The sequence below is a fragment of the Halobacillus alkaliphilus genome, assembly GCF_900113125.1.
Lineage (GTDB): Bacteria > Bacillota > Bacilli > Bacillales > Halobacillaceae > Halobacillus > Halobacillus alkaliphilus.
In genome coordinates, this window is record NZ_FOOG01000015.1 from 1 (window position 1) to 57,671 (window position 57,671).

The window sequence follows — 57,671 nt, forward strand, 5'->3', positions numbered from 1 at the left end:
GAAAAGTTCTCCTTCTTAATCTGTATTAAAGGCTTTAATACAGGCTATGGCGATAGTTACATCCTGAAAATAGCTGCACAATCACATGGTCTCATCACTCATGTGATGTCTTAAGTGGTTTCGAGCATCTGATTAGGCTAGGTCCGGAGGGGGACGATGAAGACTCCTGTGGGATAAACATGATCGGTGAGACCCCGCAGAGCATTGCTCGAGGAGGCTCAGCACATGCCCACGGAAAGCGAATCGTCCCCCGCAGGACCTACAGACTCCCACAATATCTCGAAACTGAGTCTTACAGTAACCGGCCCTTTTGTTGAATAAAGAACACATAAAATCAGCAATAAAGTTATACATAGCCAACAAAAAAGCCCGTTGCACCTTGTGAGGTGCAACGGGCTTTACTTTCATTTTAACGGCGACGATTCCGGTTTCTTAGGAATGTCGGGATATCCAGGGTGTCTTCTTCCTGGTTTGGCTTTTGATTTTGTGGCTGAGGGCTTTCACGGCGAGGCTGTTCCTCACGTACGCTGCGCTCAGGATGACTAGGTTTTTGCTGGCTCGGACTTGGCTGGCTTGTAGATGGACGTTTCTTTTGCCCTTGAGCAATTTGCGTCTCATCAAAACCAGTTGCAATAACCGTAACTACAATTTCATCTTTGAGGTTTTCATTGATAACTGAACCAAAGATAACGTTTACTTCCTGATCCGCTGCTGATGTAACGATATCAGCTGCTTCTTGAACTTCATACAGGCTCAAGTTGGTTCCGCCGCTGATATTCATCAGTACGCCATGTGCCCCATCAATGGATGTTTCAAGCAATGGTGAAGATATAGCTTTCTTAGCAGCCTCTGCGGCTCTGCTTTCACCCGTAGCTATTCCAATGCCCATCAATGCTGATCCTTTGTCTACCATGATGGTCTTAACGTCTGCGAAGTCAACGTTGATCAGTCCTGGAACAGCAATTAAGTCTGATATGCCTTGTACACCTTGACGAAGAACATTGTCTGCTTCGCGGAATGCTTCCAGCATCGGTGTATTTTTATCAACAATTTCAAGAAGACGGTCATTTGGAATGACAATCAGCGTATCTACGCTTCCTTTCAATCCTTCGATTCCGCCTGCAGCTTGTGTGGAGCGTTTACGTCCTTCAAACGTGAACGGACGTGTTACAACACCTACGGTTAGCGCACCAAGTTCTTTAGCAACTTGTGCAATGACCGGTGCAGCACCTGTTCCTGTTCCGCCGCCCATTCCGGCTGTAACGAAAACCATATCTGCTCCTTGAAGAGCTTCTTCTAACTGTTCCTTACTTTCTTCGGCAGCTTTGCGGCCCACTTCCGGGTTTGCACCCGCACCAAGACCTCTAGTCAGTTTACCGCCAATTTGCATTTTAACTTCTGCTTTAGATAAATTCAGTGCCTGAGCATCTGTATTTACGGCGATGAATTCTACGCCTTGTACTCCATGCTCAATCATACGGTTGACGGCATTACTGCCACCGCCGCCTACTCCGATAACTTTAATGGTTGCCAGTTGGTCCATGCTTGTATCAAAATCTAACATCTTCCGTTCCTCCTAGTACACGAGATTACAAGATTTATTGTTTGTGTCCGTCCGCTGACCGACCTTGACCTGTCATTAATCAAAGAAATACTTTAATAAGTTGGACAAGCCTGATTCTTTCTTCTTCTCGGGCTTTTCATTTTCTTCATTTTGCTGTTTCGCAGCACGTTTCTGTTTTTTAGGCGCTGGTTGTGCAAATTCTTCAGTTACAGATGGGAAAATCTCTTTTCCTTGTATTTTCGCATTACGATAGGCGAATTGCAAGATACCTACACCACTTGTAAACTGCGGTTCTCTTACACCGATATAATCCGGGATTGCCAATCGAACATTCGAATGGAATACGTCCTGGGCAAGTTCCAGTATGCCAGGCATGTTCATCGTTCCGCCAGTCAGTACAAAACCTCCCGGCAATTCTCTTACTCCCATTCGTTGAAGCTCTTCAGCTGCTAAGACAAATATTTCTTCTAGTCTAGCTTCAATCATATCAGATAATTGCAATTGATTGAATGCCTGTTCGCGATTACTTCCAATGATTGTGACAGAAAATGTTTCCTGCTCATTAGCATCGTCAAAAAAAGCATGCCCATGCTCGACTTTCACTTTTTCTGCTTCTTCTGTCGATGTTCTTAATCCGATCGACAAGTCTTTTGTAATGTTATCTCCACCGAATGGAATTAAGCTGGTCCCTTTAAGGTGACCGTCTTCAAAAACAGAAATTGTGGTAGATCCACCGCCCACATCCAGTAGCGCAACACCAAGATTGGTTTCGTCGCTGGACAAGGAGACTGTCCCTGAAGCAAGAGGCTGAAGACAAACATCCAGTACCTCAAGCCCCGCACGCTCAACACACTTCAAAGTGTTATGTAAAACGGTTTTAGCACACGTAATAATCATACCTTCCATTTCCAATCGAACACCAATCATTCCGCGAGGATCAGTAATTTCATCCTGTCCATCCACGATAAACTGGCGGGGTATGACATCAATAATCTCTCTTTCTGGAGGTATAGATAGCACCTGGGCTGCATCAATCACCCGTGTAATGTCTTCATTACCAATCTCTCTGCTTTCACTTGAGACAGCAACCACTCCATGACAGGACTGCAGCTGAATATGATTGCCGTTAATACCTACCACTACACGGTCAATTTTCATATCTACCATGCGTTCTGCCTGTTCTACGGCTGAACGTATAGAATGGACCGTCTGATCTATATCAACAATTGCCCCTTTTTTCATACCGTTTGATTTAGCTGAGCCTACGCCAATAATATTGAGGGTATCATTTGAGATCTCTCCAATAATTACCTTTATACGACTCGTTCCTATATCTAAGCTAACTAATATTTCTTCTTGTTTCACCAGTGGCGCACCTCCTATTACAAGCCATTTGAGTAGTTCAAAGCATATCGAATTTACGATAAAAACACAATCTTTGCAACCATTTCGTAAATCAATTGATATTTTTTGAGACTCCAGCTTTTTTTAGATCACTTTTAAAGCTATTCTTTTAGTTGATTTCCACAAAGTCTAAAGAATATCCTTTTCATTCATCGCATTTTTTCAATTTTAAGTCAAGGAGCATTTGCAGAATTCACATGAATCCACCCTACCCTGCTGCCGTCAAAACCTTTATAACTTTTGCTATATCCATGCCATTTGTCAAGGCTTACTGCTCGGATTCTTCCGAGCTGGAGGCATCCGTAGAAGCAGATCCATCGTTATCTTCTTCATTTCCGCTTTGCTCACTGTCCTGTTCAGAGACTGGAGTGTCTTCCATATCAGGCTCGGAATCCTCTCTTGTTTCAGGTTGAGGGGTTAGTTCCGTATTTTCCTGAGGTGTGATCGTTGTTTCAGATTCTGGTGCTGACTCCGTATTATCTTCCGGACTATTATTTGCTTCAAATTCAGAGATTGATTCCTCGACCTGATCCGGGCTGTCAGCCTGAGCTTCACCTTCCGTATCTCCCTCTTCCCCCGCATCGGCATATTCTTCAAAATAAGCACCTACATCGATATGAATAATCCCTTCAGCGCCTTCTTCTAATTGAGCCACAATGGATGGATAAATGGTCATTTTATTTGAGAAATTCCGGATAGAAGCAAATACCTGAAAGCCATCGTTCATATACAGCCTAATTTGATAAGGGTTGTCTTCTTTAGGCTCCCAATGAATTTCGGAAATTAAATTCGTTACACTGTGCGGTAATTCCTTTAACTCTTTGGACATTTCTTCAAGATAAGTCTGTTTTGAAAAGCCGGCCAGGATCGGCGCATCTCCTCCAGGAAGTGAAGAAGTGGCCTCTAGTTTAGTTCCATTTTCAAGAATTGCAGAGAATTCACCGTTCGTTTGCACGTATCCGATCCGTTCTGCTTCTTCCACTTGAATCTGAACAGTATTCGGAAAATCTCGATTCACATTCACACTCTTAATTTCTTTATGAGATTCAACATTATTTTTTATAGAATCAGTATCTACTTTCCAATAATTAGTCTCTGTGGTTATATTAGCCAGTTCCTTAATTTCATCAGCAGTTACATGCCTTTCGCCCTGGACTTCTATATTACCTACATTACTCAGCGGTGACTGTAAATAAATCACAACCGCAATAAGTAAAAAGAGAATCATCAAATAAAGAATCAGTCTTCTGTTTGCTTTTTTCCTTCTTGTCTGCTTCAACTTAGGTATGCGATCTTCTATGGAAACGACTTTTCTCTCTTCCATAACGGGCATTTCTCCTTACTGCTAGACACCCTTTCGATGCTGCATTAAGCTGTATGAAAGAATGATTTACCATTACTTAATTCAATGAAGGGGTTTCTTCATCTAATGACTCCCATTATATCACAAATTTTCGCTAACGGATTACGTGAGTTAAACTAGTTTCATAATATTTTCTCCTATTTTCTCATTTATCCGCTTTCATTCACTAGTATGTCAGAATTACAGCTTCTCGTCATCCGTTTTCCACGAGTTTCATAATAAAATTATAGAAATGGGCCTGTTAGAATTGAGTGTGGATTTTACAGATAAGCTCTCGTTTCTGTAAGACTCAGTTTCGAGATAAAATAGGTCCATAAAAGAATGTTCGACTAAGACCGCCACGTCCTGTGGCAACGTCGAACGACCCTGCGTCGTGCAGGGCCCAATAGTTCAATAAGCCTCTTATAAAAATCAACGACTGTGTAAAATAAAGTCCGAGAAATAACGAAAAGACGATGCAGATAAATCTGTATCGTCTTTTAATGACTTGAAAATCTGCTGACGCTGAGCAATAATCCCAGCGAAGCAAGAGTAAGAGTGAGAGATGATCCGCCATAACTGACTAGAGGAAGTGTAATCCCAGTTACCGGAATCAACCCCGTTACTACACTAACATTAATCATTACTTGAATGGACACCATGCCCACGATGCCCAGGGCAAGAAGTGAACCAAAAAGGTCAGGAGCATAGAGACTCGTCCTGATTCCTCTCCATAGGAGAATGAAAAATAAAATCAGGATAAAGGCTCCTCCTAAGAACCCAAGTTCTTCTGCAAGTACCGCAAAAATAAAGTCTGTCTGAGGCTCAGGTAAGTAGAAGAATTTCTGCATGCTGTTTCCTAATCCAAGACCAAGCAATCCTCCTGGACCAATGGCATACAGGGACTGGATGATTTGAAATCCGCTTCCAAGAGGGTCTTCCCATGGATGAAGAAAGGCAGTAATACGCTTGATCCGGTAGGGAGCTGAAGCAATTAAAGCGATCATTCCAGCCATACCCGCCCCTGCCATCCACATAAAATGGCTGATTCTGGCTCCAGCAGTAAACATCATCACCATACATGTCCCAACCATAACCACGCCTGTCCCTAAATCAGGCTGAAGCATAATTAAAGCAAATGGAACGAGGATTAAAGCTAGTCCAGGAAGGAATCCCTGCTGAAATGAGTTCATTATCTTTTGACGCTCAGACAAAAAGCGTGCCAGAAATAAAATTAAACCAAGCTTCATAAACTCTGAAGGCTGAATACTGAACATCCCTACGCCAATCCAACTCCTTGCTCCTCCACGTACCATGCCCACGCCTGGAATTAATACAGCAATTAGAAATACTAGACACATGATTAAAATCCACTTGGAGTGTCTGTGCCAAACGTAGTAGGGAATTCTTGATAACGCCACCATGGCCACCAGTCCTACGGAAGCAAAAAGCATTTGACGCTTCGCAAAGAACCAAGGGTCATCAAACTTATACTCGGACCAGATGCTTGATGAACTGTAAACCATGACAATCCCCATAATCAATATCCCTAATATAGCGGCAACTAACCATAAATCCGGCTTTCTTTGTTTTTCCTCCATAAAAAAAGCCCTACCTCCCATCAGAATGGAAAACAGGGCTCAAGCTTGTCGCATAAAGCCCTTACTTCAGCTTATGCACAGCTTCTGTAAACATGTTGCCTCTTTCTTCGAATGTGCGATATTGATCCCAGCTCGCACAGGCAGGAGATAATAAAACGACATCATTTTGATTGGATAGATGATAAGCTTCTGTTACAGCCTTATCCATCGTTTCTACTTTAATGATATCTTTGATACCAGCAGACGTACCGGTCTCTTTTAAAAGGTCAGCCGTTTCACCAAATACGATCATTGCTTTTACGTTAGAGAGATACGGGGCAAGCCCTTCAAAACTGTTCCCCCGGTCCAGACCCCCTGCCAGCAGAATAATCGGCTGCTGGAACGAACGCAATGCATAGGAAGTGGCTAATATATTGGTCGCTTTAGAGTCATTGTAAAAGAACCTACCGTTTTTCTCCTGTACGTATTCCAGTCGATGCTTTACACCAGCAAAGGTCGTCAGCACCTGGTGAATGGCTTCATTGGAAATCCCGATGGTTTTCACAACAGCTAGAGCTGCCAGTATATTTTGCAGATTCTGCTCACCTACCAGCACAATTTCCGATTTCTTCATAATAGCTTCCTCATTATAGTAGATCCATTCATTATCTGCCCATGCCCCGCTGCCTTGCTGATGAAGAGTAAAAGGAACCTGTTTCGACTTTGCACCCGGAAGGTAGCTCATAATCTTCTTATCATCGGCATTGTACACAAATGTATCTTCTGAGGTCTGATTTTCTATAATTTTTGCTTTTGCATTATGATAAGCCTCAAGCGTGCCATGATAATCTAAATGAGCTTCGTAAAGGTTTAATAACACAGCAACGTCCGGTTTGAACGTTTCTGTTCCCAATAACTGAAAGGAGGACATTTCAACGACCATGGCCTCTTTATCACTGGTCGAACGAGCTACTTCACAAGCGACTTTTCCGATGTTACCTGCTACGGAAACAGGATGATCATCAGCCTTAATGATCTCATGGATTAATGTTGTGGTCGTGGTTTTTCCATTGGAACCCGTGATCGCAATCAGAGGTCCATCATGAAGTCTTCCCGCAAGCTCTACCTCCGTAACTACCGGGATTTCCCGTTTTACGGCTTCATCAATTAAGGGGTTTTCATAAGGAATGCCTGGGTTTTTAACAATCAGTTCTATTCCTTCAAGCGCTTCAAGCGGATGGCCACCCGTAATAACTTCTGCCCCTTTTTCGATTAAACTCTTAACATCTTCACTCTCTTTATCGGCCTTCAGGTCGTTGATTCTAACTTTGATTTCTGAATCAAGTAAGAGATGGGAGGCTGCCGTGCCACTTTTAGCTAAGCCAACAACTAAAACATGGTTATAAGGAAAATTCGTTAACGTCTTCATCCAAACATCACCTCAATATAAATCCCAAGCACGGCGAACACAAGACCTACTGTCCAAAACGTTGTGACGACACGCCACTCGGACCAGCCTTTCAGTTCATAATGGTGGTGCAGTGGGCTCATCTTAAAGACTCTTTTGCCTGTCGTTTTAAATGAAATAACCTGAATAATGACTGAGAGTGTTTCGAGTACAAACACCCCGCCTATGATCACAAGGATGAGTTCCAGTTTTGTTAAAATAGCTGCGATTGCAATGGCTCCACCAAGAGCGAGCGAGCCGGTGTCCCCCATAAATACCTTAGCAGGGTGAGCATTAAATACGAGAAACCCTAGTAATGCTCCTACAACAGCAAGGGTGAAAATAGTTACTTCCACATTAGACTGATCCGTCCACGCCAGAATAGCAAAAGCTCCGAAAGCAATAGCTGCTGTTCCTGCAAGCAGTCCATCCAAACCGTCTGTTAAGTTAACCGCATTAGATCCCCCTACAAGCATGAATAAAATGAGGAGTCCATATCCCCAGCCCAGTTCCAATTCAAAAGATGTACCAGGTAGAGTAATAAAAGTCGGAAAACCTGTTCGTTCTAAGATAATGTAAACAACGAGTGCAATAACAATTTGGCCAGCCATTTTCTGTTTTGAAGTTAAACCAAGATTTCGCTTTAAGGCTACTTTTATATAATCATCTAAAAACCCGAGCAGCCCATACCCGAGCAGTACAAATAAAACGAGAAATAGGTGGACGCTTGAAGAACCCGGTGTAAACCAGTATGAAGCGCAGAGGGTAGTGACCAGTACCGCAATGATAATCATCACACCGCCCATCGTAGGGGTTCCTGATTTTTTCTGGTGAGATTCCGGACCTTCTTCTCTAATAGCCTGACCGAACTTCAAACGTCTCAAATAAGGAATGATGATCGGCGATATCACAACTGTGAGAGCGAATGATAATGCCATGGTGATTAGTAATATGTAGTCGTTCATTTTCTAGTACCTCCTGTTACTTCGTTGTCAATCATCTCCTATGAATCATTTTACGAGATCGTTGAGTAATTCCTCCAGCTTCATCCCTCTCGAAGCCTTAATAAGAACTACGGTGTCGGCCGTTAATGCTGCACGTACATGATGACTTAAAGTTTCTTTATCTGTAAAATGTTTGGTTGCTATCTGCGGCTGCCGTTCTGCGACTGCCCTGGATATTTCTTCGGAATGCTCGCCAATAGTATAGACGGCATCAATTTTATCGGTAACGGCTTCAGCTACACTGCGGTGTAAGTCCCGGGACTGGGCCCCAAGTTCAAACATATCCCCGAGAATCAGGATCTTTCGAGATTTTGTAGTTAGTTGAGCCATCACTTCTATCAGAGCTTTCATTGATGTCGGTGAGGCGTTATAGGCGTCATTAATAATCAGAGAATCATTTATTCCTATGTGTTTCTCATAACGCATGCTCGACATCTGAAGATGATCAAAGCCTTCTTGAATTTGATCGGCCGAGAGTCCTGCCTTCTTAGCAAGGGTAATAACATAAGCTGCATTTTTCACATTATGCTTTCCAGCCAGCGGGAGCTTATAAGTTTCTTTTTCATTAATCGCGAACTCACTGGCATCATCTGAAGTGTTGATTACCTTCACTTGAGTATTGCTGCTGCTATTGAACCCGCATGATATTGATCTTTCATCTTGTTTAACGGCATCTAACAGCGGTTCGTCACCATCAATGATTAACGTACCATCCTTAGACATCCCGTCCCTGATTTCCAGCTTAGCAGAAGCGATGCCCTGCCGGGAGCCAAGGTTTTCAATATGGGATTCACCAATGTTTGTAATGACGGCATATTTGGGATGAGCAAGTTTTGATAAGACGGCAATTTCGCCTGCCCGGTCCATCCCCATTTCCAGGACAAGAACTTCTGTGTCCTCATTCATGGAGAGAATCGTCAAGGGAAGTCCGATATGATTATTATAATTTCCAGCTGTTTTATGCGTCTTATACTTCCGGCTTAACACAGAAGCTGTCATATCCTTTGTAGTTGTCTTTCCATTAGAGCCGGTTATTCCAATGACTAATGGATGAATCTTCTGCAAATAATACGCAGCCACTTCCTGAAGTCCTTTCGTCGTATCCTCAACAAAAAAGACAGGGAAATCGGTCGGTACGGCGGAAGAAAGCTCCCTATCCTTCTGCCAGAGCGCTGCGACCGCTCCTTGTTTAATTGCGTCCTTTATAAAATCATGGGCATCAAAATTCTCACCCACTATGGGTATAAACAAACTCTGCTTAGCCTCCACTCTTGTGTCGGTTAGAATTTCTTTTAATGTAATTCTGTCTTGCGCCGCTCCTTTAAATTCAGGGAAGAGGGTAGTCAGTTCTTGCACTTCTAAAATCATGATGGACGCTCCTTCATTCTCTTTAATATCATTTTTGCTACTTCACTATCATCGAAAGGATGTCTCACACCATTTACTTCCTGGTATGTTTCGTGTCCTTTTCCGGCAATTAGGACCATATCTCCTGCTTTTGCCATTCTAAGAGCATATTCAATCGCCTGCTCCCGGTCTTCAATTAATTCAAATGGATTGCTCAAGTGTCCGGTCATATCCTGAAAAATCTGTTTAGGATCTTCGCTTCGCGGATTATCCGTTGTAAAAATAACGTGATCGGCTCCTTGTATCGCGGCGTCAGCCATATAAGACCGCTTGCTCCGGTCTCTGTCCCCTCCGCATCCCACCACTACATAAGTGACACCTTTACAGAATTCTGAGATCGTCTTTAAAGCATTTTGCAGGGAGTCCGGTGTATGGGCATAATCAATTACTACTCCATACTCCTGTCCTTCCCGAACCGGCTCAAAACGTCCCCTCACACCACGGGTCGTTTCGAAAGCATGCTTGATAACAGGAAGAGGAATACCCGACAAAATTGCTGCCCCAGCTGCTGCAAGCATATTATAAACACTGAAAAGCCCCATAAGGGGACTGTTAATAGCAATTTCCCCTTTGGGAGTTTCCAGACTATAAGCAGCGCCTGTTTCTCCTAGTATGATGTCCTTCGCCATTATATCTGCATTGGAGTGAATCCCATATGTAAGCAGGGATTGTGAAGTCGAGTGAATAAATCGTTTCGCCTGCTTGGAATCTTTATTTATGATAGCAAATTTTCGCCGCCCTTTATTATACCCGTTACCTAATTGAGCAAACAATAGGGACTTAGCCCGAAGATAATCATCAAAGTTATCATGGTAATCTAAATGATCGCGGGTGAGATTGGTGAAGATGGCAATGTCAAAATCGCAGCCATAGACTCTGCCTTGATCAAGCGCATGCGAAGAGACCTCCATAATCGCCGTAGTTACCTTCGCCTTGCGCATTTCCGCAAAATAACGCTGAAGTGAGAGACTGTCTGGAGTGGTATTCTTAACAGGATAGGTTTTTCCAGCGATAGACACTTGAATCGTGCCGATCATTCCTGTCCGTTGATTATAATTCCGAAAGATTTCGTCCAATAAATACGAAACAGTTGTTTTCCCATTCGTTCCTGTCACTCCAATCACCCTTAAGTGCTCCGATGGAAAACCATAAAAAATAGAAGCTGCCATCGCAAGAGCCCTCACGGTATCATTTACAATCACAACAGGCAGGCTCGTTGTGACTTCTCTTTCCGCCATGATGACCGCAGCCCCTTTAGCTTCTGCTTCTTGCGCATACTCATGTCCATCGGCTTCAACACCGTGAATGCAAATAAAAAGGTCACCGGGACCCGTGGATCTTGAATCCATCGAAATCCCTTTAACCGTAATGTCTAACAGGGGTTGAGTTACTTTATAAAAAGGCATAAGCTTCAGTAACTTTTTCATTTTCATAACTGTCACCCTTACCCACATACAAGATTCATTATAGCAAATTGACGAACCTTCTGTATGCCCATTATTGTTTTTTTGAACGGTTTATCGTTACAGTTTGTTCACGAATTTGAAACATAATGCAACTAACTATTTCTAATTCCCCATATAAACTCGGACTTTGGATCCGCTCGGCACCTTCACTCCAGCTTCAGGCGCCTGGGTAATCACTTTATCACCTTTTCCACTTGCCTCGATTTTTAAGTTGGTGAGCAACTGATTGAGCTCTTTTTTCTCAAGCCCTGTAACATTCGGAACTTCAACCAATGGCTCATCAGGCCATGTATATTCTTTTTCCAGTCCATCTTTACGCGGTTTCACCTCTAAAGCTCTCAGGCTGTCTTCCATGATATTCCCTACGATAGGAGCCGCCACAACGCCTCCAAACTGGACGGTATCCTTCGGGTTATCGATGGCTAAATAAACCACTAATTCAGGATCATCTGCAGGCGCAAAGCCAATGAATGAAACGATATGGTTGTTTTCCATATACCTTCCATCCGGTCCAACCTTTTGGGCGGTACCCGTCTTACCACCTACGCGATATCCTTCGACATAAGCTCCGCGGCCTGTTCCTTTAGCCACAACGCTCTCCAGCGCCTTACGGATTTGTGCGGATGTTTCTTCTGAAATTACGCGATCCTTTACTTTCGGCTCATTCTTTTCTTCTGCTTCTCCAGTGACTGGATCAAGCCAGGCTTCCTGGATGTAAGGTTCGTAATAATATCCTCCATTCACAGCTGCCGCTACGGCCATCACCTGTTGAATAGGGGTAACAGAGACGCCTTGTCCAAACGCTGTCGTTGCCTGTTCCACAGGACCAACATTTTTAGGCTTAAACAAAATCCCTTTGCCTTCCCCTTCCAAGTCAATACCAGTCTTTTCCCCGAAACCGAATCGGTCAATATATTCAAATAGTTTATCTTTACCTAAGCGCTGGCCCAATTGGACAAATCCTGGGTTACAAGAGTTTTGAACTACTTCCAAAAACGTCTGATCCCCGTGTCCTCCACGCTTCCAGCAGTGTAAAGTGGCTCCATCTACCTTCACAGCACCTGAATCGTGAAAATGCTCATCGTGTAGGTCGACCAGATTTTCTTCCAGCGCCGCTGCGAGCGTAATAATTTTAAAAGTAGAACCCGGCTCATACGTACTCCAAACCGGCAAATTTCGATTATAAACCATTGGTTCAACTTCCTGATAATTAGCTGGATTAAAATTCGGACGCGAAGCCATAGCTACTACCTTCCCAGTATCAGGATCCACTGCTAAAGCGACCGCTCCGTCTGGGTTGTATTTGCTTTGGGCAATATCCAGCTCTCTTTCAACAATGGCCTGGACTTTATAATCAATCGTAAGCTGAAGATCTTTTCCGTCTACCGGGGGTTTGTAAATATCGGCCATGTCAGGCATTCGCTTCCCTTTTGCATCGGAGAAGAAAGAAAGAGCTCCCTTTTCGCCCTTAAGCTCATCATCATAATAGGCTTCAAGACCAAGAAGCCCCTGATTATCAATGCCGCTGAAACCGAGTACGTGGGAAAGAAACGAACCATGAGGATAGTAGCGCTCCGAATCTTCTGCGATGTAGACCCCAGGCATCCCTAGAGATTGGATAGCTTCTGCTTTATCTTCTGAGATTTTCCGGCCTTCTGGGTGGATTTTTTCAATAGATATTTGTTTCGTGACGTGGGTGTAGGCTTTCTCCACACTCATCTCAAGAATTTGAGCTAAATTCTTAGCTGTGGTTTCAGGGTCTTTTACCTGCCTTGGTACAACCATGACGGTTGGAGCGGACTGATTGCCGACAAGCACTTCCCCATTTGTGTCCACAATGCTGCCTCTTTCTGGTTCAAATGTGATGTCACGGCTCCATGACTCTTCTGCTTTAGCGATTAGAAAATCACTGAGTACAAATTGAACGTACCCGAGCCTTCCAATAATGACACAAAAAATAACCATTCCCACAAGAAAAACAGTGATCAATCGTTTCTTAACAATGACTTGCGATACTCTTCTCATCCACATAACTCCTTTTGAAAGTCGGTAGAGTCAGCTTGTATCACTATATGCATTGTAGAAGCGATTAGAACACTGTCTGGAATGGTCTTCCCTATGATTCTGGCGGTGCTAGTTCTACCACCAGATAACCTTCTTCTTTAATCTCCGAACCTGGAGCTATGCTTTGTTTTGCTACGTATCCATTACCCATCGTTTCTATATTGAAGCCAAAATACTCGGCAAGACGGTGGACATCCCTCAAAGAATAGCCTGTCAGATCAGGCATCGTTGGTTGATCGGTTATAACCATAATTCTCTGATTCTTTAATAGCTTAGCGCCTGGTTCAGGTAATATTTTCTCTACCTCACTACCTTGACCAATCACTTCCACCCGATTGAAGTTTTCTTTTAATCGGCTGGTAGCTTTCTCCACAGAAAGATCGGTGACATCAGGAAGTTTTACTTGAGAGACTTTGGTTTGACTCTCCTCATCTGGTTTAATATCGAGATAATGCAGACTGTTTTCCATGACCGTTTTCACAATGTGCGATACTGGATCTGAGCCATACTCAGTATTATCCAAATCAGGCTGCTGGACAGCCACATACATTAATAGTTCAGGATCATCTTTCGGGGCCATACCCATGAAAGAAAACGTGTAGTTCTCTCTTCCGGTCATATAGCCGCCTCCTGGTTTACTAATCTGTGCGGTTCCGGTCTTACCCGCGAGGGAAAAATCATCAAGTTTAAATTTCTGACCTGTACCATTTTCAGAAGTGACTACCTGCCCCATTAAATCTCTCACCTGAGAGGCTGTTGATTTTGAAATAGGTTCTCCAATAACTTCAGGTGACTGCTCTTTTAAAATTTCCCCGTCCTTACTTGAAGAAATCTTTGAAAGAATATAAGGTTTCATCATTTTGCCATCATTTGCAATGGATGTAGCAGCTGTCATGAGCTGGATCGGTGCAACCGTTGAGCCTTGACCAAATGCGGTGGTAATCTGCTCAATTGGCTTATCAAAAACTAATGAACCTGTTTTCTCTCCAGGTAAGTCAATCCCAGACTTTTGATTGAGATGAAAATCAGAGAGATATTTCTTAAACTTATCGGGGCCTAATTTCTCGTAAGCAAGGATGGATGCAGCAACGTTTGAGGATCGCTGAAATCCTTCGTTAAAGGAAATCATTCCCCAGCCCTCTCCGTTGTTATGATCGCCAATTGTACTTGAATTCTCCGTCACTTGATACCTGCCGGATTTATATAGCTCATCACCATCATAAACTCCTTCTTCGATAGCGGAAGCCCAGGTGAACATTTTCATAGTGGAGCCCGGTTCGAAAGGATAAGCTATCAAATCATTGTACCAGTTCTCTACCTCGCCAAGGTCATTAGGGTTATAACTCGGACGGTTACTCATGGCTAAGATCTGGCCTGTATCAGGATCCATAACACCGGCCATGATTTTCTCTGGACTGTATTGTTCATCTACTTGAGACATGGCATCTTCCAGAAAGGTCTGGATTTTCTGGTCAATCGTCAGGTAAACATTTTCGCCATCATCCGGTTCCTTCATCACCTGATTAGGATCCAGCAGTTTAGTTCCGTATTTATCGCGTTCATAGCTTATTTTTCCTTCTTCTTCTTTCAAATACTTCTGCATTTGCTTTTCTATTCCTGTAATTCCTTTGATATCCCCATCTTGTGACCGGGCAAACCCAATGAGATGTGAGGCAAAAACCCCGTTAGGATAATAGCGCTTAGCTTCTTCCTGAAACGTGATACCATTCAAGTTTAAATCTTTAATCTCTTCCATTTCTTCTTGAGAGATTTCCCGCCCATTAGCTCCAAACTCTACTTGAAAGCGATCATTTTCCTTACCATTCTTAATAGTTTCAAGGATTTCACTTTCCTTAAGTTCAAGTAAAGGAGCAAGTTCGGAAGCCACTTTTTCAGGATCTGTTACGTGTTTGGGGTTTTCAAGGTTTACTGAATAGTCCGGGTCTACAATCGCCTGTAAACGATACATAGGACGATCATAGGCCAGCACCATTCCATTCTTATCATAGATTTTGCCTCGGTCGGCATCAATCTTGTAAGAGCTTGTCCTGATCTCCTCCGCCCATTCTTTTAAATCTACACCCTCTACAGTCGCTGTAGTTTCAATATAAAGGAACCGGCCGACAATAATCAGAAATACAAAAGAAAACACAAGGATGAGCAGAGCTGCACCCCTATGTGTGTTTGGGTTTTTCATATATACATCACCAGTTTTAAGATTTTATTACTCGATATTAGCTGCTTGTTTGACTTGCGCATTTTGGATGTCCAGTCCATTCTCTTTGGCGATCTTAAGAATACGGTCCGGATTGCTCAGTTCTTTCACTTGAAAAGCAAGGTTTTCATTCTGAGATTCCTGTTTAGAAATTTCCTGCTCCAAGCTTCGAATATCACGATTCAACTCATCCGTTGACGCCGAAAATTGCACCAGAAATATAGAGGCCGCAAGAAATAATGTTGTGGCTGCTGAATACAGCATTTTCTCCCCCGTACTGATCCATTGTTTTTTGCGATGCTTTACTTTTTTTACCTGTTTCTGTCTCTCAGGCTGTTGAAAAGGCTGCTCCTCTTTTCTTATTTTCTCTACACTCATGTTTGCTTCCACCCTTCTTCAAATTGAAACTCTGAATTCCAAGGTTTAATCTTCTCTACAACTCTCAACTTTGCTGAGCGTGAACGACGGTTTTCTTCCAATTCTTCACTTTCGGCAACAATCGGTTTACGTGTCACCATTTCAAATGGCGGTTGTTTATCTTCAGGGATAATGGGGATATTTTTGGGCAGAGGCGGATTAGAACTCCATTTTTTAAAAGCTTGCTTACATAAGCGGTCTTCTAAAGAATGGAAGGTAATCACGGCAATACGTCCATTCATGGCACACACTCGGGCAGCCTGATGCAGACTATCCTGAAAAGCACCCAGTTCGTCATTTACGGCAATACGAATTGCCTGAAAAATTCTCTTCGCCGGATGCCCGCCCTTACGTCTGGCAGGTGCAGGAATTCCCTCTTTAATTAGTTCGACAAGTTCTCCTGTTGTTTCAATCGTTTTCTCAGCTCGAGCGGCTTCAATTTTTCTTGCAATCTGTTTAGAAAATTTCTCTTCTCCATACTTAAAGAAAATTCTTACGAGACGCTCATACGGCCACTCATTCACGACTTCTTTGGCACTCAGTTCATTAGACTGATTCATCCGCATATCTAAAGGTGCATCTTGATGATAGCTGAATCCACGTTCCTCAACATCTAATTGAGGACTTGATACACCAAGGTCGTATAAAATCCCATCGACTTCGGTGTAACCTAGTTCTTCCAGTTCATTCTCCAATTCACGGAAGTTCGCATGCACAAAAATCACTCGATCCGAGTATTCCTCCAAACGTTCACGCGCCGCTCCAAGGGCTGCTTCATCCTGATCGAATGAAATTAACCGGCCCTTCTCGCTTAACAGAGAGGCAATCACTTCTGAGTGCCCTCCACCGCCAAGCGTACAGTCGACATATGTACCGTCAGGATGAATGTTTAAGTGCTTTATAGTTTCTTTTTTTAATACGCTGTAGTGTTCAAACATGTACTCACTCGTTTCTCATCTTCAAATATCAAAATCAAGCATATTCTCTGCAATTTCAGAGAATGATTCTTCCGATGCCTCAAAATACGTTTCCCAATGCTCATTGCTCCAGAATTCAATCCGGTTCGATACGCCGATGACCACACATTCTTTCTCAAGTGAAGCATACTTACGAAGTGGAGGTGGGATATTGATTCTTCCCTGCTTGTCCACTTCACATTCGACGGCACCTGAAAAGAAGAACCTGGTGAAAGCGCGGGCATCTTTTTTTGTAAGGGGGAGCTTCTTAAGCTTCTCTTCAAGAAGCTTCCATTCATTCATAGGATAAGCAAATAAGCATTGCTCTAAACCTCGAGTAAGGACAAACGTTTCCCCAAGGTCTTCACGAAATTTGGACGGAACAATAATCCGACCTTTCGTATCAATGTTATGCTGGAATTCACCCATGAACATAATGGTTCCCCACCTTCTGTCTTCACCTTACCACATCGCCCCACTTTTCTCCACATACTTTTAATTTTTCTGCATCTACAAAAAAAATCCTGCCTGAAAAGGCAAGATTTTAAAGGTTTAAATGATTTTTTTCACACAGTGGAGAAAGGTGGAGGACTTTTTATACATAGACGACATAATGATCCTGATCAAAAGTTAACAAATGCTGATTTAGTCGCTGGAAAACGTCCGTTCCCTGCTCATTCACCCATGGGAGAATACTCCACATCCGTTCTTGAAGACCGCCTGCAGGGTGGAGAAGTAAATCCAGTTCATTAAACTGAGTCACTTCTCTTTCGTATTTCTCTTCCAACGTCTTAGCCATCCGCTTTTCTAAATAATCAACATGCTGGTAAATGTAATGAAGATTTTTATCTGCAAGACCTTCGAGATCCGGTCCCAGTTCTGCAGATTTTTCTCTAAGAGGCTTGTGAATACGCTCAATTTCCTCTTTTACCTGCGCACTGAGCTGAGGAATAGGCGGCGCACTCTTGGACGCAATCCACCTCATTTTCTTTTCGCCGGTGCCAAATTGTACAGCTTCCTGAGGTTCTAAGTGGAAGTGTTTCAAATCCTGCTCGGATTTACGGTCTACCAATGTAAAGGATAAACGAGGAAGTACCGGCGGCATCTGAAGACCGACGGCTTCAAACCCAGGTTTTAGTACAGACCAGTAATTAATCTCGCCTGGTCCACCTATAAACGCGAGTACAGGGAATAAGAAATCCTGCATGAGCGGCCTTGACACTACATTATTGCTTAAACACTCAGGGTGATGTTCTGCTATCTCTAATAATTCCTGCTCCGATAACAGGACTTCATTCTGTTTGCCTCTGAAGCTCCCGTCCTTCTCACGAGTGAGAAGGACACGCTCACCCTCATGATGGTAGAACAAATGAGCATCTTCTGCTTCACTGTCTAATACTGTCTCATATCCATCCTGAGCATTTAATTGAATGGCAGAAAAAACACGATGAGCGATTTCGGCATTTTGCTGAATCATTGAAGTAAAGTAAGCAGATTCAAGCTTACGTACTTCCGGGCGATGAGCATCCATCACCACCAGACCTTCATCCGGAAACAGGAGATAAACCAGTTTGGCAAAGAAATCACTATAGCTTTCTGACTGCTCCAATAAGCGCAGTGTCTGTTGATAGAAATCACCAGTGTATTCCGTCTCATCTATCTCACTGAATATTTGCTGCAGCCATTCTTCTCCAGCTTTCTGGTCAATTTTAATATCTGAAACGGAAGCTTTTCGGTCCGGTTCCTGGGAGATAGCCATTTTTTTCATTTTTCCGTGACTATTAACCATAATGTGGTTAATCTCATCAAAATCATGATCCTCTCCTGCAACCCAGAAAACCGGGAGAACAGGCTTACCTAGTTCAGCTTCCTTCTTTTTAGCCAGCTGAAGGACAGAGATGATTTTATGAACCGTGTACAACGGACCTGTAAGCAGTCCCGCTTGTTGTCCCGCTATGACCACGGTTGCGTTTTCATCTTTCAGCCTTTCAATATTGTCCAATGTACTTTTCGGTGCCCCCCATCTCTCGTTCATTTCTTTTAAAACTTCCGAAAGATTGGTGCGCTGATAGGTTTGGTCTTGCAAAAACTGCCATCGATTCTTCCAGGCTTCCTGATCTCCGGGCGCATACGAGAATTTATCTTTTACGTTTTCGAAGTTATATTTATAATCATGAAACAGGCTCTGTTTCGGTTTTAATTGAATAGGATCGATCCGCATTTATGAACTACTCCTTTGTCGGGCAAATATTCTTGTAGTATGTATCCTCTTAGTATTGTACAAAAAAGATTCAGGGAGTTCATCTAATCTGTTTCTTACCCCAGTAAACGATCGACCAGACCATAAACAGTCAGCCCTAAATAGAAAAGGGTGAAAACTAAGAAACTGACTCTCCAAAACCCCTTCAACGCCCGTTTGATCTGAACATCATGATTCTTTCGATACTGGGCAATTAGGGAAAGCCCCAAAAGAATTAGGAGGAAAATCATAATAAAAGCAAAAAAATTCTGATCAAATATAACTAGCAAAAGGACATGTACAGATAAGATAAAGATAGGCGCGGTGAAATTAGCAGTCTGATGAATAGCTTTCCACTTGTGACGCTTGAATTTCCTGGCAAACATATAAAAAATCAACACTACCGGGACTGGCAAGGTGAGGATCGCAGCCAATGAGAATACCAGGAATTCCATCATCTCTCTGTTGGTCTCCCCTCATTTCGAACTTCAATTGCGTGCACGGCATCCACTACAAATTGGTGGTTCGGCAAAGCATGAGCGCTTCGTTTTACCAAATATTCATTTATGGCTTCAATTTCCGTTTTTCTCCCATCTTCTAAGTCTTTGAGCATAGAAGATTGATTTTCAGCCGTGAGTTCTGCAATCGATAATACACGCTCCCATTCCTCATCCACGCGGCGCCCTAATACCATACAGGCTTCCTGGCACAATCGCCACGCCAGGGATCTAATATAATTATTCGAGCAAACGGCTCCATTTCTAACTTGAAATATTCCTGTTAAAGGATTGATTACAGAATTAATCAGCAATTTCGAAGCAAGCATCTCCTCATAATCTTCTCTAAAATAAACCGGAAACTCTTCGGTATGCAAAGCTTTGATTATCTGTTGAAGACCAGCCTCCTGAGAAGGCAGGGCGGCCAGATTCATTCTTCCTTTTCCCGTATGCTTTACGCGTGTGTCATCTACTCTCAGTGCGCCGTGTTCAACCACCCCAAGCCAGCATATATTTCGGAGTTCTTTTATTCGCTCCAGGTGCCCCATACCATTTTGTAAAAAAAGGAAAGGAACATTTGAAGGCAAGGTCATGTTTAATAAAGGATCAATATCTTTCTGTTTAACTGCAATTATTAACAGATTATGATTCTTTACCCCCTCTTCAATAGTATGCGCCCTTACCCGAGTAGACTCCCCCAAACCATCACAATGTACGCCTTCTCTTTCTATATGATTTCTCTGCATTTCTCTTCTTACATACAGGTGAACTTCGTGGTTCCTGCCCAAATAGGCAGCGGTAAGCAGCCCTATGGAACCTCCCCCAATGACTCCTATATCCATCGGTCTCCCCTCACTTCGATCAAATATTTTTTTCTTATTGTAGCAGACTCTTATGTACAATAGCAGTCGATAATTGTCAGTCCACTAATTGTTCATTTCATTCTGAAAATTTTTATATTATAATAAAGGAAGATACAGATAAATAGAAAGGGGAATCTTCATGATGACTTCCACGAAAGTAAAACCTTTACTGGTCAATTATAAAACATTAGAAGAGTTCAAACGTTTTAAAGAATATGGCAACCAGGAGCTTGCTATGCTTGAAGATCTTGAGAGCAACATTGTAGAAAATGATAGCGAATCGCCTTTTTTTGGTGTCTATTATGGAAGCGCTTTAGTGGCTCGCATGAGTTTATACCGTGTTCGCGCTAAATACGATAAGTATTTCGTTCCACCTCAGGACTATCTCGAGCTGTGGAAACTTGAAGTCCTTCCTGACTACCGGGAAATGGGCTTTGGAAAAGACCTAGTTGAATTCGCGAAAAGCTTCGAGCTTCCTATTAAAACAAATCCCCGCATCAATTCCCACGGTTTTTGGGAAAAAATGGGCTTTCAAAAGGCGAATTATGATGTGGAGCGTGACTTAGGTGAAAATCCACTCATCTGGATGCCTACAGGTGTCGAGGAAAGAGACATAAATGCTTAATAATATATAAACACAAACAAGGCCGCTACATGACGTGTAGGGGCCTTTTCCTTATCCGGACTTTGCAACGGGATCCCGCCTGTCGGACTTATCAGTTTAATGAGAATACAATAAAATAGCTTTGTTCGTTTACATAGGAGTCTTCTGATGTTGTTTGACCCAATGAACGAGTTTATCCATTTCATTCCAAGCCGCTTCCCACTGTTTCAACTGGTGCCTGAGCTTCTGATTGTCTTCACTCAGCTGTTTTAACTCATATTCAAGCTTCTGTTTCCCCTTTTCGTCATACTGTTTTACTTTCATTTCTTTTAAGAAGGATATTGCAGCATCAATTGATAGTGGTGAATCTTCAGCTGAAGGTATACTTGTATAAATTGTTCGCTTTTCTTTGCGGTTTTGTTTCGCCTCTTGAATTTCATCGTAGTAATCTTTTCGTACGGTCGCATTCCATCTAAACCCACAAGCTGCGGGCGTTCTATTCAAATGTTCAGCGACTTCCTGAAAGGCTTCAAGCTGTGTTTTCCCTTCCCGGATGTACTTAAGAACCGTATTAGCCAGAAGTACATCTTCTTCTTCCTTCCAGGCGTCTTGTCTAGGGGCATCCATACCATCCCTCCTCTATTGTTTGTTTATAGTTATGCAGAAAGGATGGTTGATAGAATAGTATTCATAACTTTTTTCTTGTGTTCATAAACTTTTCCACCGCGAGTTTATGTTCCTCGGTTTCCCATAAGTCCGAACAAAGCCGAACCTCTTCTTCCATCCGCTCATAAATATCCTCTGGAAAGCTTTCTTTTAGAAGCTGGTTTTTGAACACACGCATCTGAGCCGCCGTTTTATTTAAAAAAGGCTGAATATCTTTTAAACCTTTTATATCTTCCAAAGAAGATATTTTATGCAGCCAGCCTAAATGAAGTGTTCTCTCTGCATCATACATTTCCGCATCCATCAGCCAGTGAGCGGCATTTCCTGAAGTTAGACGCTGGTAAAGAAGGGTACCTCCACCCCATCCAGGAGTTATCCCGAGGTTTCCCTGAACGAAGCCGAACTTAGCTTCTTTACGGCCATAGCGGAAATCACAGGCCGTAGCAATTTCACAACCTCCTCCTCTAGCCTGGCCGTTCAATAGAGCGATCACGGGTATAGGCATTGTAGCAATCTGGTGGAGCACCTCCATCATAGGACGCAGCAGATTATAAGCTTCATCTGCTGGCATATCACCGTGAAATTCGTTTAAATCGCCCCCTGTGCAAAATGCACGATCCCCTTCCCCAGTAATGACTAGAAATTTCAGCGTATGATCCGAACTTACCAGTTCCAACGCTTCCTTCAGCTCTCTAGTCATCTGTCGAGTAACCGCATTCATTTTTGCTGATCTTTGAAGCGTAAGTACTGCATAATTTTCCTGTTTAATGTCCAGCTGCACCTGTTCCATCTCCATCACCTCTATTCATTAATTTAACATAAGGTTTGATTAAATCACCCTGTTGATTTTACAGTAGACCTCCTTTTCCTGTAAGACTCAGTTTCGAGATAACTTGGGTCCGTCGCCCAAAAAGGATGAGGGCGGCTACGGAAACAACTCGCTTTCCTACGGGGGAACGGTGAGCTTCCTCGCTCGTTTCACTCCCTGCGGGATCTCACCTAGTCCCTTCTCCCGTGGGAGTCTCGTTGTTTCCTTCGCCGCCCGAACGATAGCTGATGAGCGGACCCTGCTATAGGAGAAAGGAGGCATGCTGCATCTGCCTCAAATGCTTCTATAACAGGGTTCCTACACGTGAAAACATGTGTGGATCTCGTTCATTGGAAGGCGATTATGGATAGATTTTCGAGCTCTCCATAATCGCAGTGGGGCGGAAGGGAACGGCGAAGACTCCTGTGGGATGAACATGATCGGTGAGATCCCGGAAGGCGTAGCCTGAGGAAGCTCACCACATGCCCACGGAAAGCGAGCCGTTCCCTGGAGCCCCTTCTCCACCCAATATCTCGAAACTCTTCCACAATCCGGCCCGTTAGTGGAATGATACTTTTATGACATGAGCATCAAAAACGTTTAAAAGATCTAAACATAAAAAAAAGAGCCTGACGTATGTTCAGACTCTTTCTTCTACAAGGATTTAGTTGTTAACCACTTGTTTCCCGTTGTATTGTCCACAAGATTTGCAAACATGGTGTGGCTTAGTGAACTCACCGCAATTTTCACACTTGTGCATTTTTGGTGCGTGAAGTTTTTTGTGAGTACGGCGTTGATTTTTGACTTTTTTAGACGTTCTGCGCTTTGGTACTGCCATGTTCTACACCTCCTTTTATTTACGATTAGAAAATCGAAACGATTTTCTTATTCGTCTTCTTTTTCATCTAATAATGATTGCAGTTTAGCCATTCGAGGATCCACTTTGTTTTCCTCTGGTTCCTCAGTAACTACTTGCCAGCCTTTCCCTTCCTGGGGGGCCGCATCCTGAGCCTCATTATCATTGGAAAATACTCTCGTTGGAATCTCCAACTGTACATTTTCCTTGATATAAGGCGTCAAGTCAAGCACTTCTCCCTGCACTGGATGAACTTCGGAATCATCTTCTTCCTCATGATAAGGAGAAAGATTGAAGGCTTCCAGTGCATCAATTTCAAACGGATAAGTCACATCGACTAATGTCCGGGCACAAGGTAAAACCATTTCTCCATCAATTGAAAAAGTCACCGTAATATCGTTTCCGTGTGTGACGGCTTGACCTTTGACATGGACAGGGGAAATCCTGCGAATGTCATTTTTCATTTCTTCTAATTCGCGAATATCTACCTCTTCTTCAAAAACAAACGGTTCGTCACCTGCTTGTTTAAGTTTCTGGAGAGGAAATTTCATAGTTATCACCTCATGGCAACAAGAGTTATTGTAAAAGGATTTACGTCATTTGTCAATATTTTTTCTTTACAGCAAATCCTACTCATTTCTCAATGGTTTCATTAAGATAACATATTTTGCCCTTTGTATGCGAATTTTCTTCCTCTTCATGATAAAATAAATTCAATCCATGTTAAAATCTACTTTATTTTGAGGAGGAACTTATTTGAAAGCGTGCGGGGTTATCGTGGAATACAATCCTTTTCATAATGGTCATCTTTATCACTTGGAACATTCGAAAGAAAAAGCAGAAGCTGATTGTATGATTGCCATCATGAGTGGAAATTTCCTGCAGCGCGGGGAACCTGCCATCATTGATAAATGGCACCGGGCTGAAGCAGCCCTAAAATCTGGTGCTGATCTCGTATTGGAGCTTCCCTACATATATGCTGTTGAGCACAGTGACTATTTCAGTCAGGGAGCCGTTCAGACTCTTTCTGAAATTGGGGCGGAATCTATCTGCTTCGGCAGCGAAAGTGGTGAAATACAGGCTTTTCTGAGCGCTCACGAGCATTTAGAGCGTCATGCAGGGCTGTATGATGAAACGGTAAGAAAATATTTAAATCAGGGGTACTCCTTTCCTGAAGCCTCTCGTTTTGGTTACAAGGCTGTTGACCTGCCAAAGAACAGTATTGATCTGGCTCAGCCCAACAATATTCTGGGCTACAGCTACGTAAAACAAATCCTGGCCTGCAATAGCAAGATTCGTCCGCTTACCATTAAAAGAGAAAAAAATCATTACCATGACGAAACGATTGAGGGGAATATTGCAAGTGCTACCAGTATAAGAAAAGAACTCTTAGCTGATGGTATGAACCACCTTGTTCAGGACTCTATTCCACAAGTCACCCGGGACCAGCTCCTTTTATATAAGGAAAATAAGGGGACGTGGCATGAATGGAATCAATATTTCTCTTTACTGCAGCACAAAATCTTAACTATGAAACCGAAAGATCTCCGTTCTATCCACGGAGTCGATGAAGGGCTTGAACACCGGCTCCAACGAATCATTAAAGAATCTGAGAATTTTCAGCAGTTCATGGAAAAATTAAAGACGAAACGTTATACGTGGACTAGATTGCAGCGCACGCTCGTTCATATTTTGACAGGGTCAGAAAAGCAGGATGCTCAATTGCTGCTGAACCAGCCTCCACCTTATGTACGAGTATTAGCTATGAGTGACACTGGGAAAGATTATTTGCGTTCGACTAAGAAACAGATGAGAATCCCCTTACTAACACAGCCACAGCAAATGAATCATCTTATGCTGGATATTGAGGAGAGAGCAGCAATTGCATACTACAGTGTTTTAGAAGCCTCTGTAAGGAACGCTATGATTAAAAGGGAATACGGTGCCCCTGTTCAACTTTAAAAAAGAAGCAGCCTTCTTAAGAGGCTGCTTCTTTAGTATTAGGCTGGTTCAAGGTCCTTTAGATAGGTTAGAGCCTCTTGGAACGTATCCACGGGAACTACCTTCATATCTGTCTCAATGTCCTCTGCAGTCCGTTTGGCTACTTGATAATTAGAGTTTTCACGTCCTTCTTCATTCGGAGCAAAAAAGATGTCCGCCCCATCATTAGAGGCCGCTACCACTTTCTTATCTATACCGCCGATTCTTCCTATTTGCCCTTCGTAGTTAATTTCACCAGTGCCGGCAATTTGAAATCCTTTGGTAATATCATTTTCTGTTAATTGATCATAGATTTCTAGCGAGAACATTAAACCAGCGCTTGGTCCGCCGATTTCTCCGCTCTTCACTTTAACTTCTGGATCAACCTTTACGGATCGATCCGTTACAAGCGAAATTCCTACGCCGACTTTATCTGGGTTGTCAGGAAATGGAGCAAGCTCGATGTCTTTTTGAAGCGTCTCCTCATCTCTTTTGATCGTTAATGTTACATTTGTTCCTTTTTTCATATCAGTGACATAATTAATTAAGTCACTGGACTCTTCAATTTTGTTTCCATCAACTTCCAGAATTTCATCTCCTGATTGCAGTTTTTCTTCTGCAGGGATCCCTTGAATAACACTCATTACAAAAACGCCTTCGAAATTAATTTCAATGTCTCTATCTGCCGCCTGATAAGCGACCACTTTAGCCGCTTCCTGAGACGATTCCATCATTTGAAGCTGCGCATGATAGTATTCTTCTTCTGATACACCCTCTGGACGGATTTGTTCGATCGGATAAACTTGGTTGTATGGCCTGATTTTAGCCATCAGCCACTGAATTGGTGTGGCCTGTCCGCCTCTAACGGTTACCAGATGCATATCTCCTTCACTATCATATCCATCGACGACTTCGACAATCGGATCCAAAGCGTCAGCAGAACCTGGTTTGTAAATATAAAACGGTAATCGATATGCCGCTAAAAATGCAATAATCAATGCGGTTATGATTCCAGTAATTAATACGCGCTTATTGGCTTTCATTCTTTTAGGGCTCCTTCCATGCAGCAAGCCTGGTTTGGATGTTTTTTATCTGGCCTTCAGCTGCTGCTTCCCCGGCGGCTACGATGTCTTCAATGTTCGTAAAAGCGCGGGAACTATATTTGGATACATCTGGACGAATCATAACATCAGCATCTGTTGATACTCCCATAGCATTCACTAATTCATCCTGCATGATGTCTATACTTTGAGTAATAACATCATAAATGGTATTGATATTGGGATCGGCATCAAAATGAGCACAATCTACTGCGATTACTATGTCAGCTCCCATCTGTTTAACAACAGAAACGGGAACACGGTCCATTACGCCTCCATCAATATATAAACGCTCATTGATTCGTTCCGGCACAAAAATCCCGGGAATGGCGATGCTAGCCCGGACTGCTTCACTGGCAGGACCATCTGTAAAAATCATCTTTTGCCCGGCATACAGATCTGTCGCAATAATCGCCATAGGTAGAGGGAAATCTTCTATGTTCTTTCCAAAAGTAAAAAGACGAATGTACTCTTTTATACGACGCCCCTGAATAAAGCCCATCTTCGGGACGGTGAAATCCAAATAATATTTCCGTTTAAACGTAAAAGCGAGTTTATACATATCCTCGATCTTTTGTCCAGCCGCAAAAAAAGAGCCTACTAAAGCTCCCATGCTGCTCCCTGCTATCATATCGATTGGAATTCCGTAACTTTTGAGAACCTTGAGAACGCCCAGATGAGAAAAACCACGTGCTCCTCCCGAACCTAGCGCCAAACCAATCTTCGGACGTCCCACCTGCTATTCCCCCTTCAAGACTTTGCTATATTTTATGGAATAAATCGTTATCTTATGAGCGTACATATGGAATATAGACTAGCTTTCCTGTTACATGTCCAAATATATCCTCATTCTACTATGGATGATATTAGAAGTACAGGAAACCGTGCGCGTTGAGGAGGCGTTGCTAATTTCCAAAATAAAGACTATGTGGCTGACCTGCTTAACACTTGGTTTTGCCGTATCATTAATTATATACCCTAAAGCTGCCTTGACCGCCAGTTTAAGGGGGCTGGATCTTTGGTGGGAGGTAGTCTTTCCATCTCTTCTACCATTCTTTATTACGGCCGAATTGCTTATTGGATTTGGTGTGGTTCATGGTCTGGGAGCCCTGAGCGAACGGTTTATGCGCCCTTTGTTCAATGTACCTGGATCCGGTGGATTTGTGTGGGTCATGGGGATGGCAAGTGGTTACCCTAGCGGAGCCAAATGGACAGCTGATCTTAGAAAGAAAGGCCAAATCTCTCAAATTGAAGCAGAACGCCTCATCTCTTTTACCAATGCATCCAGTCCGCTCTTTCTTTTTGGAGCTGTAGCTGTAGGTTTTTTTCATAATGCTTCTCTCGGAGTAATTCTTGCTATCGCTCATTATGGAGGCAACTTCATCGTAGGTATTGCTATGCGTTTCTACAAAAGAAAAGAAGAATCTCCCATTCGTGACCAAACCTATCCAACCTTCAGAGAAGCTTTCATGACCATGCATCAGTCTCGTTTAGATGATGGTAGATCGATAGGAAAATTAATGGGTGATGCCGTGTCCCGATCCGTTGACACCCTTCTGATGGTCGGCGGGTTTATTATGTTATTTTCCGTGCTGACAGAGCTGCTGAAACGAACAGGTATCCTGCCTGCCCTATCCCCTCTTTTCCATATGATCGGCCTTCCTGAAAGCTTTCCTATACCACTTATGGCGGGGATGCTGGAGATGACTACTGGAATCGGGGCGGTGACTCAAACGCATGAATCTTTATTAGCCCAGCTCATGCTTGTAAGTTTCATCCTGGGCTTTCACGGCTTCTCTATCCAGGCTCAGATTGCAAGCATTATAGCAGAAACTGATATCCGCTTTAAGCCCTATGCCCTTTCCAGACTAACTCACGGAGCAATCGCGACCCTGATGATTGCTTTTCTATACATTTATGTTTATTCCCCATCGGAGAAAGCCGACAGTCTTCCGATATGGAACCCGACTGAACAGCTGACAATCCCGCTTTTGGAATTTTTTCACCATTACGGACCGCCGATCACTATCGTCATGATTATGTTTACCATGTTTGTGAAATGGCAGTCCGATCGTAACAAACCAAATGAAGATGAAAATGACCACTACGAACATATTTCGTAGTGGTCATTCGTTATTCAAACTTATTAAATAATGCTTTTTCTACAGGAGGAGGTACTAAATCTGATATGCTCGCTCTGTATTTGGCTACCTCTTTTACGATGCTGGAACTTAAGAAAGAATACTGATTATTTGTCATCATAAAGAATGTCTCGATATCAGCGTTTAATTTGCGGTTCATCGATGTAATCTGCATCTCATATTCGAAATCACTGACGGCACGCAATCCACGGATGATCGCCTGAGCATTCTTTTCTTCTGCATAATCCATTAACAAACCACTGCAGGAATCAACAGATACGTTGTCCAGATTTTTTGTTACTTCCCTAAGGAGCCCGCAGCGTTCCTCCACGTCAAACAGAGGCGCTTTACTCTGATTATTAAACACAGCCACAATAACGTGGTCGAACACTTTTGCACCTCGCTGAATAATATCTAAATGACCGTATGTAACCGGGTCAAAGCTGCCTGGACATATAGCTAATGTAGGCATTGTAATCCCTCCTCACTTGAATATTGTCACACCTATATTACTTCCATATACATCTGAATCCATCTGATTCAGTCGACCTACCGATGCAGGGATTTCTTCAGACGCATCGTGTTCACAAACAATAACTCCCTGCTCCGCCAACAATTCATAATCTAAAAGCGCTTCCATTAATTCTTTGTAGGAGAACTTTTTATAAGGAGGGTCAAGAAATATGTAATCGAACGATAACCCTCGTTTGCCAGCTGCTTTCATGGCACGTTTGGCATCTGTTTTGAACACTTCTGTACGGTCTGTTAAATCCAATGTACGGATATTTTCATATATGGTTTGGATTGCTTTTTGCTGCTGATCTACAAATATACAGGACGACACACCTCTGCTCAACGCTTCAATGCCGAGGCCACCGCTTCCTGCAAAAAGATCTAAAGCTTTACCTCCATCAAAATAAGGACCAATCTTGTGGAAAACCGCTTCCTTTACTTTATCCGTGGTTGGTCGAGTTTGATGAGTCGGGACAGATTTTAACTGACGCCCTTTAAAGTCACCCGCAATTACTCGCATCGTTTGTACACCTCTTTTGTCATCATTCTCCATAATCCTACCACAAAATGAAGGCTGCAGGAAATTGAAGGTTTTAATAAAGAATTCCATTTCCCGTGAATAAAAGGAAAAGTGAAAGTCCATACTAGAATTGAAGCAGATTACTGCTTCTGAAAACGGAGAAGGCTTACATCCCCATAAGTACTTCCTCCGGTTTCTCCTCTCCCTTTACTTTCTTGAATCTCAGGGTTCGAGGAAGAAGGGCTGTCTATGATGGACAGCCCTATTTTTTTTGGCATTAAAGTCTCAGCCTGCTTATTACGCTTTCAAAAACTCTCCACCTTCACATAAAAGTTCCTTTGATTAAATGAAAACAATCCATAATTGGAGTGTTCACAAGCCTGCTGATTTTTGCTAGTGTAGTCTTGAATGCGTTTAGGAAAGGAAGTAGACCGATATGATCCAGAAATTCATCGAACTAGGCGAAGGTTATGCAGATATTTATGAACTAATTGAACTGGGTTCACTAATGCCAGACAGAATTCAGCATGCGATCGCTTTCTACAGCGAAGTAAATGGCAAACCTCTTGCGTCATTATCCCTGGTCATGAAGCCGGCCCGCGGAGATAAGTTTCAGCCGATATATATCTGCCGAGAAGGAATACCAAACCCTCATGAGCAGCCGAATAAACGATTTGATTTGTTTAAAGAGATGGTTGAAAGTGCTGGAAAAGAGGTAGCTGAATTTACAATCAAACCGTCAAACTTGTTTCCGGAAACTGAATTGTTTTACCAGCATTTAATCGGTATTTTACGAATGAACAAATTTATAGCTCCGCTCTCATAATAGAAGAGGCCTCCCTGACGGAGACCTCTTTTTTATATGCCCATTTTATAGTCATATTGCTTAGCTTTATCAGGTTTTGCATTTTCATAATCCGTCTCAATTTCAGGTTTATGTGAAGGAATAACACGGGAAACAAATGGTAACCGCTCTAATTTTTCCATTTTGAATTCTAGATCTTCTTCATTCACGTATAGAACCGCATATTTTAACTTTTTAGAGGCATGAATGAGATGACCATGTTTTTTTATCTGTCTGACATTTTTCATATGTTGAAAATATACAATAATACCTTGTCGTTTCGTTTTAATCATGACGACACCCTGCTTTACGTAGTATTTACCGTCAGTGTACCAAAAGATAAAGTGAACGGCAATTATTCTCTGATTATTCTTTCTAAAAGGAGTCCTTTTTATGAAGACGGACCACGAATGGGCATTTGAGCTTTTTTCACAAGATTTGCAGCAGTCTTCTGTTTTGAAGAGTGTGCAGTTTAAACAAATAACCGGGCTGCCTTTTGTGTATCTCTGGCCGGATTGTACAGCTGACCAATCTGTAGTGGAAGATCAGCTTAAGAGATCCGCTGCGAAAGCAATGAAAGGAAAACGCCTGACCCTTGCGATGAGTTATGTACGCAAAAGTCAGGCGTTCTATGTGTACCGTGTGCGTTTTCTAGTGCCTCAACGGAAGATGTTCTGCTGCGGCAACTTCTGTGATGACTGCATCCGATTTACTTAAGTTTAGGAGCACCCACAGCTTCCGCCGCTTCCGCATCCGCCACTGCAGCCGGAATCGGTAAGAGCCATTCCATTTTTAGGAACTTTTATTTGTTCACTTACACTAAAAGCCACGTTTTCGCTGATTTCATCCAACAGCTTTTGCACTTCCCGCTCCGCTTTTTTGAAATGAGCCACAGTTTCGTGCATGTCCATTTCTCTCTTCACCGAACGGACCTTCTTCATAATATCATTATAATCTGGATGATAGCGCCCGAAACGCTGTACATCCTCATAGTGTTCTTTTATATCAGCAAATCTCTTGATGAGCGCCTGGGCTTCACGATCATTCTCAAGAGCATACTTCGCTTCATTATAATGATGCATTGTATCTGAATTCATGACCATATGGCCAATCGTTTCTGAACTATCAAGCAGATCGACAATTTCCATTGTAGCTAGCATTTTAGATGTCCACCTCCACTTCCATCTTATCAAATAGGACAGCAGATTGAAATGAGTTTCATCATTCCCTGCTGTCCTATTTATTTTAATGGGTTTTTCTCGTAGTTCCAAGAAGCCTTATTATTAAGGGTCTGTTAAAGTTTTATTGTTTTTTTCTTAAGAGGCATATTACACAATAGGGCCGAATTGTTGAAGACACGATTTCGAGATGTGATTATGCTGAAGGTCCTCCGGGGGACGATTTCGCTTTCCGGCCCTGCACGACGCAGGGTCGTTCGACGTTGCCACAGGAGTCTTCATCTTCCCCCTCCGGACCTTGCCAAATCAGAAGCTCGAAACCATTAAAACATCAACTGCGTGATGAGGAATTAGATCATGTGGTTAATACCCTTATTTTAATAATAAGGGTATTCTAACTCTCTACGGTCTTTGTTGGAATCTTTCTTAGCTTTTGATAAAAATTGCTGAAATTGTCCTAATGCCACATTCAGTTCATCCATATGACGAGATACCTCTTCCCAGTCCAGGTCTTCCATTAATGCTCCTAACTGCTTAAACCAATCCTTCTTATTTGATGAAGTACTATTCTTCACCGCAGGCAGGGATTCCCAGAACGGATCCTCCGCCCCCAAAATCATCCACTTTTCATAATAGCTTTGAATCAGTTTATGATTTTTCCGGATTTGTTCCTTTACATGAGGATGATCATCCACAAATTCTTTAAAACGCTGGACATTCGGGTGCAATTCATTTGTACTCATAAGTTCACACCTCACTGTTAGATCTACTCTATAGCCTATGCACCTAAAAGAAGGACGTTCTTACCCACTGAAGGAAAATTACAAAAAGCAGCAATTTCTAGGTTAATATTTCAAACCCATTTATTTTAAACCTTCCATCGTCTCTCGTGAATGTGAACCGATATGTTTCTTGTAAAATATCTGTTCCAAAGGAGCGTTTGATTTCCATAGTTAAGTGATATCTATAGTAGTCCCGAGTGACTTCAACCGTATGTATGTCGACTAATTCTCCTTTTGGATATTGTTCAGATTGTAAAGTGGCAAAGGCCATCATTTACGTCATCATTGCTTGAATCTTTTGTTCGCGTTCCTTATCCGACTGCATTTCTTCGTTAAGCAGAAAATAAGATGCTGCCTGCTTCACACCCATTTTTTCTAAGTGATCAGAGGAATAATAATAAGGAGAATAAAGCTGGTAACTGAAAAATAAGAGGACGGCACCAGATAGAAGAGTCTTTACAATAAAAGAGTACCTAAAAGAATGCAGCCATTTACTCAATTGGACTGTAATCCAAAGACCAGCCGTCACCACACTAATAGAAGCAAATAAAAGGAGTGCCTGATTGACGTCTGAAAATGTAAAATTATTAACGTTCATCACGAATATGTAAAATAAAAACAACGAGATCAACGCAATAAACATATCATCTGCAAACTTGCGCATAGAATTTAAACCATCCCCCTTTCCTAAAGCTATTCCTGAGTTTCCATCAATCGTTCTTTGATGAGCTAAGCTTATCATAGGTTTTAGTCTGCTTCATACACAAATTCCCTCGTAACTTCATTTGAAAAGTTCATAACCTGAAAAGCAGCTTTCGCTTGCTTTTACAAATAAAAGACCTGCTGAGAACAGCAGGTCTTCGTATTGAATCAATTAATGAAGTTCAGGGCGTTCAGAAATGTCTTGAAGAGCTACGCCAGCCGCATGGTCTGACATATCTTCTACAGATAAATCACCAAGAGAGATAATCCCTGATAATTTTCCATTTTCCACGACGGGAAGTCTGCGGATTTGATGCTCGGCCATAATTTTACTCGCTTCTTCAAGCGAAGTCTCTGGACTACAGTTGTATAAGCGATCGCTCATAACCTGTTGGATTGGAGTAGTTTCCGGTTTCTTATCGGCATAACCACGAATAACTAAGTCACGGTCGGTTACCATACCCATCAACTGCCCCTGATTATCACATACAGGAACAGCCCCTACATTTTTTTGCTTCATAATTTGAGCAGCTGAACTAAGCGTATCATCCGTACGGCATACAGAAACATCACTAGTCATAATGTCTTTCACTGTTTTCATAGGAAATCCTCCTTAAAGTAATTCAATATCAGTGCTTAGTGTTCCCATTTGAACGAAATTATTACATGCAACCATCATCCTTTTGTAGTATAATTAAATAGATAACGTCTATAATGCTGAATGAAGGCGGATAAGTAATCACAGAAATTGCAAGTTCAGCTTTTTCGTACTAAAATTAATGAAATACATACTATTTGCGAGGTGGAAGAGATGAAACTAGAAAGCACAGGTTTAGATGGACTGGTTGTAGATTTCAGACCCTTAACGGAACTAATGGAAAGTAACGGTTTCATTCTAGGTGGATCCTGGGATTACGAACGTGTGACTTACGACTATAAATTGGATGCCCCAGAGAAAAACGTGACTTATTACGTACGCGTACAGGGTTTCGCTATTGAAGGAGATGTCGACCGCGGCGATGCGGTTATCCGATTGATGGACCCTCTACTTGGACGTCATTACTACCCACACGGTGTGGAATACGGTGAACAGGAAGGTTTTTCTGAAGGTATTATTGAAAAAGCAAGAAATTTAATTAAGAAAATTCAGGAACCTGCGAATAAGTACCACAATCAGGTACCTGAGCATGTTGTTCTTGAAAAACTAACCAAATGGGCGGAAGAAAACCAGAATCAGGAAGTTCTTGAAAAAGTTAAAGAGCTTTCCAACAACCCGGAACAACGTAAATAAACGACTTTCTATGATTGTCGCCCATCCGATGTTCGGAATGTTCCAATGGAGTCGCACATCATTACTTAAATGATGAGCGGCTTTTTTTAAAAATGCCTTCCATATTTGTCGAGTTGGTTTAGGGAAAGGAGATCCATACATAAATTGTTCCGATATCTAACTAAAAAACAATGGGTCCTCATAGGGCTTTTCATAATACTTATCATTGCGGGATATTATATACTGCCAGTCTCTATCCCGTTAATTTTAGCTCTAGTCACCGCTTTATTCCTTAACCCATCCATTCGATGGATGCAATTCAGGTTCCGAATGAACCGTAAAATGGCTGTTACAATTGTTTTTTTGCTATTTCTAATCTTTCTAGGTTTACTGGGGACATTTGCGGTTACCAGGGCCGTTGCTCAAATTGTTCAGCTTGCCGATCATGCGCCGGAATATATTAATCAAATGAATCAGGTACTTCTCAACTGGCAGAACAATATGGACAGTTTCACTCGCAATATGCCACGGGAGTTCGTTGATAAAGTAGCGAATGAGTTGACGAATGCTTTTGATCGAACTACTACGGCTATTTCCCAGCAGCTGCAACTATCCAATATAGCGTCTGTAGCTGCCAAAATTCCTGAATACTTAGTCAGTTTTCTTGTATATTTAATAGCTTTATTCTTATTTATGCTGGAACTGCCCCGCCTCAGGGATAAAATGCATGCTGGTTTTACGGAAGCTACTTCTGAGAAAGTTAAGTTTATGAATGCACGTTTAGCGTATGTAGTTTTTGGTTTCTTAAAAGCCCAGTTTTTAGTGAGTATTATCATATTTATTGTGACTTTGGCGGGATTGTTATGGATAGCTCCTGAAGTGGCTCTTATCATGTCACTCATTATTTGGATGATTGATTTCATTCCTATTATCGGTTCTATCGTTATTCTTGGACCCTGGTCGGTGTATATGCTAATTATTGGGGATATTTCTATGGGAGGCAAGCTCGGAATATTGGCGATTACCTTATTAGCGATTCGCAGAACGGTCGAGCCGAAGGTCATGGGGCGCCATATTGGACTTTCTCCCCTCGCTACTTTAATTGCCATGTACCTTGGCCTCCAGCTTATAGGGCTGGTTGGTTTTATCTTAGGTCCACTGGTGGTCATTGCCTTTAATTCCGCCAAAGAAGCCGGAATTATTAAATGGAACTTTAAATTATAAAAACAAAAGCCTGAAGCTAAAATAGCTTCAGGCTTTTTATAGGCCTTCTTTATAGCAGTCAGGCTTTGGGTTATCCACCTTTTTTTCTTTTTTAAATAGTAGAATATCCCCGGATTTTCCAGTATGAGAAAACCCATTATTGATCAGCACTTTCTGAGAAGCAATGTTTCCTTGATCACATTCTGCTTCCACGCCCTTTACTTCAGGATGACTAAAAGCCCATGTACATAAATGCTTGACAGCTTCAGAAGCAAAACCTGCATTTCTTTCTGAATTAACGATGTGATATCCAATTTCAATTATCCCATTATTATTGGGTCTTCCTTTAAATCCAATATCACCTACGACACGTTTTCCTGATGCATCCATTATGACCCAGGGTCCAAAACCAAGTTCTTCTTCATCCTGTTCAAGTTTTTCTGCGTAAATAGGCATAATAGCCTTCAAACCATAATGAGGCCAATTTTTATTCCAGGGCATTTGATACTTATAATAAAAAGCCAGAGGATTTTTCATTAGCGTTTGAGCCAACTCCAATGAAACAGGCATCAACCTCAGGCGTTCTGTATATATATACATTCAGTTCCATTCCTTTCCTATGTATGCTCACGTAATTATAGTCTTCTATATACCTGTTCTTCCACTCCCTTAAACAACCTAAACGTTCAATAAAAGCCCGTTAAAAGGATATATTCTTTAAAGCTTTATAAAAGCAGCTTAATCCGTAGTAAACTTTAATAAACTAAAAAAGCAGCGCAACGCTTGAGCACGTTCGCTGCTTTTTTTATGGTTACGTCCCTAATATAGCTTTTATCATGCTGGTTGTCGTCCCACCGTCATAAATAATGTATAGAAGTAAGTACACCGCTACACCTGTAATAGCAGTGGAAAACCAGATGATACTGGTTACCGGTCCCACTTTACGGTGCTTAGGAATTTTGCGTTTAAACGCAAGCGTTAAAGTAATAATTCCGAAAACCGCGCCTACTGTGGCCAATATGATATGAAAGATCAGAAAAACCGTGTAATAAATTTTGATTTCATCTGGACCACCGAAACTAGTATTTCCGACAAAAATGGTCCGGCTCACATAAATAATAAAAAATGTTAGCGCGCTGATGGCTCCGGCAACCATCACTTTTTTATGAGCGGCTCTTTTATTCTTCGCGATGAGTATCCATCCAATGGCTACGAGTACAGCACTTAACACAATAAAAAAAGTACTGAGGGTCGGTAATAATGGCATCTTTCCACCTCTTTTCGGACAACTGAAAACAATAGGTCAGGGAAAGTCTATTCACTGTTATAGACTTTCCCTGTTCTTATGATTCGCTTGGTATATGAGCAGGTATTGGGTCAATTGTATTTCTTTCCTGGTTAAACCAGCTGAAGAATATATAGGCAATGATCGCTCCGAAAATTATTTCTTGAGTAATTTTCATGATGATCCCGCCCAGTTGCTGATCTTCAACTAAAGGCATTGGCGTAAAGTAGCTTGGGCCACTTAAGTTGGCTGCGATATCATTTAGTACATTAGCGGGCACACATAAACTCATTGCCTGAATCCAGGCCCCGGATTGGGAATAGGTCTCGTATAAAGGAGTTCCTGCAAAGATAATTAACCCACAAGCAGGAGTTATTAGTACTCCATTGGCAAAGATAAAACCAATCTTCATAATCGGACTAAGTCTATTTAACTCCTTAAGCGGAGGAAAGACAGACAACCACATCACAAAAGCCGTAAACAAAATGACCGTAGTAATAATGGCGTGTGCGATTTCATCAGATTTAGCATAATCAAAAATCACAGGCATGTGGTAAAGAGAAAATAAACCATTAAATAACAGAAGCGACAAAAGAGGCTTTGTGAAAAAACGCAGTATATTTCCCAGTCCTTTTACTTGGAAAAGCTTCTTCCATATCCAGGACGGCAATCCTTTAATAACGAGTATTGGAAATAGCAGATAATAAAGGGCCATCTGCGTCATATGAGCGGTAAACATAATGTGACCTAGTAGATCTACGGGCGATCCCTTAATCACGTAAAGCAGAACCATACCTGAATAGAACATCACTTGTTGGGATATAGAAGGATGTTCTGCCCCTTCCGGTCTTTTCGGTCCGGTTATATAAAAATAAAGAGCCGCTAACAAACAGACAAATAGTAAATAAAAAGGACTCCATAATGCTCGGAAGCCGAATATTTGAAGTTCTAACCACATTGGCATCTCACCTCAGTTTAATTTCTTTCTTCTCTATTTTAACTAACTTTCCATAAAAAAACGAGTCCTTCAAAGGGAGATCAGGGATTGTTCATAATTTAGCCATAACTTCCACAGGCATACAAAAAGACCGGAAGCCCGGTCTTTTTGTAATAAGTTACCTATTATCTTTTTAGTTGAATTACCACCAGATAATGGAAGAAAAAGTGATAATGGTAAGTCCCGCTACCGCAGCGCCACCATACATCATCATGGCAGGCATATTATGGCCTTTATTCTTCATGTGCATGAAGTAATAAAGTTGGAATACCACCTGTACAAGAGCCAGGATAATTAACGTTGGGATAACGAAATAGGAATTCACTTCCATGATCACCATGCCAAAAGCTACAAAGGTAAACAGAATCATAAGCACAAAGGTAATAACCTGCTGCTTCATCTCCTCTTTATGCTGCTTCTTCTCATATTCCATCTGTCTTGTTGGCTTCGAATGGGAGCTATTTGACATTGATTAACCCACCTTTCCCATAAGGTAAACGACTGTGAAGATAAACACCCATACGACGTCAATGAAGTGCCAGTAAAGGCTTGCTACATAGAATTTGGGAGCATTATATAAATTCAAGCCGCGTTTTTGATTTCGGATCATTAACGCAACGATCCAGGAAAGTCCAAATAGAACGTGTCCTCCGTGAAACCCGACCAGTGTATAAAAGGCCGATGCGAAGGCTGAAGACCCAAAAGTAAACTCATACTCATGAACATAATGAAGAAACTCGTATATTTCACAGCCCAGGAAAGCTAGACCCAGAAGAACAGTAATAGCCAGCCATGTCTGCATCTTACGAAAATCGTGATTCTTCATGTGGTACATGGCATACACACTTGTGAGTGAGCTGGTTAACAACATCATGGTCATTAGAAAGACAAGCTCAAGTCCAAACAAGTGTTCAGGAGTATTTTCCCCTGCAGTAGAGCCGTTTAATGCAATATAGGTACCGAATAGACTGGCGAATAATACAGTTTCTCCGCCAAGGAAAAACCAAAAAGCAAGAAACTTATTTTTACCTTCAAGGGTGGCTTTTTCCGGATCATGCGGCATATGTTTCGGATTCAGTACATCTTCATGACTCATTATTTGCCAACCCCCTTCTTAATATCTTCTTCTAACTCTTCTTTATGAATATGGTGTCCAAGATCATCTTTCAAGGAACGGATCAACATAGACCCAAGAGTAATCGCCATACCGACTACAGCTGCCACGAGCCACGTTTTATCATCCGTTTGATAAATAAATCCGAATCCTGCGATAAATAAACCTAAGGACATTGTGAACGGCAGGATGGAAGCGTTAGGCATGTGAATGTCGCCAAGCGGTTCTGCTGGAGTCATCCCTTCTTTACCTTCCGTTTTTTCCACCCATAGCGGGTCTAAACCACGTACTAACGGTGTTTGTACGAAGTTGTAGTGTGGCGGTGGTGAAGGCATTGTCCATTCTAATGTACGGCCGTCCCAAGGATCGCCACTCACTTTCTTCTCCTTAACTGCTGTATAAACCACGTTGATTAAGAAGATCACGGAACCAATAGCCATTAAGAAAGCGCCAATCGTACTAATCATATTACCGGCTTCAAGTCCTTGTCCCTCAAGGAAAACCCAGTAACGTCGCGGCATACCCATTAGACCTAGGAAGTGCTGAATAAAGAACGTTAAGTGGAAACCAATGAAAAATGGCCAGAATGCCAATTTACCAAGTTTTTCATTAAGAACTTTACCAAACATTTTCGGCCACCAGTAATGAAGTGCTGCAAATATACCAAAGACCACACCGCCGACAATAACGTAGTGGAAGTGTCCTACTACGAAATAAGTATCATGGTACTGGAAGTCAGCTGCCGCCGCCGCAAGCATTACGCCGGTCATGCCTCCAATAGTAAAGGAAGGAATGAACGCTACAGACCAGAGCATAGCTGAAGTCATTCTAATCTGTCCTCCCCACATCGTGAAGAGCCAGTTAAATATTTTTATTCCTGTTGGAACAGCAATCGCCATCGTTGCTACAGCAAAAATGGAGTTGGCAATTGGTCCCATACCTACGGTAAACATATGGTGAGCCCACACCATGAAACCAAGGAAACCAATTAATACGGTTGCGAAAACCATAGCTGAGTAACCGAACAATCGTTTTTTAGAAAAAGTGGAGAATATATCACTAAATGCTCCGAACAAAGGAAGAATTAAGATATATACTTCCGGGTGTCCGAATATCCAGAATAAGTGCTCCCAGATAATGACGTTTCCGCCTTTAGCTACATCAAAGAAGGCTGCACCAAACATACGGTCAAACATCATAAGGAACAATCCTACAGTTAAAGCAGGGAATGCAAATAAAATCAGTGTACTTGTAACGAACGTAGACCACGTAAACAGCGGCATACGCATGTAGGTCATACCTGGTGCTCTCATATTAACGATGGTTACCAGGAAGTTAATCCCACCGATTAGTGTACCTGCTCCTGAAATCTGAAGCCCCATCACATAATAATCGACTCCATGGCCCGGTGACGTGGTGGATAGCGGTGCATAGTTCGTCCACCCTGCATCAGGAGCTCCTCCTGTAAACCAGGAAACGTTTAGCATCAGACCTCCAAAAAGAAACAGCCAGAACCCTAAAGAGTTCAGGAATGGGAATGCTACGTCTCTTGCCCCTATCTGTAATGGTACAACCGCATTCATTAAAGCGAATATAAGCGGCATGGCTGCTAAGAAAATCATGGTCGTACCATGCATGGTAATCATTTCATTATAAAGCCCGGCAGCCAGGAAATTATTATCTGGTTTCATCAATTGAATTCTTATTAACATGGCTTCAAGCCCGCCGATTAAGAAGAACAGACCGCCTGCTACCAAATAAAGATGTGCAATCTTCTTATGGTCCACAGTAGTCAAGTAATCCCAAATCGCAGCGCCGAGCCCACCTTTTTGCGCTGCTGTAGTACTCACGCTTTAACCTCCCTTTTCAAACCTCTTTCTCATTTTAAAACTATTTTACTTATCTGTATTTTTTGTAGGAATATCGTTTCCGACATCCGAGTGTTTAAGTTGAAGTAAATAGTCAGCAATTTTACTTGCTTCCTCTTCGCCCACAATATTTGCCGGCATGTTATTGCCCGGCTTGAATTCATCCGGATTAACAATCCAATCTACCAGATTTTCTTTGGACGGCTCCATAATGCCGGCAAGTTTCTCGCGGTTTCCAAAGTTTGTAAGGTTTGGCCCTACGCCGGCTGAGGATCCTCCAATTGCGTGACAGCTCATACAGTTATTATTAAATAATTCCTGCCCCTCTTGAGCTTGAGTAGTCTCCGGTGTGGCTTCAGGATCTACGTTCTGCATGTCTTCTTTCCATTGTTCGAATTTATCAGGACTGACTGCCACGACCCGGAAGTCCATCAAGGAATGGGAAGGACCGCATAATTCTGCACAGTGCCCCCAATAAACTCCTTCTTCGTATGCTTCTAAGTACATCGTGTTCATATTCTCACCAGGGTTTGTATCCATTTTTCCGGCAATAGAAGGAAGCCAGAAAGAGTGAATAACGTCACTGGATTTAAGATTTAAGTATACGCGCTCCCCTGTAGGGATATACATTTCCTGACTTATGGCAATTTCTTCTTTTGGATAGTTGAAGTGCCACCAGTACTGGTTTCCTGTAACCTCGATCGTCATAGCGCTTTCATCTTCCTGAGATGATTGATCCGCTAAATCAAAGGTAGCCTGCACGGTTGGCACAGCTAATACAAGAAGTAAAATAATTGGAATCACTGTCCAAATTACTTCCAGTGCTTTATTACCTTCCGTCTGCTTTGGAATAACGTGCTCCTGCCCTTTCTTCTGTCGATAACGGATAAGGACAAATGCATAAATAGCCATTACGATAACAAATACAAAAATCATGATCGCAATGCTGATCATCATAAGATCTAATAATAATTCCGCTCCGTAGCCCTTAGGTTTCAAGGCACTAAGATTATCTACACCACAACCCGACAGGATTAAGGTAAGAGCTCCGAACAGTGCCAGAGTACGGAATTTTCCCATCCAACCTCTCATAAGTGATACCTCTCTTTCTCTTGTATAGTACTTTATTTATTAAGGAACTGACTCAATAAAAATTGAGTCAGTACTTTAAAAAGGAAACGGCAGTGTAACTACAACCATCATTAAGAACATGATTGTCAAATAGTTCAAAGAATAAACAAACATCCATGTAGCCCACTTGTAATCATCTTTCATAAAGAACCCGTAGATGCCAAGTACGAGCCAGCCGGCTGACAGCGTGAAAGCTATAATTAAAAAGATGCTGCCTAAAGAAGCCAGATAAATCGGCAGCGGAAGTAGACACGCTACATAGATAACAATTTGACGCTTCGTCATTTCAAACCCATGTACGACAGGAAGCATAGGAATACCAGCTGCTTTATAGTCTTCCTTTTTCTTCATCGCTAATGCCAGAAAATGAGGCGTCTGCCATATAAACATAATTAGAAACAAGATGATCGCTTCAAGTTGAAGTCCAGGATCGATAGCTGCCCATCCGATTAATGGAGGTACAGCACCTGAAAAACTTCCAATCACCGTGTTAATGGTGTACCGTCTCTTCGACCACATCGTATAGAGTACGACGTAAACAAACCATCCAAACGCTCCAAAGAGCGCGGCTTCTACCGTGGTAAATAACAGAACCACAACCCCAAGAAGAGAGGTGCTGATTCCGAGTCCTTTAATAAGAGATAATGACATCGTTCCGGTCACGGTCGGTCGATTCTTTGTTCGCGACATAATTGGATCAATATCTCTATCATACCAATTGTTAATAATACAGCCACCCGCTATCACTAAAGCGGTACCGGCCATGGTCAACAAGAAAGTGACCCAGTGGTCTATAAAAGAAGATCCTGTGAAATGCAAAGCAAGCCAGAATCCTGCAAATGTTGTTATTAAATTGGAATTGATGATACCTACTTTAATCAGACTCTTTATATCAGCTAACATTGAAGATTCACGGACAGGTGTCTGCCCGATCATATCTGTAGAAGCGGATTCGACTGTTCTAGGGTTGTCCATCGTAATATCCTCCTCCTTCTACCTTCTTTACACTTCCTTTACATCTTCTGATGAGTGTAAAGTTGAGAGGTTTCTACCTCTAAAATCCTTTGAGGTCAAGAAACATCAAGGTAATTGTATCATGGAATTGGGCTTCTATCTATTTAAACAATAGATTTTTATTAATTTGTGACAAATCCGTGACATCTTTCACAGGCCAAAATCCCATGTTGTACCTATTGTAACGCACAGCTTGTTATTATAGGCTGACATTTATTGACTATTTCTTGACGATTGTGATCCACCTATTTATTTCTAGCAAATTCCAGGCCGGAATGCAAGGTTTCATTCATAAAAAGTAAAAATAATGTTACATTCAGTAATGGTTTTTAAGAAATCACTCCCGACTATAGTTTCAGTTTATAGCCGTAATATATATTTTGTTTTTACAGTAAAGCTCCCGTTTGTTGAAGACTCGAATTCGAGACTTTTGTGGAAATTAGGTCCTGCGGGGGACGATCTCGCTTTCCGGCCCTGCACGACGCAGGGTCGTTCGACGTTGCCACACGACGTGGCGTTCTTAGTCGAACCTCTTCTGTGGTAAGCTTCCTCAGGCTTCGCCTTCCGGGATCTTACCGATCATGTTCATCCCACAGGAGTCTTCATCGTCCACCTCCGGACCTTGCCGAATCAGAAGCTCGAAATCCACCAAAAATGCCTGCTAAAATTAACTGGAAAGCGAAAGAGTATCTAACTTATTTAAGTATGCAATCCCTGATAATAAGGGGTTAAGGCTGATCCAGAGCGATACCTCTCTTATAGAAGGGTCCGTTCACTCCTCAATCATAGGATGGCGGAGGAAACGATGAGACTCCCGCGGGAGAAGGAGCGAGGCGAGACCCCACAGGGAGTGAATGAAGCGACCGAGGAGGCTTGCCAGTTCCCCCGTAGGAAAGCGAGTTGTTTCCGCAGCCATCCCACTCTCTTTCTTAGCAACGGACCCACAATACCTCGAATTCGAGTCTTCAATTAACCGGCCCTTTAGTTTAATAACCTGCATATTTAAAACTGCCACCAACGTTTAAACACTCGGTTATGATCGACTAACAATTAGTCTTGGCTCCCTTTCTTCATATTTACTCTGTTACCTATGTAGACATCAAAAAACGATCTGCCCTATAACGAACAGGCAGATCGTCCAAACTATTTACTCAAATTCAATCAATAGGTCTCCCACATGAATAGCTTCATTATTTTCCACATAAATTTCCTTAATTACACCATCAAATGGAGCCTGGACAGTCGTCTCCATTTTCATTGCTTCCGTAATCATCAGGTGATCGCCCTTTTTCACACTTTCACCTGGAGCAGAAATTACTTTAATAACGGTTCCCGGCATACTGGCGCCGATATGTTTTGTATTTGATTTATCCGCTTTAGGACGCTGTTGAACAGTGGCTTTTACATTTTCGTCTCGCACCACTACTTCACGCGGTTGACCATTCAACTCAAAATAAACGGTCCTTGTACCATCCACTTGCGCTTCACCTATTGAAACCATTTTTACAATCAGCGTTTTCCCTTGTTCAATTTCCACTTCTATTTCTTCACCGAGACGCATTCCATAGAAAAATGTAGGTGTATCCAGTACGGACATATCTCCATACTGCTCTGTGAATTTTTGATAGTCCATGAAAACTTTTGGATAAAGGGCATAGCTGATCATATCAAAGCTTGTCACTTGACGATCCAGCGAGTGAAATAATGTCTCTTTCAGGTTATTGAAATCTACAGGATCCAAGAGCTCTCCCGGTCGAACCTGAAGCGGCTCTCTGCCCTTAAGAACAATACGCTGCAGCTCTGCAGGAAATCCTCCGTAAGGCTGGCCAAGATAGCCCTGGAAGAATTCTACTACGCTGTCTGAAAAATCCAGAGAATCACCGCGATCATATATATCATCTTCGTTTAACCCGTTTTGAACCATGTAAAGCGCCATGTCTCCCACGACTTTTGAAGAAGGCGTCACTTTTACAATATCTCCGAACATGTCATTCACACGGCGGTACATTTTTTTCACTTCATCCCAGCGGGGACTTAGCCCTACTGCTTTAGCCTGCTGCTGAAGGTTACTGTACTGTCCCCCTGGCATTTCATGTTCATAAACCTCTGTATGAGGGGCCATCATGCCGCTTTCGAAATCAGCATAATATTTTCTCGTATCCTCCCAGAAATGGCCAAGCTTTTCATACGACTGAATATCTACGTCAGGCTTTCTTTCACTTCCTTCAAGGGCATAGTACAGGCTGTTTGCACTTGGTTGTGAGGTTAAACCTGCCATCGGTCCTGCAGCTACATCCACCACGTCTACTCCTGCTTCTACGGCTCTAGCATAGGTAAAGATACCGTTTCCGCTTGTATCATGTGTATGCAGGTGAATCGGGATATCAATGGCTTCTTTCAGAGTGGTGATTAATTGGTAAGCAGCTTCAGGTTTTAAAAGTCCTGCCATATCTTTGATCCCTAAAATATGCGCGCCCGCAGCCTGTAACTCTTTCGCCACTTTCTTATAATATTCCAAGTCGTATTTAGGTCTTGTGGAATCCAGAATATCCCCGGTATAACACACTGCAGCTTCTGCAACCTTATTGTTCTGACGCACAGCATCAATGGTCAGCTTCATGCCTTCCACCCAGTTAAGACTGTCAAATATACGGAACACATCGATCCCTGCACTGGCACTCTTTTCAACAAATTCACGAATTAAATTGTCAGGATAATTTTTATAACCTACAGCATTGGAAGAGCGAAGCAGCATTTGGAAAAGGACATTAGGCGCCTTTTCTCTTAATTTAAGCAATCGCTCCCAAGGATCTTCTTTCAAGAAGCGGTAGGATACATCAAATGTAGCTCCGCCCCACATTTCCAGTGAAAACAACTGGGGAAGCAGCCGGGCAGTTGGTTCCGCGATATTCTCTAAATCTTTAGTCCGGACTCTTGTCGCAAGAAGAGACTGATGAGCATCACGGAAAGTTGTATCCGTTAATAATACTTCAGGACGCTCCTTCAACCATTCTGCTAAACCTTCTGGCCCTCTTTCATCTAGAATCTGCTTTGTGCCTGTAGGCATAGACTCAGAAAATTTTAAGTCTGGTACTCTTGGATTATGAAAGGTTGGCTTCTTCCGGTTACCATAGCCTTCAAACCCATTGATGGTCCGATCAGCTATATAGGAAAGCATCTTGGTACCACGGTCTTTTCTTTTAGGAAAAACAAACAATTCAGGAGAACGATCAATAAACATCGTATTATATTCACCGTTCAAGAATTGCTTGTGCTGAATCACATTTTCCAGGAAAGGAATATTTGTTTTGATGCCCCGAATTCTAAACTCTTTTAAATTACGGACCATTTTATGGGCAGCCTGGTCAAAATTCAATGCCCATGTTGATAATTTAACGAGCAGAGAATCGTAGTAAGGAGAAATGACAGCACCCTGAAACCCATTTCCCGCATCTAGACGTACGCCAAAACCTCCTCCGGTCCGGTATGCCATAATCTTTCCGGTATCCGGCATGAAATTGTTAAGAGGATCTTCTGTCGTAACCCGTGACTGAATAGCATATCCATGCGTTCTGATTTCGTCCTGGTGAGGGATCGCAACTTCTGAGCTATGTAAAGCATGACCCTCAGCTATCAGGATTTGAGTCTGAACGATATCGACTCCCGTAATCATTTCCGTAATGGTATGCTCTACCTGGACTCTTGGATTAACTTCTATAAAATAAAATTCGTTCCCCGTCACTAGAAATTCAACGGTTCCTGCATTGATATAACCTACATTATCCATAAGCTGAACAGCAGCATGACAGATCTTTTCTCGTAACTGTGCATCTAAAGATACGCTGGGTGCCACTTCGACCACTTTCTGGTGACGCCGTTGCACCGAGCAGTCTCTTTCATAGAGATGAACGATATTTCCCTCATGGTCTCCGATAATCTGAACTTCGATATGCTTTGGTTCTTCAATCAGTTTCTCTACATAAACATCAGCACTGCCAAAGGCTGCCCTGGCTTCGGAACGAGCTCGGTCATAGGATTCTGATAACGTTTCAGCACTGCGGACAACTCTCATCCCTCGTCCCCCGCCGCCCATAGCAGCTTTAATCATTAGCGGGTAACCATGTTGATCGCCAAATTCGCGTATCTCTTCCAGTCCGTCTACAGGTCCATCACTTCCGGGAATAACAGGTATGTCTGCTTGAACAGCCTGGTCTCTTGCTTTTACTTTATCGCCGAACATATTTAAATGCTCACTTGTCGGACCGATGAAGATCAGCCCTTCTTCCTCACATCTACGGGCGAAAGCGATATTTTCTGATAAAAAACCGTACCCCGGATGAATGGCATCAACGCCGACGCTTTTAGCAACTTCGATAATGTTTTCAATATCGAGATAGGCATCAATCGGTTTCTTTCCTTTTCCGACTAGATAGGCCTCATCCGCTTTATAGCGGTGATAGGAGCCAGTGTCTTCTTGAGAATAAACCGCTACGGTACGTATGTTTAACTCGGTACATGCCCGAAAAACTCGGATAGCAATTTCTCCGCGGTTCGCTACTAATACTTTATTAATTTTTCTTAGTTCTGCCACGACCTCACTCCTCCATTAGTCCTGTATCGTTTCGTACTCGTCTGCTCTGGCACTTCGTACTCCTCGCCCTCTTCTTCCTTCGCTTTAACGGTTCTGGCAATGTTATTCAAAATACCGATTGCAAACATGAGAATGATCAAGGATGAACCTCCATAGCTTACAAACGGTAGTGTGACTCCCGTAATGGGCAATAGTCCGCTCATGACTCCGAGGTTGATCATTGTCTGTATAGCAACCATCGAAGAAATACCAATGGCGAGCAGTGCACCGAATGCATCACGGCATTTTGAAGAAATGTAAAGGCCTCTTAAAACAATCAGTCCCAAAAGTCCTACAGTAATTGCGACTCCAATAAATCCGAGTTCCTCTGCAATAACGGACATAATGAAATCGGTATGCGGCTCTGGTAAGTACCCCAGTTTCTGGACACCCTGGCCGATCCCCTCACCTGAAAGCCCGCCAGTTCCAATAGCTACGTAAGATTGTATCAAATGATAACCATCACTATCAGGAGATTCAAAAGGCTGATAGGCTCCTGAGAAACGTTCCAATCGTTCATCCGTTACCATTTGTGAACCGCCTACCACAAGGATGGCAGCCGTCACACCAACTAAAAACAAAATATGTTTTCCTCGAATACCAGAACTCATAATGATGAGACTGGCAATTAATCCAATGACAGCAGCTGAACCAATATCCGGCTGCCTAATTATTAGACCGAGGATCACCATCGTTAAAATGAGCGGGGGGACAACAGCTTTTGAAAAATGAGTAATGTATCGCTGCTTCTTTGCAAACACAGAAGAAAGGTAGATAATCAGCCCAACCTTAACAAACTCAGCTGGCTGAAAGTTCATAAACCCTAAGTTGTACCAGGACACAGCATTATTCACTTCATTTCCAAAGAAAAATAAGCCTACAAGCAATAAAATCATAAGCAGTACAACGAGCTTAGAGAGACGCTTCCAGTGCCGGTATGGAATTAAAGAAACGGTAATCATAAGAAACAGACCAATTACAAACCATTGCAGCTGTTTTATAAAAAAGTGGTTACTGGAAACACCAAGCTGAATCGGACCATAAACCATACTTGCACTGTAAATCATGATGGTGCCGAAAGCTACCAGAGCAATAGGGGCAAATAATAAGCTAAAATCATACGTTTTTAAATGTCGAATCATGTTTATTCATCCCTACTTTATATATTTGTTCTCTTTCATACTGCAAAATTCCTTCTTATCTTAGATTTCATTTCTATATGTATGAGCTTTATGCTCATTTTTACAAAAAAAACTCAAATTACAACAGAACTTGTCGCAATTTGAGCTTGTCCATTCATGATCTTTGAGCAGCCTCATGTAAGACGTTTAGTTGTTGTTCCAAATTATCTAATATTTGTTTACCTTCCTCTTCGCTGATTAAATCCAGCCGGACAGCGAAATGGATTTCTCGTGATAAACCGAACATTTGTGTATCTAAAACTTCCTCATAAAGTGGACACTGAGGCATAGTCAAATTGTCCATCTGTACTTTTATTAATTTTAAAATCTTATCAGCGTCTTCTTTTAGAAGGGCGTAGGCTTTCTCACGATGATCCACAGCCACATCAGACAACATCATTATCCCCTCCCATTACAGTCATTCTTTTAATAATATTATCGTCTGGGAAGGAAAATTGCAAGATTCAATTAGCTTATCTACTTAAAAAATTGACAGATCATAACGATTCGACAATAGTTCCAAAAGTCTGAGTCCAACGACACTATTCCCCTTCTCATCGAGACTGGGGCCATATACAGCAATCCCGCCGAATCCGTTAAGAGAGGCCATTACCGAGCCTGAAACTCCGCTTTTAGCAGGCATCCCTACTTTAATCGCAAATGATCCAGATGCATCGTACATACCGCAAGTAACCATAAACGTTTTACAGATCCGCGCAAAGTGTTTAGGAATGATTTGACGGCCGGAGTCCAAATCTCTTCCTTCATTGGCAAATAGTGCGCCAATTCTTGCTAGCTGAGGAACATTCACTTCGATGGCACACTGTTTCGTATAAGCATCGAGTGTTTCTTCTACGCTGCCTGTAACAATCTGATGCTGCTTCATATAGAAAAGGAGAGAACGATTCAAGAAGGCCGTTTCGAACTCAGAGGCTGCTACTTCTTCGTTATATCCGATCGTATGATCATCCGTCATTTCGTGGACAAAACTTAGAAGACGTCCCACCTTTTCATCCGGAGTGTCACCGTGAATCATGTGTGTAACTGAAAGAGCTCCAGCATTAATCATAGGATTTAAAGGCTTGGAAGGGAGCTGCTCTAATCGATATATTGAATGGAAGGGATCACCTGTCGGCTCCATCCCGACATGATCAAACACATAGTCTTCTCCATTATCCATTAATGCTAAAGCGAGAGAGATGACCTTTGTAATACTTTGCAGGGTGAAAGTTGCCTCAATCTCCCCAGCGTGTATAGAACTGCCATCTATATAATGAATCGCAACAGCCAGTTCTTCCGGGTTCTGCCGGGACAATGCAGGTATATAATCAGCCACCTGCCCATCATAGGCATACGGCCTGACGTTCTCTAACCATTCTTCAAGAATTTCCGTGGTGATTTCTTTATTCATTGTAAAAGACCTCCTTTTAATGAAATCGACTTCATTTTTTGCTATGATTTGGATGGATGATTTTTAAATGAAAGGTGGCTGCATCCATGATTGTTCAAATACAAGGAAATGTTAAATTTCCAATCACGCTAGATCCTACAGTTTGGATATTTGATGACCGTAAAATGACATTCGATCAAGTATTTCACCCTGAGAAAGCAAAAGCCGAAGAGGAAGAAGAAGATGAAATAAAAAGGAAGTCTTTACGATTCACCAGGGAAGTTTATCAGCAGAAGCTGAACCCTCCCGTCAATAAAAGCATACGCCGTCAGGAAAAAGAACAAATATTAAAAGGTACATTTCTTATGCCACTAAAACCTTTTCTTCATACAAGTGAGCCAGACTCAGAAGTGAAGGAAGCGGCCCTGGTGACGGATGAAGGCGAAGAGACGATCTCAGCTGATCAGCTTGCAGAATCAGTCCTTCTATTCGCCGAAGAAGGAAAACCATTGAAGGAAAATGGACCGGTACATCTTTATTTTAACGATGGTTCTAACCGTTCCCATCCAATCAAAGGAATTAAAAAAATAGTTATGAAATAAAGAATGGGGCAGCTTTTTCAGCTGTCCTTTTTTGTATATTTTTTCAGTTAAAACACAACCTAGAACTAAAAAGTGGTGTGCCAATTGAAAAAATTATTTTTTGTAGTTGTATTACTGTTCCTCGCAGCGTGTCAGCAAAATGACGAAGAATCTCTTTTACAAGAGAGACAGGGTAATTCTGAATTTCAATATGTCAGCGATTCTGATCCAGTTAATCGAAAAAATATGACCAGTCAGCAAATTGCCCGCCGCCTGGCGAATCTTGCGGTTGAAGTCCCTGATGTTCATGATGCTACAGCCATCGTTTTAGGCAATTATGTAGCCGTAGGAGTGGACGTAGACAAAGATTTAGATCGTTCTCGGGTGGGTGTTATAAAATATTCCGTCGCAGAAGCTCTTAAGCACGACCCTTATGGTAAACAAGCGCTTGTCATAGCTGACGCTGATGGGGTAGAACGCTTGCGTGGCCTTGGCAAGAAAATGTCCCAGGGGCATCCAGTGGAAGCGGTGACCGATGAACTTAGCCAGATCGTTGCTCGCTATATGCCGGAAGGCCCGGCCAACGACACTCCGCCTACTAATCCTAACCAGGAGTCCATCCCTAAGAATGAAAATAAGAAACTGAATCAAATTGAAAAAGAACAATCCAAGGAACAGTGACAGAAAAACAGCTAAATCCTTAAAGGATTTAGCTGTTACTTTTTTCTAAGATTTCTCTCTCTTTCTCTGTCAGTTCATTATAGTATTGAACACCAAACTGAGAACCCTCGGACACCATCTTCGCATTATCATGGTCTGCTGTTTCTTCAGGTCTTCCAGCTTCCTCTACTGGCAGGTTATCTTTTTGACTGAAATTATTTTTTACTGATTTAGCCTTATCAACGACTTGCTTTCTATTCTCTTCATCTTTCATGATGTAAGCAATCGCGCCTCCGGCAACGGCTCCTAATGTGGTATAAATCCAACGTTTTTTCACAATAACCATCCTTTCTAATTCTTCTATATTTACCTTTCCCCTCCATGTAAAACTCAAACATGAAAACGGATAAAATTACACTTATATCCATCAAATATGTTATGATAGGTACAATGATAGTCAGTATTGAGGTGAGAATTGTGCGTGTACAGTGCGTTATTTGCGACAACATTGAAAAAATTGACAGTTACTGTTTGCAAGCCAAACGATTGAGAAACAGACGGATTCACACTTATATGTGCCAGACCTGCCACGACCGTATTGAAGAAAACACAAAAAAGCGGCTGGCTACCGGTCAATTCCGCTTCAATCGTGAGCGAAAAAAAGAACATCATCTGCCATAGTGGATATTTACTAATAATAAAGGAAGGCTCCCGATAGATGAGGAGCCTTCCTTTTTTAGGATTGTTTCTCTTTTCGTTCCCTGTGCAGGCGCAGCCTGTAAACACCCATGATCAGAGCAGCTACCATTAAACTTTCTGGAAGTGGCAGGTTCAAACCTAAAATCAGGGTCAATAGAAAGGTGCCAATAATAAGTACCGCATAAACAACTACCGTTTTCATAAGCGGCAGTTTCCTGGCAAAACCCAGTTTGAATGTAATAATAGCCAGAATTACTGTGGTTAAGTATAAAAGCAGAAAGGAACGAAATAACATCCCTACTTCCGATTCATCATTCATGTTTACTTCATTGCCGAGGCCCTGAAAAAAGAAATCAGCGATTGGCCATAAATCACTAGGGACGGTCAATGTTGTGTTATCTGCCATGATGTTCCTCCTCGTATTCTCCTCTTTTCTGTATTTTATGATACTAGATACGTTCTAAAGAAGCTACCCATTCAACAATTTTCATTTTTTGGACAAATCCTTTATAATAGCTTTTGAATAGGGGTGAACTTGTTGAAGAACTTTCAAATGAACATGGGTGTATTAGCCTTCTTTGTCATACTATCTTTTATTTCAGTAGGCTTTGCTATTGGTCAGGAAAATTTCTGGCTCGCCGGCTTCTTTTTTATACTCGGTTTTGTCATTATGAGTTTTGGATTGAGATTGAAAAGAAAACTGAATGCATAAGAAAAGCGACCCCTTTTAGCGGTCGCTTTCTTTTGTTTTGAGCTGTACATAGTCGTCGATAATCTCGTCATATATATTGGAGCGGCACGCTAAAACGGTGGTTGAATTTAATAGATCAAGTTCACCCTTATCTGCCCGTGTTACGGTTCCTCCTACTTCTTCCACCATAATTGCCCCAGCCGCATAATCCCACGGCATAAGCGACATCGTCAGATACCCATCTACTATTCCTTCAGCAACAAAAGCAAACTCAAGAGCAGCTGAACCATAGGATCGTGTGCTGCGAATGGTTTTTACTAATTCCTGAATACTTTCATGCTCCACGTGTGGATTTTCAGGAATCAGCCATGTTGTATTTAATGTAAGAATGGATTCTTTAAGTGGTCTTGAATCATTAAGATTAGGAAGCTGTTTTTCGTTTTTAAAGACTCCTTGTCCTCTTTTAACCGAATACAACACGTCCTCCATCACATTATATATGAAACCAATTTCTCCGACTCCGTCTTCATATATACCAATCGAGATCGCAAAGTTTCGTTTTTGGTGAACAAAGTTCATCGTACCGTCTATTGGATCGACAATCCAGACGGTGCCTTTTAAATCCTCTAAAGAATCTCCAAAGCCTTCCTCACCTAATAACAAATGGTCAGGATAACTGCTTCTGATTTTATCCGCGAAGAATTGCTCAGTCTTTTGATCCATTTCCGTCACTAAATCATTTGGATTCGATTTCGTCTGAATTGACCTTGGAGCATCAATATGGTCTCGAATATGGGACCCTGCTTCCAAGATCCATTGCTTAGCTTGTTCAAAAAGCTCTTCTTTTCTTTTTATATCCATGTTCTCATACTCCTTTACATCAGATGGTTTCTATCATATCAAAACCCGGGGGTTTATTTCACATATTTAAACCAAAAACTCTGTTAAATCTCCATGTTGATTATCACAGATAAACCCCCGTTACTTGAAGGCTCAGTTTCCAGATAAATTGAGTCCGTTACTCTATGTGGAAGAGGGGTGGTGGGGAAATAACTCTTCTTGTTCCATCACCCAGACACTCGACCCATAAGCCGTTCATCAACGGATTGGAAAACCGCCATCCTTTTGATGCTCGGCTTATGCTGTTCGTGTCTTTCGGGGTGATTCCACATTTGATCACTTTCCTATGGCCCTACACGACGCAGGGTCGATCGACGCTGCTTCGTGCAGGGCCGCGGAAAGCGAATCATCCCCCGCAGGACCTTAACTACAAACCAACATCTCGAAACTGAGTCTTCAATTATACGGCCTTTAGTTGAATAAGCCGTTTATCAAAAATCAGCAAAGATATTTAACAGGAAAAATCAAAAAAAACAAGCAACTTTATTGTTGCTCGTTAATTGATAGACCATTCAATAAGCTGTTTACGAAGTTCGGCGAGTCTGTTCTTACTTTTCTTTATCTGGGCTTCATCCTCCGCTAGCATTGCATCATGCAATGTAACCAATTCGTAATCAATTTCCAAACGGATCACTGGGAGCTTTTCTTCAGCTTCTCTTTTACGCAGCGCTTCCATGACATGTTTCATTGCCTATCCCCTCCCTTTCAAATCCTTACTATATATATATGTGGCACTTGCTTGAGAAGTTTCAATTAGATTACTTATATGTAACCCATTTTTAGAAAATTCAAACCCTTGAAACAGATTGCTTAGTAAAGATTTTGACGTGTGGTAAAATAAGATCGATTGTTTACCTAGGAGTTGATAGAATGACTAATTTTGAAGGATTTACTCAAAGAGATTTTGACGTTTTCACCATTCCGGGACTTGAAAACCGTATGGAAGCTTTAAAGGAGAATATTTCTCCCAAACTAGAAGCAATTGCCTCCGAGCTTGCTCCCGATGTAACGGCGATGACCGGGGATGAGATGTTTGTACATGTAGCACGCCACGCAAGGCGTAAAACGAATCCTCCAAATGATACTTGGGCCGCTTTAGCTTCGAACAAGCGAGGCTATAAAAAACTTCCCCACTTCCAAGTAGGCTTGTGGGAAACACACGTATTTATCTGGTTTGCTGTGATATATGAAAGTCCTATTAAAGAAAATTATGCCGATACGCTACAATCTCATAAAAAAGAAATTATGAATCATATTCCTGATCACTTTGTCTGGTCCGGCGATCACACCAAGCCTGAAGCCATCTCTCATAGCGAGGTGAATTCTGACAAATTTGATGCCATGACCGACAGACTCAAGAATGTTAAGAAAGCAGAGATCCTGTGTGGGCAGCAAATCGAGCGGAATGATTCCAGACTTAAGGATCCTGAGGGTTTTATAAACCTCTGTAGAGATACGTTCCAAACACTCGAACCACTGTACCGCTATACAAAAAAGCTTGATTAGAAAAGCAGCCGCTTCACTTTGCGGCTGCTTTAAAATTATCGTTCCATTTTTATTTTGTCTCCTGCTGATGATTCCTTCGCTTTTTTAACTGTACGATAGCAAGAATATCCTGATTCTTTTTCAAACTGGCCACATAGCTTTTTTTCTTCACTTTTAGAAGGGACAATTTGTTTAAAGCGTGTGTACGACAGTAAAAGATCGTCACGGTTCACTTGTTTCTCATACGCTTGTTCGACCATCGAATAAAAGTTTACAACATCGATAATTTCCTCTTTCGTCCAGTATATTTCATCAATTGGATAATGATAGCTCATTCTATACCTCCTTATGTACCTAACTCCATTTACTGCGTATATCTTCGGCCTCTTGAATGATCCGTCTAAATAATTCAGCGACTGAAGGCACATCTGTGATACTGGAAGCAACTTGTCCTGCCCAGGCAAATCCCTCTTCTACTTCCCCTTCATAAATGTATCTCTTATTCGCTTCGCCGCCAATATAATCTTTTAAACCTTCATAACCCCGATCCTCGGCCTCAAGCTTTAATATTTCCTCCGTCCAAGGGTTTTTCAAGGCTCTTGCAGGCGCCTTTAAACTTCTTTTTATAACGGTAGTAGATGTCTCCGATGCATCAATCAACGCTTGTTTGTATGAGGAATGGGCGTGGCGGCATTCTTTTGTGGCTATAAACCTGGTCCCCATTTCGATACCTTCGGCCCCCAGCGCAAGCGCTGCCATAAGTCCCCGGCCGTCCCCAATACCGCCGGAAGCAATCACAGGAATGGATACCGCATCTACCACTCGTGGCGTTAAAACAAAAGTACCAACATCATCTCTTCCTATGTGGCCGCCTCCTTCCTGACCAACAACCATAACGGCGTCTGCGCCCAGTTCTTCCGCTTTCTCTGCCTGCCGCCTGGCAGCAACAAGTACAAGGGTCTTAATTCCTTTTCCCTTTACCAAGTCCAGTACAGGCTTAGGATCGCCTCCTGTTACCGAAATAGCTGGAACCTTTTCCTCTATAGCCACAGCAACCATATCTTCAAATGGCCTACGTTGTTGACCAATGGCAAAATTCACACCGAATGGATTCCCGGTTAAGGTACGTAATCGCTTAATTTCTGCGCGCAGTTCATCCGGGCTATTCATGCTCATCGCTGTTATTTGACCAAGACCTCCTGCATTAGAAACGGCAGCCGCCAGCTCCGCGTATGCGAGATAAGCCAGTCCTCCTTGGATAATAGGGTAGGTAATCCCTAATTTCTCTGTCACTTGGGTGTTCCAATTCATGGCTTCTCCTCCTTTTAAGAATAGTTTACCATGAGGTCTAACATGAAGCACGAGCCTGGTTTTTTTACTAGCATATGTAAGGGTACTTTGCTATAATTCACATGCTTTCTATTATAAAGAGGTGCTTATACGTTATGAATCAAAACGAAACTCCTTTATTTACAGGTGTTAAAAACCATGCAGATAAAAAACCAACTCAATTTCATATACCAGGCCATAAAGGCGGCAAAGGGATGGATAAAGAATTTCAGCAGTTTATAGGCGAGAACGCCCTTTCAATCGATTTGATTAACATTGAACCTTTGGATGATCTTCATCATCCCCAGGGAATGATCAAGGACGCTCAAAACCTCGCAGCTGAAGCTTTTGGAGCCGATTATACTTTTTTCTCCGTTCAGGGAACTTCCGGAGCCATCATGACGATGATTATGAGCGTCTGTCAACCAGGAGATAAAATCATTGTACCCCGAAATGTGCACAAATCGATCACGACAGCCATCATTTTCTCAGGTGCTAAACCTGTATTTATTCACCCTGAGCTTGATAACAGGCTTGGCATTTCTCACGGTATTACACCAGAAGCTGTTGAAAGAGCCTGTACGGCTCATCCCGACGCTAAAGGTGTGCTTGTAATTAATCCGACTTATTTTGGAATCACTGCTGACCTCAGTCATATCGTGGATATTGCTCATTCCTTTGATATTCCTGTACTAGTAGATGAAGCTCATGGTGTACACATCCATTTTCATGAGCGGCTTCCGCTTTCTGCTATGCAGGCAGGTGCAGATCTTGCCGCTACAAGTGTTCACAAGCTTGGCGGGTCCCTTACTCAAAGCTCGGTGCTAAATTTAAGAGAAGGTCTCGTATCTCATGAACGAGTACAGACAATAATGTCGATGCTCACGACAACATCTACCTCTTATATTCTATTAGCTTCTCTTGACACAGCAAGGCGCCATCTGGCCATGAATGGACATGAACTTATGGAGAGCTGTATCAGGCTTGCGGACAGTGCGCGTAAAAGCCTTAATCAAATTCCATCTATTTATTGTCCAGGAGACGAAATTTTAGCCAGTGATGCTACGCATGACTATGACCCCAC

At 42.2% G+C, this 57,671-nt stretch carries 60 protein-coding genes (1 of these 60 running past the window's edge); 13 read left to right on the forward strand and 47 right to left on the reverse strand.

The window, feature by feature from the left end; all coding sequences use genetic code 11:
• Nucleotides 1–409: 409 nt before the first annotated feature.
• From ftsZ to BMZ06_RS09965, 16 genes are all read right to left on the reverse strand, one after another.
• Complete coding sequence (gene ftsZ / locus BMZ06_RS09890) at nucleotides 410–1,564, reverse strand: cell division protein FtsZ (protein WP_089751882.1); 1,155 nt, start codon at nucleotides 1,562–1,564, stop codon at nucleotides 410–412.
• Between the two features lie 75 nt (nucleotides 1,565–1,639).
• Nucleotides 1,640–2,929, reverse strand: a complete 1,290-nt coding sequence (gene ftsA / locus BMZ06_RS09895) for a cell division protein FtsA (RefSeq protein WP_089751883.1) — start codon at nucleotides 2,927–2,929, stop codon at nucleotides 1,640–1,642.
• Between the two features lie 307 nt (nucleotides 2,930–3,236).
• Entirely contained in the window at nucleotides 3,237–4,292 is a 1,056-nt protein-coding gene (locus BMZ06_RS09900) for a cell division protein FtsQ/DivIB (protein ID WP_089751884.1), read from the reverse strand.
• Nucleotides 4,293–4,810: 518 nt separating this feature from the next.
• Nucleotides 4,811–5,911 (reverse strand): stage V sporulation protein E, encoded by a 1,101-nt coding sequence (gene spoVE / locus BMZ06_RS09905; RefSeq protein ID WP_089751885.1) that lies wholly within the window; start codon nucleotides 5,909–5,911, stop codon nucleotides 4,811–4,813.
• 61 nt (nucleotides 5,912–5,972) lie between these two features.
• Nucleotides 5,973–7,319 (reverse strand): UDP-N-acetylmuramoyl-L-alanine--D-glutamate ligase, encoded by a 1,347-nt coding sequence (gene murD, locus BMZ06_RS09910; protein WP_089751886.1) that lies wholly within the window; start codon nucleotides 7,317–7,319, stop codon nucleotides 5,973–5,975.
• On the reverse strand, nucleotides 7,316–8,302 hold the full coding sequence (gene mraY / locus BMZ06_RS09915; RefSeq protein WP_089751887.1) for a phospho-N-acetylmuramoyl-pentapeptide-transferase: 987 nt from the start codon (nucleotides 8,300–8,302) through the stop codon (nucleotides 7,316–7,318). Before mraY ends, murD begins: the two co-directional genes overlap by 4 nt.
• 45 nt (nucleotides 8,303–8,347) lie before the next feature.
• On the reverse strand, nucleotides 8,348–9,709 hold the full coding sequence (locus BMZ06_RS09920; protein ID WP_089751888.1) for a UDP-N-acetylmuramoyl-tripeptide--D-alanyl-D-alanine ligase: 1,362 nt from the start codon (nucleotides 9,707–9,709) through the stop codon (nucleotides 8,348–8,350).
• Entirely contained in the window at nucleotides 9,706–11,181 is a 1,476-nt protein-coding gene (locus BMZ06_RS09925; protein ID WP_089751889.1) for a UDP-N-acetylmuramoyl-L-alanyl-D-glutamate--2,6-diaminopimelate ligase, read from the reverse strand. Before BMZ06_RS09925 ends, BMZ06_RS09920 begins: the two co-directional genes overlap by 4 nt.
• 135 nt (nucleotides 11,182–11,316) lie before the next feature.
• Nucleotides 11,317–13,239, reverse strand: coding sequence for a stage V sporulation protein D (locus BMZ06_RS09930; protein WP_089751890.1), 1,923 nt, complete (start codon nucleotides 13,237–13,239; stop codon nucleotides 11,317–11,319).
• A 91-nt stretch (nucleotides 13,240–13,330) separates the two neighbouring features.
• Nucleotides 13,331–15,475, reverse strand: a complete 2,145-nt coding sequence (locus tag BMZ06_RS09935; protein WP_089751891.1) for a penicillin-binding protein — start codon at nucleotides 15,473–15,475, stop codon at nucleotides 13,331–13,333.
• A 27-nt stretch (nucleotides 15,476–15,502) separates the two neighbouring features.
• Nucleotides 15,503–15,871, reverse strand: a complete 369-nt coding sequence (ftsL, locus tag BMZ06_RS09940) for a cell division protein FtsL (RefSeq protein ID WP_089751892.1) — start codon at nucleotides 15,869–15,871, stop codon at nucleotides 15,503–15,505.
• Nucleotides 15,868–16,848, reverse strand: coding sequence for a 16S rRNA (cytosine(1402)-N(4))-methyltransferase RsmH (gene rsmH / locus BMZ06_RS09945; RefSeq protein WP_089751893.1), 981 nt, complete (start codon nucleotides 16,846–16,848; stop codon nucleotides 15,868–15,870). The genes ftsL and rsmH overlap by 4 nt, the downstream gene beginning before the upstream one ends.
• A gap of 21 nt (nucleotides 16,849–16,869) precedes the next feature.
• Complete coding sequence (gene mraZ, locus BMZ06_RS09950; protein WP_089751894.1) at nucleotides 16,870–17,301, reverse strand: division/cell wall cluster transcriptional repressor MraZ; 432 nt, start codon at nucleotides 17,299–17,301, stop codon at nucleotides 16,870–16,872.
• Between the two features lie 160 nt (nucleotides 17,302–17,461).
• Nucleotides 17,462–19,087, reverse strand: coding sequence for a bacillithiol biosynthesis cysteine-adding enzyme BshC (gene bshC / locus BMZ06_RS09955; RefSeq protein WP_089751895.1), 1,626 nt, complete (start codon nucleotides 19,085–19,087; stop codon nucleotides 17,462–17,464).
• 95 nt (nucleotides 19,088–19,182) lie between these two features.
• Entirely contained in the window at nucleotides 19,183–19,563 is a 381-nt protein-coding gene (locus tag BMZ06_RS09960; protein ID WP_089751896.1) for a DUF3397 domain-containing protein, read from the reverse strand.
• Nucleotides 19,560–20,444, reverse strand: coding sequence for a 2-dehydropantoate 2-reductase (locus tag BMZ06_RS09965; RefSeq protein ID WP_089751897.1), 885 nt, complete (start codon nucleotides 20,442–20,444; stop codon nucleotides 19,560–19,562). The genes BMZ06_RS09960 and BMZ06_RS09965 overlap by 4 nt, the downstream gene beginning before the upstream one ends.
• Nucleotides 20,445–20,607: 163 nt before the next feature.
• Here BMZ06_RS09965 and BMZ06_RS09970 point away from each other — a divergent pair, with 163 nt between their 5' ends.
• Entirely contained in the window at nucleotides 20,608–21,090 is a 483-nt protein-coding gene (locus BMZ06_RS09970; protein WP_175477857.1) for an N-acetyltransferase, read from the forward strand.
• Between the two features lie 129 nt (nucleotides 21,091–21,219).
• Here the strand turns inward: BMZ06_RS09970 and BMZ06_RS09975 are convergent, their stop codons facing one another.
• The 4 genes from BMZ06_RS09975 to BMZ06_RS09990 form a co-directional block, all read right to left on the reverse strand.
• Nucleotides 21,220–21,696, reverse strand: coding sequence for an RsfA family transcriptional regulator (locus BMZ06_RS09975; RefSeq protein WP_089751899.1), 477 nt, complete (start codon nucleotides 21,694–21,696; stop codon nucleotides 21,220–21,222).
• Nucleotides 21,697–21,757: 61 nt separating this feature from the next.
• Nucleotides 21,758–22,525 (reverse strand): enoyl-CoA hydratase/isomerase family protein, encoded by a 768-nt coding sequence (locus tag BMZ06_RS09980; RefSeq protein ID WP_089751900.1) that lies wholly within the window; start codon nucleotides 22,523–22,525, stop codon nucleotides 21,758–21,760.
• A gap of 682 nt (nucleotides 22,526–23,207) precedes the next feature.
• The gene (gene rpmF / locus BMZ06_RS09985; RefSeq protein WP_014643101.1) at nucleotides 23,208–23,381 is read right to left on the reverse strand and encodes a 50S ribosomal protein L32; all 174 of its coding nucleotides are present in this window, start codon (nucleotides 23,379–23,381) and stop codon (nucleotides 23,208–23,210) included.
• Between the two features lie 47 nt (nucleotides 23,382–23,428).
• Entirely contained in the window at nucleotides 23,429–23,950 is a 522-nt protein-coding gene (locus BMZ06_RS09990; RefSeq protein ID WP_089751901.1) for a YceD family protein, read from the reverse strand.
• A gap of 205 nt (nucleotides 23,951–24,155) precedes the next feature.
• Here BMZ06_RS09990 and BMZ06_RS09995 point away from each other — a divergent pair, with 205 nt between their 5' ends.
• On the forward strand, nucleotides 24,156–25,361 hold the full coding sequence (locus BMZ06_RS09995) for a nucleotidyltransferase (protein ID WP_089751902.1): 1,206 nt from the start codon (nucleotides 24,156–24,158) through the stop codon (nucleotides 25,359–25,361).
• Nucleotides 25,362–25,399: 38 nt separating this feature from the next.
• On the opposite strand, the gene BMZ06_RS10000 is transcribed toward BMZ06_RS09995, so the two are convergent.
• Together BMZ06_RS10000 and BMZ06_RS10005 are read right to left on the reverse strand one after the other, a co-directional pair.
• Nucleotides 25,400–26,422 (reverse strand): SepM family pheromone-processing serine protease, encoded by a 1,023-nt coding sequence (locus BMZ06_RS10000; protein ID WP_089751903.1) that lies wholly within the window; start codon nucleotides 26,420–26,422, stop codon nucleotides 25,400–25,402.
• A gap of 4 nt (nucleotides 26,423–26,426) precedes the next feature.
• Nucleotides 26,427–27,215, reverse strand: coding sequence for a patatin-like phospholipase family protein (locus BMZ06_RS10005; protein WP_089751904.1), 789 nt, complete (start codon nucleotides 27,213–27,215; stop codon nucleotides 26,427–26,429).
• A gap of 166 nt (nucleotides 27,216–27,381) precedes the next feature.
• Between BMZ06_RS10005 and ylbJ the strand changes: the two genes are divergently transcribed.
• A complete protein-coding gene (gene ylbJ / locus BMZ06_RS10010) occupies nucleotides 27,382–28,602 on the forward strand; it encodes a sporulation integral membrane protein YlbJ (RefSeq protein ID WP_245755994.1) in 1,221 nt (406 codons plus the stop codon).
• 10 nt (nucleotides 28,603–28,612) lie between these two features.
• Here ylbJ and coaD read toward each other — a convergent pair whose 3' ends face one another.
• Nucleotides 28,613–29,092 (reverse strand): pantetheine-phosphate adenylyltransferase, encoded by a 480-nt coding sequence (gene coaD / locus BMZ06_RS10015; protein WP_089751906.1) that lies wholly within the window; start codon nucleotides 29,090–29,092, stop codon nucleotides 28,613–28,615.
• A gap of 12 nt (nucleotides 29,093–29,104) precedes the next feature.
• The gene (gene rsmD / locus BMZ06_RS10020) at nucleotides 29,105–29,686 is read right to left on the reverse strand and encodes a 16S rRNA (guanine(966)-N(2))-methyltransferase RsmD (RefSeq protein WP_281244459.1); all 582 of its coding nucleotides are present in this window, start codon (nucleotides 29,684–29,686) and stop codon (nucleotides 29,105–29,107) included.
• A gap of 403 nt (nucleotides 29,687–30,089) precedes the next feature.
• Between rsmD and BMZ06_RS10025 the strand changes: the two genes are divergently transcribed.
• Complete coding sequence (locus BMZ06_RS10025; RefSeq protein ID WP_089751908.1) at nucleotides 30,090–30,479, forward strand: DUF7147 family protein; 390 nt, start codon at nucleotides 30,090–30,092, stop codon at nucleotides 30,477–30,479.
• A gap of 32 nt (nucleotides 30,480–30,511) precedes the next feature.
• On the opposite strand, the gene BMZ06_RS10030 is transcribed toward BMZ06_RS10025, so the two are convergent.
• Complete coding sequence (locus BMZ06_RS10030) at nucleotides 30,512–30,790, reverse strand: YlbG family protein (RefSeq protein ID WP_175477856.1); 279 nt, start codon at nucleotides 30,788–30,790, stop codon at nucleotides 30,512–30,514.
• A gap of 100 nt (nucleotides 30,791–30,890) precedes the next feature.
• On the opposite strand from BMZ06_RS10030, the gene BMZ06_RS10035 reads away from it, so the two are divergent.
• Entirely contained in the window at nucleotides 30,891–31,214 is a 324-nt protein-coding gene (locus tag BMZ06_RS10035) for a hypothetical protein (RefSeq protein WP_089751909.1), read from the forward strand.
• Nucleotides 31,215–31,216: 2 nt separating this feature from the next.
• Here the strand turns inward: BMZ06_RS10035 and BMZ06_RS10040 are convergent, their stop codons facing one another.
• The 4 genes from BMZ06_RS10040 to BMZ06_RS10060 form a co-directional block, all read right to left on the reverse strand.
• The gene (locus tag BMZ06_RS10040) at nucleotides 31,217–31,657 is read right to left on the reverse strand and encodes a YlbF/YmcA family competence regulator (protein ID WP_089751910.1); all 441 of its coding nucleotides are present in this window, start codon (nucleotides 31,655–31,657) and stop codon (nucleotides 31,217–31,219) included.
• Between the two features lie 395 nt (nucleotides 31,658–32,052).
• Nucleotides 32,053–32,418, reverse strand: coding sequence for a spore coat protein YlbD (gene ylbD, locus BMZ06_RS10045; RefSeq protein ID WP_089751911.1), 366 nt, complete (start codon nucleotides 32,416–32,418; stop codon nucleotides 32,053–32,055).
• A gap of 313 nt (nucleotides 32,419–32,731) precedes the next feature.
• Entirely contained in the window at nucleotides 32,732–33,199 is a 468-nt protein-coding gene (locus BMZ06_RS10055; protein WP_089751913.1) for a hypothetical protein, read from the reverse strand.
• 132 nt (nucleotides 33,200–33,331) lie between these two features.
• Complete coding sequence (locus BMZ06_RS10060; protein WP_089751914.1) at nucleotides 33,332–33,760, reverse strand: CBS domain-containing protein; 429 nt, start codon at nucleotides 33,758–33,760, stop codon at nucleotides 33,332–33,334.
• A 210-nt stretch (nucleotides 33,761–33,970) separates the two neighbouring features.
• Between BMZ06_RS10060 and BMZ06_RS10065 the strand changes: the two genes are divergently transcribed.
• On the forward strand, nucleotides 33,971–34,450 hold the full coding sequence (locus tag BMZ06_RS10065; protein ID WP_089751915.1) for a YugN family protein: 480 nt from the start codon (nucleotides 33,971–33,973) through the stop codon (nucleotides 34,448–34,450).
• 144 nt (nucleotides 34,451–34,594) lie between these two features.
• On the forward strand, nucleotides 34,595–35,653 hold the full coding sequence (gene ytvI, locus BMZ06_RS10070; protein WP_089751916.1) for a sporulation integral membrane protein YtvI: 1,059 nt from the start codon (nucleotides 34,595–34,597) through the stop codon (nucleotides 35,651–35,653).
• Between the two features lie 36 nt (nucleotides 35,654–35,689).
• Here the strand turns inward: ytvI and BMZ06_RS10075 are convergent, their stop codons facing one another.
• From BMZ06_RS10075 to glsA, 12 genes are all read right to left on the reverse strand, one after another.
• Nucleotides 35,690–36,232: a GNAT family N-acetyltransferase gene (locus tag BMZ06_RS10075; protein ID WP_089751917.1), complete on the reverse strand. Its 543-nt coding sequence runs from the start codon at nucleotides 36,230–36,232 to the stop codon at nucleotides 35,690–35,692.
• A 211-nt stretch (nucleotides 36,233–36,443) separates the two neighbouring features.
• A complete protein-coding gene (locus BMZ06_RS10080) occupies nucleotides 36,444–36,899 on the reverse strand; it encodes a DUF420 domain-containing protein (protein ID WP_089751918.1) in 456 nt (151 codons plus the stop codon).
• Between the two features lie 76 nt (nucleotides 36,900–36,975).
• Nucleotides 36,976–37,875 carry a cytochrome c oxidase assembly factor CtaG gene (ctaG, locus tag BMZ06_RS10085; protein WP_089751919.1) on the reverse strand — a complete coding sequence of 300 codons (900 nt, stop codon included), beginning with the start codon at nucleotides 37,873–37,875 and terminating at the stop codon, nucleotides 36,976–36,978.
• Between the two features lie 181 nt (nucleotides 37,876–38,056).
• Nucleotides 38,057–38,383, reverse strand: coding sequence for a cytochrome c oxidase subunit IVB (gene ctaF, locus BMZ06_RS10090; RefSeq protein WP_089751920.1), 327 nt, complete (start codon nucleotides 38,381–38,383; stop codon nucleotides 38,057–38,059).
• A gap of 3 nt (nucleotides 38,384–38,386) precedes the next feature.
• Complete coding sequence (locus tag BMZ06_RS10095) at nucleotides 38,387–39,010, reverse strand: cytochrome (ubi)quinol oxidase subunit III (RefSeq protein WP_089751921.1); 624 nt, start codon at nucleotides 39,008–39,010, stop codon at nucleotides 38,387–38,389.
• A complete protein-coding gene (ctaD, locus tag BMZ06_RS10100; RefSeq protein WP_089751922.1) occupies nucleotides 39,010–40,878 on the reverse strand; it encodes a cytochrome c oxidase subunit I in 1,869 nt (622 codons plus the stop codon). Before ctaD ends, BMZ06_RS10095 begins: the two co-directional genes overlap by 1 nt.
• Before the next feature lie 45 nt (nucleotides 40,879–40,923).
• Complete coding sequence (gene coxB / locus BMZ06_RS10105; RefSeq protein ID WP_089751923.1) at nucleotides 40,924–41,988, reverse strand: cytochrome c oxidase subunit II; 1,065 nt, start codon at nucleotides 41,986–41,988, stop codon at nucleotides 40,924–40,926.
• Nucleotides 41,989–42,063: 75 nt separating this feature from the next.
• Entirely contained in the window at nucleotides 42,064–43,002 is a 939-nt protein-coding gene (gene cyoE / locus BMZ06_RS10110; RefSeq protein WP_089751924.1) for a heme o synthase, read from the reverse strand.
• A gap of 1,186 nt (nucleotides 43,003–44,188) precedes the next feature.
• Nucleotides 44,189–47,632 (reverse strand): pyruvate carboxylase, encoded by a 3,444-nt coding sequence (gene pyc, locus BMZ06_RS10120; protein WP_089751926.1) that lies wholly within the window; start codon nucleotides 47,630–47,632, stop codon nucleotides 44,189–44,191.
• Nucleotides 47,620–48,813, reverse strand: a complete 1,194-nt coding sequence (ftsW, locus tag BMZ06_RS10125; RefSeq protein WP_089751927.1) for a putative lipid II flippase FtsW — start codon at nucleotides 48,811–48,813, stop codon at nucleotides 47,620–47,622. The genes pyc and ftsW overlap by 13 nt, the downstream gene beginning before the upstream one ends.
• A gap of 154 nt (nucleotides 48,814–48,967) precedes the next feature.
• Complete coding sequence (locus BMZ06_RS10130) at nucleotides 48,968–49,249, reverse strand: Fpa/YlaN family protein (protein ID WP_041601302.1); 282 nt, start codon at nucleotides 49,247–49,249, stop codon at nucleotides 48,968–48,970.
• 84 nt (nucleotides 49,250–49,333) lie between these two features.
• Nucleotides 49,334–50,263, reverse strand: coding sequence for a glutaminase A (glsA, locus tag BMZ06_RS10135; RefSeq protein WP_089751928.1), 930 nt, complete (start codon nucleotides 50,261–50,263; stop codon nucleotides 49,334–49,336).
• 86 nt (nucleotides 50,264–50,349) lie between these two features.
• Here glsA and BMZ06_RS10140 point away from each other — a divergent pair, with 86 nt between their 5' ends.
• Nucleotides 50,350–50,844, forward strand: a complete 495-nt coding sequence (locus BMZ06_RS10140) for a hypothetical protein (RefSeq protein WP_089751929.1) — start codon at nucleotides 50,350–50,352, stop codon at nucleotides 50,842–50,844.
• 84 nt (nucleotides 50,845–50,928) lie between these two features.
• On the forward strand, nucleotides 50,929–51,504 hold the full coding sequence (locus BMZ06_RS10145; protein ID WP_089751930.1) for a YhcN/YlaJ family sporulation lipoprotein: 576 nt from the start codon (nucleotides 50,929–50,931) through the stop codon (nucleotides 51,502–51,504).
• Nucleotides 51,505–51,532: 28 nt separating this feature from the next.
• Here BMZ06_RS10145 and BMZ06_RS10150 read toward each other — a convergent pair whose 3' ends face one another.
• Nucleotides 51,533–51,820 (reverse strand): hypothetical protein, encoded by a 288-nt coding sequence (locus tag BMZ06_RS10150; protein ID WP_089751949.1) that lies wholly within the window; start codon nucleotides 51,818–51,820, stop codon nucleotides 51,533–51,535.
• A gap of 140 nt (nucleotides 51,821–51,960) precedes the next feature.
• Here BMZ06_RS10150 and BMZ06_RS10155 point away from each other — a divergent pair, with 140 nt between their 5' ends.
• Nucleotides 51,961–52,164, forward strand: a complete 204-nt coding sequence (locus BMZ06_RS10155) for a YlaI family protein (RefSeq protein ID WP_087946069.1) — start codon at nucleotides 51,961–51,963, stop codon at nucleotides 52,162–52,164.
• Nucleotides 52,165–52,219: 55 nt separating this feature from the next.
• Here the strand turns inward: BMZ06_RS10155 and BMZ06_RS10160 are convergent, their stop codons facing one another.
• A complete protein-coding gene (locus tag BMZ06_RS10160; RefSeq protein ID WP_089751931.1) occupies nucleotides 52,220–52,588 on the reverse strand; it encodes a YlaH-like family protein in 369 nt (122 codons plus the stop codon).
• 123 nt (nucleotides 52,589–52,711) lie between these two features.
• On the opposite strand from BMZ06_RS10160, the gene BMZ06_RS10165 reads away from it, so the two are divergent.
• Complete coding sequence (locus tag BMZ06_RS10165) at nucleotides 52,712–52,894, forward strand: DUF5325 family protein (protein ID WP_089751932.1); 183 nt, start codon at nucleotides 52,712–52,714, stop codon at nucleotides 52,892–52,894.
• Nucleotides 52,895–52,909: 15 nt separating this feature from the next.
• On the opposite strand, the gene BMZ06_RS10170 is transcribed toward BMZ06_RS10165, so the two are convergent.
• Together BMZ06_RS10170 and BMZ06_RS10175 are read right to left on the reverse strand one after the other, a co-directional pair.
• On the reverse strand, nucleotides 52,910–53,734 hold the full coding sequence (locus BMZ06_RS10170) for an inositol monophosphatase family protein (RefSeq protein ID WP_089751933.1): 825 nt from the start codon (nucleotides 53,732–53,734) through the stop codon (nucleotides 52,910–52,912).
• 535 nt (nucleotides 53,735–54,269) lie between these two features.
• On the reverse strand, nucleotides 54,270–54,461 hold the full coding sequence (locus tag BMZ06_RS10175; protein ID WP_041601301.1) for a hypothetical protein: 192 nt from the start codon (nucleotides 54,459–54,461) through the stop codon (nucleotides 54,270–54,272).
• A gap of 182 nt (nucleotides 54,462–54,643) precedes the next feature.
• Here BMZ06_RS10175 and BMZ06_RS10180 point away from each other — a divergent pair, with 182 nt between their 5' ends.
• Complete coding sequence (locus BMZ06_RS10180; protein ID WP_089751934.1) at nucleotides 54,644–55,279, forward strand: YktB family protein; 636 nt, start codon at nucleotides 54,644–54,646, stop codon at nucleotides 55,277–55,279.
• Between the two features lie 35 nt (nucleotides 55,280–55,314).
• On the opposite strand, the gene BMZ06_RS10185 is transcribed toward BMZ06_RS10180, so the two are convergent.
• Nucleotides 55,315–55,593, reverse strand: a complete 279-nt coding sequence (locus tag BMZ06_RS10185; protein ID WP_089751935.1) for a UPF0223 family protein — start codon at nucleotides 55,591–55,593, stop codon at nucleotides 55,315–55,317.
• A gap of 19 nt (nucleotides 55,594–55,612) precedes the next feature.
• The gene (locus BMZ06_RS10190; RefSeq protein ID WP_089751936.1) at nucleotides 55,613–56,569 is read right to left on the reverse strand and encodes an NAD(P)H-dependent flavin oxidoreductase; all 957 of its coding nucleotides are present in this window, start codon (nucleotides 56,567–56,569) and stop codon (nucleotides 55,613–55,615) included.
• Nucleotides 56,570–56,703: 134 nt separating this feature from the next.
• On the opposite strand from BMZ06_RS10190, the gene BMZ06_RS10195 reads away from it, so the two are divergent.
• Nucleotides 56,704–57,671, forward strand: the 5' portion of a protein-coding gene (locus tag BMZ06_RS10195) for an aminotransferase class I/II-fold pyridoxal phosphate-dependent enzyme (protein WP_089751937.1). 502 nt of this gene lie beyond the right edge of the window; the window shows 968 of its 1,470 coding nt (coding positions 1–968); it begins with the start codon at nucleotides 56,704–56,706; its stop codon lies beyond the right edge, outside the window.

Coding starts and splice junctions, on each gene's coding strand:
- ftsZ (WP_089751882.1), bottom strand. CDS start 1,564: ATGTTAGATTTTGATACAAGCATGGACCAACTGGCAACCATTAAAGTT.
- BMZ06_RS09900 (WP_089751884.1), bottom strand. CDS start 4,292: ATGGAAGAGAGAAAAGTCGTTTCCATAGAAGATCGCATACCTAAGTTG.
- spoVE (WP_089751885.1), bottom strand. CDS start 5,911: ATGGAGGAAAAACAAAGAAAGCCGGATTTATGGTTAGTTGCCGCTATA.
- murD (WP_089751886.1), bottom strand. CDS start 7,319: ATGAAGACGTTAACGAATTTTCCTTATAACCATGTTTTAGTTGTTGGC.
- mraY (WP_089751887.1), bottom strand. CDS start 8,302: ATGAACGACTACATATTACTAATCACCATGGCATTATCATTCGCTCTC.
- BMZ06_RS09920 (WP_089751888.1), bottom strand. CDS start 9,709: ATGATTTTAGAAGTGCAAGAACTGACTACCCTCTTCCCTGAATTTAAA.
- BMZ06_RS09925 (WP_089751889.1), bottom strand. CDS start 11,181: ATGAAAATGAAAAAGTTACTGAAGCTTATGCCTTTTTATAAAGTAACT.
- BMZ06_RS09930 (WP_089751890.1), bottom strand. CDS start 13,239: ATGAGAAGAGTATCGCAAGTCATTGTTAAGAAACGATTGATCACTGTT.
- BMZ06_RS09935 (WP_089751891.1), bottom strand. CDS start 15,475: ATGAAAAACCCAAACACACATAGGGGTGCAGCTCTGCTCATCCTTGTG.
- ftsL (WP_089751892.1), bottom strand. CDS start 15,871: ATGAGTGTAGAGAAAATAAGAAAAGAGGAGCAGCCTTTTCAACAGCCT.
- rsmH (WP_089751893.1), bottom strand. CDS start 16,848: ATGTTTGAACACTACAGCGTATTAAAAAAAGAAACTATAAAGCACTTA.
- mraZ (WP_089751894.1), bottom strand. CDS start 17,301: ATGTTCATGGGTGAATTCCAGCATAACATTGATACGAAAGGTCGGATT.
- bshC (WP_089751895.1), bottom strand. CDS start 19,087: ATGCGGATCGATCCTATTCAATTAAAACCGAAACAGAGCCTGTTTCAT.
- BMZ06_RS09960 (WP_089751896.1), bottom strand. CDS start 19,563: ATGATGGAATTCCTGGTATTCTCATTGGCTGCGATCCTCACCTTGCCA.
- BMZ06_RS09965 (WP_089751897.1), bottom strand. CDS start 20,444: ATGGATATAGGAGTCATTGGGGGAGGTTCCATAGGGCTGCTTACCGCT.
- BMZ06_RS09970 (WP_175477857.1), top strand. CDS start 20,608: ATGACTTCCACGAAAGTAAAACCTTTACTGGTCAATTATAAAACATTA.
- BMZ06_RS09975 (WP_089751899.1), bottom strand. CDS start 21,696: ATGGATGCCCCTAGACAAGACGCCTGGAAGGAAGAAGAAGATGTACTT.
- BMZ06_RS09980 (WP_089751900.1), bottom strand. CDS start 22,525: ATGGAACAGGTGCAGCTGGACATTAAACAGGAAAATTATGCAGTACTT.
- rpmF (WP_014643101.1), bottom strand. CDS start 23,381: ATGGCAGTACCAAAGCGCAGAACGTCTAAAAAAGTCAAAAATCAACGC.
- BMZ06_RS09990 (WP_089751901.1), bottom strand. CDS start 23,950: ATGAAATTTCCTCTCCAGAAACTTAAACAAGCAGGTGACGAACCGTTT.
- BMZ06_RS10000 (WP_089751903.1), bottom strand. CDS start 26,422: ATGAAAGCCAATAAGCGCGTATTAATTACTGGAATCATAACCGCATTG.
- coaD (WP_089751906.1), bottom strand. CDS start 29,092: ATGCCTACATTAGCTATATGTCCAGGCAGCTTTGACCCGGTTACATAC.
- rsmD (WP_281244459.1), bottom strand. CDS start 29,686: ATGGAGAATGATGACAAAAGAGGTGTACAAACGATGCGAGTAATTGCG.
- BMZ06_RS10025 (WP_089751908.1), top strand. CDS start 30,090: ATGATCCAGAAATTCATCGAACTAGGCGAAGGTTATGCAGATATTTAT.
- BMZ06_RS10030 (WP_175477856.1), bottom strand. CDS start 30,790: ATGATTAAAACGAAACGACAAGGTATTATTGTATATTTTCAACATATG.
- BMZ06_RS10035 (WP_089751909.1), top strand. CDS start 30,891: ATGAAGACGGACCACGAATGGGCATTTGAGCTTTTTTCACAAGATTTG.
- BMZ06_RS10040 (WP_089751910.1), bottom strand. CDS start 31,657: ATGCTAGCTACAATGGAAATTGTCGATCTGCTTGATAGTTCAGAAACG.
- ylbD (WP_089751911.1), bottom strand. CDS start 32,418: ATGAGTACAAATGAATTGCACCCGAATGTCCAGCGTTTTAAAGAATTT.
- BMZ06_RS10055 (WP_089751913.1), bottom strand. CDS start 33,199: ATGATAAGCTTAGCTCATCAAAGAACGATTGATGGAAACTCAGGAATA.
- BMZ06_RS10060 (WP_089751914.1), bottom strand. CDS start 33,760: ATGAAAACAGTGAAAGACATTATGACTAGTGATGTTTCTGTATGCCGT.
- BMZ06_RS10065 (WP_089751915.1), top strand. CDS start 33,971: ATGAAACTAGAAAGCACAGGTTTAGATGGACTGGTTGTAGATTTCAGA.
- BMZ06_RS10075 (WP_089751917.1), bottom strand. CDS start 36,232: ATGTATATATATACAGAACGCCTGAGGTTGATGCCTGTTTCATTGGAG.
- BMZ06_RS10080 (WP_089751918.1), bottom strand. CDS start 36,899: ATGCCATTATTACCGACCCTCAGTACTTTTTTTATTGTGTTAAGTGCT.
- ctaG (WP_089751919.1), bottom strand. CDS start 37,875: ATGTGGTTAGAACTTCAAATATTCGGCTTCCGAGCATTATGGAGTCCT.
- ctaF (WP_089751920.1), bottom strand. CDS start 38,383: ATGTCAAATAGCTCCCATTCGAAGCCAACAAGACAGATGGAATATGAG.
- BMZ06_RS10095 (WP_089751921.1), bottom strand. CDS start 39,010: ATGAGTCATGAAGATGTACTGAATCCGAAACATATGCCGCATGATCCG.
- coxB (WP_089751923.1), bottom strand. CDS start 41,988: ATGAGAGGTTGGATGGGAAAATTCCGTACTCTGGCACTGTTCGGAGCT.
- cyoE (WP_089751924.1), bottom strand. CDS start 43,002: ATGGACAACCCTAGAACAGTCGAATCCGCTTCTACAGATATGATCGGG.
- ftsW (WP_089751927.1), bottom strand. CDS start 48,813: ATGATTCGACATTTAAAAACGTATGATTTTAGCTTATTATTTGCCCCT.
- BMZ06_RS10130 (WP_041601302.1), bottom strand. CDS start 49,249: ATGTTGTCTGATGTGGCTGTGGATCATCGTGAGAAAGCCTACGCCCTT.
- glsA (WP_089751928.1), bottom strand. CDS start 50,263: ATGAATAAAGAAATCACCACGGAAATTCTTGAAGAATGGTTAGAGAAC.
- BMZ06_RS10140 (WP_089751929.1), top strand. CDS start 50,350: ATGATTGTTCAAATACAAGGAAATGTTAAATTTCCAATCACGCTAGAT.
- BMZ06_RS10160 (WP_089751931.1), bottom strand. CDS start 52,588: ATGGCAGATAACACAACATTGACCGTCCCTAGTGATTTATGGCCAATC.
- BMZ06_RS10170 (WP_089751933.1), bottom strand. CDS start 53,734: ATGGATATAAAAAGAAAAGAAGAGCTTTTTGAACAAGCTAAGCAATGG.
- BMZ06_RS10175 (WP_041601301.1), bottom strand. CDS start 54,461: ATGAAACATGTCATGGAAGCGCTGCGTAAAAGAGAAGCTGAAGAAAAG.
- BMZ06_RS10180 (WP_089751934.1), top strand. CDS start 54,644: ATGACTAATTTTGAAGGATTTACTCAAAGAGATTTTGACGTTTTCACC.
- BMZ06_RS10185 (WP_089751935.1), bottom strand. CDS start 55,593: ATGAGCTATCATTATCCAATTGATGAAATATACTGGACGAAAGAGGAA.
- BMZ06_RS10190 (WP_089751936.1), bottom strand. CDS start 56,569: ATGAATTGGAACACCCAAGTGACAGAGAAATTAGGGATTACCTACCCT.